The sequence below is a fragment of the Rugosimonospora africana genome (assembly GCF_016862975.1).
Lineage (GTDB): Bacteria > Actinomycetota > Actinomycetes > Mycobacteriales > Micromonosporaceae > Rugosimonospora > Rugosimonospora africana.
Map to the genome: position 1 here is coordinate 57,672 of NZ_BONZ01000009.1, position 56,382 is coordinate 114,053.

54 protein-coding genes and 1 pseudogene (2 of these 55 running past the window's edge) are annotated in these 56,382 nt (G+C 70.4%); 25 read left to right on the forward strand and 30 right to left on the reverse strand.

The features are described 5' to 3' along the window. Together Raf01_RS04165 and Raf01_RS04170 are read left to right on the forward strand one after the other, a co-directional pair. Positions 1-484: the 3' portion of a biotin--[acetyl-CoA-carboxylase] ligase gene (locus Raf01_RS04165; RefSeq protein ID WP_203916366.1), read on the forward strand. 338 nt of this gene lie to the left of the window's left edge; only the last 484 of its 822 coding nucleotides appear in the window; its start codon lies off the left edge, out of view; the stop codon is at positions 482-484. A gap of 70 nt (positions 485-554) precedes the next feature. Next, positions 555-1,133 carry a PH domain-containing protein gene (locus Raf01_RS04170; RefSeq protein WP_203916367.1) on the forward strand — a complete coding sequence of 193 codons (579 nt, stop codon included), beginning with the start codon at positions 555-557 and terminating at the stop codon, positions 1,131-1,133. Positions 1,134-1,279: 146 nt separating this feature from the next. On the opposite strand, the gene Raf01_RS04175 is transcribed toward Raf01_RS04170, so the two are convergent. The 3 genes from Raf01_RS04175 to Raf01_RS04185 are packed head-to-tail and all read right to left on the reverse strand — an operon-like array spanning position 1,280 to position 2,964. Beyond that, the gene (locus Raf01_RS04175; RefSeq protein WP_203916368.1) at positions 1,280-1,780 is read right to left on the reverse strand and encodes a MaoC/PaaZ C-terminal domain-containing protein; all 501 of its coding nucleotides are present in this window, start codon (positions 1,778-1,780) and stop codon (positions 1,280-1,282) included. Continuing rightward, positions 1,777-2,415 carry a GtrA family protein gene (locus Raf01_RS04180; RefSeq protein ID WP_203916369.1) on the reverse strand — a complete coding sequence of 213 codons (639 nt, stop codon included), beginning with the start codon at positions 2,413-2,415 and terminating at the stop codon, positions 1,777-1,779. The genes Raf01_RS04175 and Raf01_RS04180 overlap by 4 nt, the downstream gene beginning before the upstream one ends. A 30-nt stretch (positions 2,416-2,445) precedes the next feature. Continuing rightward, positions 2,446-2,964 carry a GtrA family protein gene (locus Raf01_RS04185; protein ID WP_239133360.1) on the reverse strand — a complete coding sequence of 173 codons (519 nt, stop codon included), beginning with the start codon at positions 2,962-2,964 and terminating at the stop codon, positions 2,446-2,448. Positions 2,965-3,358: 394 nt separating this feature from the next. Here Raf01_RS04185 and Raf01_RS04190 point away from each other — a divergent pair, with 394 nt between their 5' ends. Together Raf01_RS04190 and Raf01_RS04195 are read left to right on the forward strand one after the other, a co-directional pair. Beyond that, positions 3,359-5,191 (forward strand): phosphoenolpyruvate carboxykinase (GTP), encoded by a 1,833-nt coding sequence (locus Raf01_RS04190; RefSeq protein ID WP_203916370.1) that lies wholly within the window; start codon positions 3,359-3,361, stop codon positions 5,189-5,191. A 118-nt stretch (positions 5,192-5,309) separates the two neighbouring features. After that, positions 5,310-6,080 (forward strand): isoprenyl transferase, encoded by a 771-nt coding sequence (locus tag Raf01_RS04195; RefSeq protein WP_203916371.1) that lies wholly within the window; start codon positions 5,310-5,312, stop codon positions 6,078-6,080. Positions 6,081-6,185: 105 nt separating this feature from the next. Here the strand turns inward: Raf01_RS04195 and Raf01_RS04200 are convergent, their stop codons facing one another. Both Raf01_RS04200 and Raf01_RS04205 read right to left on the reverse strand, forming a co-directional pair. After that, positions 6,186-6,551 (reverse strand): hypothetical protein, encoded by a 366-nt coding sequence (locus Raf01_RS04200; protein ID WP_203916372.1) that lies wholly within the window; start codon positions 6,549-6,551, stop codon positions 6,186-6,188. A 155-nt stretch (positions 6,552-6,706) separates the two neighbouring features. Continuing rightward, entirely contained in the window at positions 6,707-7,144 is a 438-nt protein-coding gene (locus tag Raf01_RS04205; protein WP_203916373.1) for a helix-turn-helix domain-containing protein, read from the reverse strand. Positions 7,145-7,510: 366 nt separating this feature from the next. On the opposite strand from Raf01_RS04205, the gene Raf01_RS04210 reads away from it, so the two are divergent. The 6 genes from Raf01_RS04210 to Raf01_RS04235 all read left to right on the forward strand — a co-directional run bounded on the left by Raf01_RS04210 (position 7,511) and on the right by Raf01_RS04235 (position 12,750). After that, entirely contained in the window at positions 7,511-7,840 is a 330-nt protein-coding gene (locus Raf01_RS04210; protein ID WP_203916374.1) for a hypothetical protein, read from the forward strand. Between the two features lie 22 nt (positions 7,841-7,862). After that, positions 7,863-8,156 carry a hypothetical protein gene (locus tag Raf01_RS04215; protein ID WP_203916375.1) on the forward strand — a complete coding sequence of 98 codons (294 nt, stop codon included), beginning with the start codon at positions 7,863-7,865 and terminating at the stop codon, positions 8,154-8,156. A gap of 416 nt (positions 8,157-8,572) precedes the next feature. After that, the gene (gene phoH2 / locus Raf01_RS04220) at positions 8,573-9,892 is read left to right on the forward strand and encodes an RNA 5'-3' helicase PhoH2 (RefSeq protein WP_239133361.1); all 1,320 of its coding nucleotides are present in this window, start codon (positions 8,573-8,575) and stop codon (positions 9,890-9,892) included. A gap of 233 nt (positions 9,893-10,125) precedes the next feature. Then, the gene (locus Raf01_RS04225) at positions 10,126-10,794 is read left to right on the forward strand and encodes an aggregation-promoting factor C-terminal-like domain-containing protein (protein WP_239133362.1); all 669 of its coding nucleotides are present in this window, start codon (positions 10,126-10,128) and stop codon (positions 10,792-10,794) included. Positions 10,795-10,891: 97 nt separating this feature from the next. Continuing rightward, positions 10,892-11,578: a rhomboid family intramembrane serine protease gene (locus Raf01_RS04230; protein WP_239133363.1), complete on the forward strand. Its 687-nt coding sequence runs from the start codon at positions 10,892-10,894 to the stop codon at positions 11,576-11,578. Between the two features lie 203 nt (positions 11,579-11,781). Next, on the forward strand, positions 11,782-12,750 hold the full coding sequence (locus tag Raf01_RS04235; RefSeq protein ID WP_203916377.1) for an NAD(P)/FAD-dependent oxidoreductase: 969 nt from the start codon (positions 11,782-11,784) through the stop codon (positions 12,748-12,750). 9 nt (positions 12,751-12,759) lie between these two features. On the opposite strand, the gene Raf01_RS04240 is transcribed toward Raf01_RS04235, so the two are convergent. Further along, the gene (locus Raf01_RS04240) at positions 12,760-13,467 is read right to left on the reverse strand and encodes a TetR/AcrR family transcriptional regulator (RefSeq protein ID WP_203916378.1); all 708 of its coding nucleotides are present in this window, start codon (positions 13,465-13,467) and stop codon (positions 12,760-12,762) included. A gap of 102 nt (positions 13,468-13,569) precedes the next feature. Here Raf01_RS04240 and Raf01_RS04245 point away from each other — a divergent pair, with 102 nt between their 5' ends. Beyond that, complete coding sequence (locus Raf01_RS04245) at positions 13,570-14,481, forward strand: NAD-dependent epimerase/dehydratase family protein (RefSeq protein WP_203916379.1); 912 nt, start codon at positions 13,570-13,572, stop codon at positions 14,479-14,481. Here the strand turns inward: Raf01_RS04245 and Raf01_RS04250 are convergent. The 3 genes from Raf01_RS04250 to glpX are packed head-to-tail and all read right to left on the reverse strand — an operon-like array spanning position 14,426 to position 17,467. Continuing rightward, on the reverse strand, positions 14,426-15,340 hold the full coding sequence (locus Raf01_RS04250) for a carbohydrate kinase family protein (protein ID WP_203916380.1): 915 nt from the start codon (positions 15,338-15,340) through the stop codon (positions 14,426-14,428). The two genes, Raf01_RS04245 and Raf01_RS04250, sit on opposite strands and share 56 nt — an antisense overlap. A 46-nt stretch (positions 15,341-15,386) precedes the next feature. Continuing rightward, entirely contained in the window at positions 15,387-16,391 is a 1,005-nt protein-coding gene (locus tag Raf01_RS04255; protein ID WP_203916381.1) for a DMT family transporter, read from the reverse strand. Between the two features lie 44 nt (positions 16,392-16,435). Continuing rightward, on the reverse strand, positions 16,436-17,467 hold the full coding sequence (gene glpX, locus Raf01_RS04260) for a class II fructose-bisphosphatase (RefSeq protein WP_203916382.1): 1,032 nt from the start codon (positions 17,465-17,467) through the stop codon (positions 16,436-16,438). A 207-nt stretch (positions 17,468-17,674) separates the two neighbouring features. On the opposite strand from glpX, the gene Raf01_RS04265 reads away from it, so the two are divergent. Next, the gene (locus Raf01_RS04265; RefSeq protein ID WP_203916383.1) at positions 17,675-18,253 is read left to right on the forward strand and encodes a DUF4245 domain-containing protein; all 579 of its coding nucleotides are present in this window, start codon (positions 17,675-17,677) and stop codon (positions 18,251-18,253) included. A gap of 141 nt (positions 18,254-18,394) precedes the next feature. Further along, positions 18,395-19,204, forward strand: coding sequence for a LolA-like protein (locus Raf01_RS04270; protein ID WP_203916384.1), 810 nt, complete (start codon positions 18,395-18,397; stop codon positions 19,202-19,204). A gap of 170 nt (positions 19,205-19,374) precedes the next feature. Here the strand turns inward: Raf01_RS04270 and Raf01_RS04275 are convergent, their stop codons facing one another. Further along, positions 19,375-19,587, reverse strand: coding sequence for an exodeoxyribonuclease VII small subunit (locus tag Raf01_RS04275; RefSeq protein ID WP_203916385.1), 213 nt, complete (start codon positions 19,585-19,587; stop codon positions 19,375-19,377). Beyond that, positions 19,584-20,807, reverse strand: coding sequence for an exodeoxyribonuclease VII large subunit (xseA, locus tag Raf01_RS04280; protein WP_203916386.1), 1,224 nt, complete (start codon positions 20,805-20,807; stop codon positions 19,584-19,586). The genes Raf01_RS04275 and xseA overlap by 4 nt, the downstream gene beginning before the upstream one ends. A 266-nt stretch (positions 20,808-21,073) precedes the next feature. Between xseA and Raf01_RS04285 the strand changes: the two genes are divergently transcribed. Beyond that, on the forward strand, positions 21,074-22,036 hold the full coding sequence (locus Raf01_RS04285) for a 4-hydroxy-3-methylbut-2-enyl diphosphate reductase (protein WP_203916387.1): 963 nt from the start codon (positions 21,074-21,076) through the stop codon (positions 22,034-22,036). A 12-nt stretch (positions 22,037-22,048) separates the two neighbouring features. Here the strand turns inward: Raf01_RS04285 and Raf01_RS04290 are convergent, their stop codons facing one another. Continuing rightward, a complete protein-coding gene (locus tag Raf01_RS04290; RefSeq protein WP_203916388.1) occupies positions 22,049-23,224 on the reverse strand; it encodes a DNA recombination protein RmuC in 1,176 nt (391 codons plus the stop codon). Between the two features lie 86 nt (positions 23,225-23,310). On the opposite strand from Raf01_RS04290, the gene Raf01_RS04295 reads away from it, so the two are divergent. Beyond that, a complete protein-coding gene (locus Raf01_RS04295) occupies positions 23,311-24,114 on the forward strand; it encodes a hypothetical protein (protein WP_203916389.1) in 804 nt (267 codons plus the stop codon). 66 nt (positions 24,115-24,180) lie between these two features. Here Raf01_RS04295 and Raf01_RS04300 read toward each other — a convergent pair whose 3' ends face one another. The 3 genes from Raf01_RS04300 to Raf01_RS04310 are packed head-to-tail and all read right to left on the reverse strand — an operon-like array spanning position 24,181 to position 28,374. Beyond that, positions 24,181-24,795, reverse strand: a complete 615-nt coding sequence (locus Raf01_RS04300) for a DUF1349 domain-containing protein (protein WP_203916390.1) — start codon at positions 24,793-24,795, stop codon at positions 24,181-24,183. Positions 24,796-24,810: 15 nt separating this feature from the next. Next, complete coding sequence (locus Raf01_RS04305) at positions 24,811-26,652, reverse strand: ABC transporter ATP-binding protein (protein ID WP_203916391.1); 1,842 nt, start codon at positions 26,650-26,652, stop codon at positions 24,811-24,813. A gap of 36 nt (positions 26,653-26,688) precedes the next feature. Next, a complete protein-coding gene (locus tag Raf01_RS04310; RefSeq protein WP_203916392.1) occupies positions 26,689-28,374 on the reverse strand; it encodes an ABC transporter ATP-binding protein in 1,686 nt (561 codons plus the stop codon). A 298-nt stretch (positions 28,375-28,672) separates the two neighbouring features. Between Raf01_RS04310 and Raf01_RS04315 the strand changes: the two genes are divergently transcribed. After that, the gene (locus Raf01_RS04315; protein ID WP_203916393.1) at positions 28,673-29,317 is read left to right on the forward strand and encodes a class I SAM-dependent DNA methyltransferase; all 645 of its coding nucleotides are present in this window, start codon (positions 28,673-28,675) and stop codon (positions 29,315-29,317) included. A gap of 97 nt (positions 29,318-29,414) precedes the next feature. Here the strand turns inward: Raf01_RS04315 and Raf01_RS04320 are convergent, their stop codons facing one another. Both Raf01_RS04320 and Raf01_RS04325 read right to left on the reverse strand, forming a co-directional pair. Next, complete coding sequence (locus Raf01_RS04320; protein WP_203916394.1) at positions 29,415-30,917, reverse strand: DNA-3-methyladenine glycosylase 2 family protein; 1,503 nt, start codon at positions 30,915-30,917, stop codon at positions 29,415-29,417. A gap of 145 nt (positions 30,918-31,062) precedes the next feature. Then, positions 31,063-32,028, reverse strand: a complete 966-nt coding sequence (locus Raf01_RS04325) for an alpha/beta hydrolase (RefSeq protein ID WP_203916395.1) — start codon at positions 32,026-32,028, stop codon at positions 31,063-31,065. Between the two features lie 220 nt (positions 32,029-32,248). On the opposite strand from Raf01_RS04325, the gene Raf01_RS04330 reads away from it, so the two are divergent. After that, on the forward strand, positions 32,249-32,695 hold the full coding sequence (locus tag Raf01_RS04330; RefSeq protein ID WP_203916396.1) for an HIT family protein: 447 nt from the start codon (positions 32,249-32,251) through the stop codon (positions 32,693-32,695). Between the two features lie 15 nt (positions 32,696-32,710). Here the strand turns inward: Raf01_RS04330 and Raf01_RS04335 are convergent, their stop codons facing one another. Then, positions 32,711-33,646, reverse strand: coding sequence for an ROK family protein (locus tag Raf01_RS04335; protein ID WP_203916397.1), 936 nt, complete (start codon positions 33,644-33,646; stop codon positions 32,711-32,713). 192 nt (positions 33,647-33,838) lie between these two features. On the opposite strand from Raf01_RS04335, the gene Raf01_RS04340 reads away from it, so the two are divergent. Then, positions 33,839-34,879 carry a LacI family DNA-binding transcriptional regulator gene (locus Raf01_RS04340; RefSeq protein WP_203916398.1) on the forward strand — a complete coding sequence of 347 codons (1,041 nt, stop codon included), beginning with the start codon at positions 33,839-33,841 and terminating at the stop codon, positions 34,877-34,879. 17 nt (positions 34,880-34,896) lie between these two features. On the opposite strand, the gene Raf01_RS04345 is transcribed toward Raf01_RS04340, so the two are convergent. The 3 genes from Raf01_RS04345 to Raf01_RS04355 form a co-directional block, all read right to left on the reverse strand. Continuing rightward, positions 34,897-37,380 (reverse strand): glycoside hydrolase family 2 protein, encoded by a 2,484-nt coding sequence (locus Raf01_RS04345; protein ID WP_239133364.1) that lies wholly within the window; start codon positions 37,378-37,380, stop codon positions 34,897-34,899. Positions 37,381-37,533: 153 nt separating this feature from the next. Next, on the reverse strand, positions 37,534-38,874 hold the full coding sequence (locus tag Raf01_RS04350) for an NRAMP family divalent metal transporter (RefSeq protein WP_203916400.1): 1,341 nt from the start codon (positions 38,872-38,874) through the stop codon (positions 37,534-37,536). Positions 38,875-39,012: 138 nt separating this feature from the next. After that, entirely contained in the window at positions 39,013-41,169 is a 2,157-nt protein-coding gene (locus Raf01_RS04355) for an amino acid permease (RefSeq protein WP_203916401.1), read from the reverse strand. 167 nt (positions 41,170-41,336) lie between these two features. Between Raf01_RS04355 and ychF the strand changes: the two genes are divergently transcribed. Beyond that, positions 41,337-42,422, forward strand: coding sequence for a redox-regulated ATPase YchF (gene ychF, locus Raf01_RS04360; protein WP_203916402.1), 1,086 nt, complete (start codon positions 41,337-41,339; stop codon positions 42,420-42,422). A 2-nt stretch (positions 42,423-42,424) separates the two neighbouring features. Beyond that, positions 42,425-42,739: a HigA family addiction module antitoxin gene (locus Raf01_RS04365; protein WP_275412953.1), complete on the forward strand. Its 315-nt coding sequence runs from the start codon at positions 42,425-42,427 to the stop codon at positions 42,737-42,739. A gap of 58 nt (positions 42,740-42,797) precedes the next feature. Here the strand turns inward: Raf01_RS04365 and Raf01_RS04370 are convergent, their stop codons facing one another. After that, positions 42,798-43,127 carry a 4a-hydroxytetrahydrobiopterin dehydratase gene (locus tag Raf01_RS04370; protein ID WP_203916404.1) on the reverse strand — a complete coding sequence of 110 codons (330 nt, stop codon included), beginning with the start codon at positions 43,125-43,127 and terminating at the stop codon, positions 42,798-42,800. Between the two features lie 180 nt (positions 43,128-43,307). Here Raf01_RS04370 and Raf01_RS04375 point away from each other — a divergent pair, with 180 nt between their 5' ends. Beyond that, complete coding sequence (locus tag Raf01_RS04375; protein ID WP_239133365.1) at positions 43,308-43,715, forward strand: (deoxy)nucleoside triphosphate pyrophosphohydrolase; 408 nt, start codon at positions 43,308-43,310, stop codon at positions 43,713-43,715. 98 nt (positions 43,716-43,813) lie between these two features. Beyond that, the gene (locus tag Raf01_RS04380; protein ID WP_203916405.1) at positions 43,814-44,326 is read left to right on the forward strand and encodes a DUF1990 domain-containing protein; all 513 of its coding nucleotides are present in this window, start codon (positions 43,814-43,816) and stop codon (positions 44,324-44,326) included. Positions 44,327-44,339: 13 nt separating this feature from the next. On the opposite strand, the pseudogene Raf01_RS04385 reads toward Raf01_RS04380, so the two are convergent. From Raf01_RS04385 to Raf01_RS04415, 7 genes and pseudogenes are all read right to left on the reverse strand, one after another. Next, positions 44,340-45,095, reverse strand: a pseudogene (locus Raf01_RS04385) (succinate dehydrogenase/fumarate reductase iron-sulfur subunit); the annotation flags it as partial. Further along, complete coding sequence (locus Raf01_RS04390) at positions 45,095-47,017, reverse strand: fumarate reductase/succinate dehydrogenase flavoprotein subunit (RefSeq protein WP_203916407.1); 1,923 nt, start codon at positions 47,015-47,017, stop codon at positions 45,095-45,097. The gene Raf01_RS04390 and the pseudogene Raf01_RS04385, both read right to left, overlap by 1 nt. A 12-nt stretch (positions 47,018-47,029) precedes the next feature. Further along, the gene (gene sdhC / locus Raf01_RS04395; RefSeq protein ID WP_203916408.1) at positions 47,030-47,842 is read right to left on the reverse strand and encodes a succinate dehydrogenase subunit SdhC; all 813 of its coding nucleotides are present in this window, start codon (positions 47,840-47,842) and stop codon (positions 47,030-47,032) included. Between the two features lie 427 nt (positions 47,843-48,269). After that, positions 48,270-49,652, reverse strand: a complete 1,383-nt coding sequence (locus Raf01_RS04400) for a TldD/PmbA family protein (RefSeq protein ID WP_203916409.1) — start codon at positions 49,650-49,652, stop codon at positions 48,270-48,272. Next, positions 49,649-51,085: a TldD/PmbA family protein gene (locus Raf01_RS04405; protein ID WP_203916410.1), complete on the reverse strand. Its 1,437-nt coding sequence runs from the start codon at positions 51,083-51,085 to the stop codon at positions 49,649-49,651. The genes Raf01_RS04400 and Raf01_RS04405 overlap by 4 nt, the downstream gene beginning before the upstream one ends. Before the next feature lie 155 nt (positions 51,086-51,240). Beyond that, the gene (locus tag Raf01_RS04410; protein WP_203916411.1) at positions 51,241-51,537 is read right to left on the reverse strand and encodes a 4a-hydroxytetrahydrobiopterin dehydratase; all 297 of its coding nucleotides are present in this window, start codon (positions 51,535-51,537) and stop codon (positions 51,241-51,243) included. 83 nt (positions 51,538-51,620) lie between these two features. Continuing rightward, a complete protein-coding gene (locus tag Raf01_RS04415; RefSeq protein WP_203916412.1) occupies positions 51,621-53,765 on the reverse strand; it encodes a S9 family peptidase in 2,145 nt (714 codons plus the stop codon). Between the two features lie 112 nt (positions 53,766-53,877). Between Raf01_RS04415 and mshB the strand changes: the two genes are divergently transcribed. The 3 genes from mshB to Raf01_RS04430 all read left to right on the forward strand — a co-directional run bounded on the left by mshB (position 53,878) and on the right by Raf01_RS04430 (position 56,058). Then, on the forward strand, positions 53,878-54,741 hold the full coding sequence (gene mshB / locus Raf01_RS04420) for an N-acetyl-1-D-myo-inositol-2-amino-2-deoxy-alpha-D-glucopyranoside deacetylase (RefSeq protein WP_203916478.1): 864 nt from the start codon (positions 53,878-53,880) through the stop codon (positions 54,739-54,741). 10 nt (positions 54,742-54,751) lie between these two features. Further along, complete coding sequence (locus tag Raf01_RS04425) at positions 54,752-55,399, forward strand: hypothetical protein (protein WP_203916413.1); 648 nt, start codon at positions 54,752-54,754, stop codon at positions 55,397-55,399. Between the two features lie 194 nt (positions 55,400-55,593). Then, on the forward strand, positions 55,594-56,058 hold the full coding sequence (locus Raf01_RS04430) for a hypothetical protein (RefSeq protein WP_203916414.1): 465 nt from the start codon (positions 55,594-55,596) through the stop codon (positions 56,056-56,058). Here Raf01_RS04430 and Raf01_RS04435 read toward each other — a convergent pair. Continuing rightward, positions 56,048-56,382, reverse strand: partial view of a GNAT family N-acetyltransferase gene (locus Raf01_RS04435; RefSeq protein WP_203916415.1) — the 3' end only. Its footprint extends 655 nt past the window's final position; only the last 335 of its 990 coding nucleotides appear in the window; the start codon falls outside the window, past its right edge; it ends in the stop codon at positions 56,048-56,050. The two genes, Raf01_RS04430 and Raf01_RS04435, sit on opposite strands and share 11 nt — an antisense overlap.

The window sequence follows — 56,382 nt, forward strand, 5'->3', positions numbered from 1 at the left end:
GACGGTACGGCGGCTTGGCGAGGTGGAAGCGGCGCTGAAGTGGCCCAACGACCTGCTGGTCGACGAGCGCAAGTGCGCCGGGATCCTGGCCGAGGCACAGCCGGACGGGGCGGTGGTGCTTGGCATCGGGCTCAACGTGACGCTGGAGCGGGAGGAGCTTCCGCGTCCCGATGCCACCTCGCTCGCGCTGGCCGGCGCTGCCTGTACCGATCGCGATCCATTGCTGCGCGCGCTGCTGCGCGAGTTGGCCGCCTGGTACCGGCGGTGGCGTGAGGTGGCCGGCGATCCCGAGACGTCCGGGCTTCGCGAGGCGTACCGGATCGGATGCGCGACGCTCGGTACGCCGGTCACCGTGACGCTCCCCAGAGGCGGGACGCTGACCGGTACGGCCTCCGATGTGGACGGTGACGGGCGACTGCTGGTGACGCACGGCGATCAGACAGTGACAGCGGTCGCTTCAGGGGACATAGTTCATCTCAGATAGACGCACGCCTGCGCCAAAAGTTGGCGGGATACCTCTATCGTCACTTCCGACTGTCGATAAGGAGGTTGTGGTGGGATTCCCGGAGAGTGTGCTCACTAAAGATGAGCGCGTCGAGGTCCACCTCCACCCGCACTGGAAGGCTATGGTGCGGCCGGTCCTGGTGCTGGTCGTGGTGATTGTTGGCATTGGTGCGGCCTGGTTCTTGCTACCCGATAAAAGCTGGTCGAACATCGCGCTGATCGTGCTGGGCGTGATCGGTCTGATTCTGGTCTGCTGGCTGACGATCTGGCCGTGGATGAAGTGGCGGACCACGCACTACGTGTTCACCAACGAGCGCGTGATCATGCGCGAGGGCGTGTTCTCCCGGGACGGCCGGGACATCCCGCTCGGCCGGGTCAACGACGTCTCGTTCCATCACACGTTCTTCGAGCGGATGCTGGGTTGCGGCACGTTGACCATCGAGTCGGCCGGCGAGCGCGGCCAGGTCGTACTGACCGACATCCCGCATGTCGAGAAGATCCAGAGCGAGCTGTACGAGCTGGTCGAGGCTGACCACGACTCGCACACCTTCGGCGACGACGACCGGGAGGCGCTGGCCAAGGAGGTCACCCGGGCGCAGTCGCGCAAGGGTCGCGGCGACGACGCCTGAGCGCAGCCGGAGCCGATCTGTGGCGGAGGCGAGCACAGGCCCCCGCAACAACGACTGATCATCGCTATCGTGGCCGGCGCTGTGCGGGGCGGCGCCGGCCACGGGCGTGCCAGCACCCGGCGAGCCCGAAGCCCGCCGGCCTGGGGCTACCGCCGGGCGGCAGGGGGGCGCAGCGCGAACCAGCCGCGGAACCTGGTCCGCAGCACATCGTCTTCGGGTTCCCCGTCTGCCCCCAGTCGGGTCATCGTGGCCGCCAGGACGACCGTGCCGAAGCCCGGACGGGCACGGGACGGCGCCCGATCCACGACCTCCAGCCGGACCGCGAGGCGGTCGCCCGCGTAGACCGGGGCGGTCCAGCGCAGCTCCTCCAGGCCCGGCGAGGCCGCGGCGGCGGCCCGGTCGAGCACATGATCGACGTAGGCGCGCATGAACAGGCTGACCGTGTAGAAGCCGCTGGCGATCACGGCGCCGTACGCGCTCTCCGCGGCCAGCGACTCGTCGACGTGGTACCACTGCGGATCGAACCGGCGCGCGAACGCCAGCATCTCGGCCTCGTCGACATCCGCCACACCGAGGTCGAAGACCAGGCCCGGTGACAGGTCCTCGTAGAAGAGATCGGCCTCCCGGCCGGTACCGGAGCGCGTCATGACAGTGCCGCACCTCCGCGCCACGAATCGCTCTCCAGGTCGGTTGCCGCCTTCAGGTCGGTGGGCAGGTCGACCTCCAGCGGAATGCTCAGCGCGTCGAACCGGTCGGCCATCGGCGTGCGGTCAGCCGGGAGGGCCGAGGGGGCGGCCGAGTTGGCGGCCCGGGAGGAGTTGGCGGCCCGGGAGGAGTTGGCGGGCCGGGACGACGGACGGGCCCGGAACACAACTGTCCGGTACGCCCAGAACCTGAAGATCATCGCCACCGCGACGCCCAGGCACTTGTAGAGGTTCAGCTCCAGCCGGTGGCTCGACATGTCGTGAACGCCCAGGCTTGCCAGGCCCAGAACCACTTCCTGGATCACCAACCCGACCAGGTTGACCCCGAAGAACAGGACGTACTCGCGGTGAAGTGCCTTCTTCGGCCGGTCCCGGTAGACCCAGTGCCGGTTCATCAGAAACGACGTCGTGGTGGCCACGATCGTTGAGATGGTGTTCGCCTTGAGCGCGCCGAGCGAGATCAGGCCGTTGAACAGAGCAAAGTCGATCGCCGTGTTGATGATGGCAACGACGCCGTACGTCACGACCTCGCGGGCGAGCCGTTGGACGCGCTCGGGCAGCGGACGGGCAAGTGGCACCGCGCAACCCTACGCCAGGCGACCTTGGCCTCAGCCGTGGCTCGCCGTCCCTGCGCTGCTGGCAGCGGCCGGGAAGACGAAGCGACGGTAGGACCAGAAGCGGAACAGTGTCCCGAACGCGGTGCCGACGATCTGCGCCGAGATGTTGTCCGCGAGCCGGGTGGCGAAGACGTCCGGCCAGACGTGGCCGAGGGCGTTGTGACTGATCCACAGGCAGGCCAGGCCGATCAGCAACCCGACCGCGTTGAACGCGAAATACAGCGCGTACTCCCGGTGGACCGCCGAGCGCGGCCGGTGCCGCCAGGTCCAGAACCGGTTGCCGATGAACGCGAGCGTGGCCGAGATGACCGTCGAGCACACCTTGGCCCAGAACGGTCCGAGCTCGGACAGCAGCAGGTTGAGGATGGCGGTGTCGACCAGAAAGCACAGGCCGCCGACGATCCCGAACTTCCCGACTTCGCGGATCAGGCGCGCGAGACGCTCCCGCAGCGCGCCCGAGGGACCGGGGTGCGCCGGGTCCGTGGTCGACGTCGTCGCGGGTACCGACACGGTCCAGAGCCTACCGGTCTCTCCGCGTTCCTGGCCGCTACCGGGCGCAGTTCGTCGCTTTCGACGGCCCGTTCCGGGCGGACGCCAGCCGGGCGGCCCGGGGTTTTCATTGCTCTCAGTAACCACAAATGGTTAGGCAATTAGTCGGTCGCGTGGACGCGGCGAGGAGAGCGGCGTCGGCGGGTTCGATAATGCCTGTGCGCAAAGGCGCTTAGTACCAGCGAAAATCGCGCCAGAGCGCGCAGCGGACCGAAAAATCTTGCTTGCTTGTGCATTTCTTCACAAGCTCTCACCATGCTTAACCCGGCGAACGGGCTTACGCTGAGCAGATTCCCGCCAATCTAAATGGTCGTTTGGCACCCTTCGAGACCCATCGATGATTGAGGAGATGCCCATGAGCGCGCCGGCCGTTACCGCGGGGTTGGACAAGGCCCCGACCACCCACCCGCGACTTCTCGCGTGGGTACGCGAGATCGCCGAGCTCACCACGCCCGACGCGGTGGTGTGGTGCGACGGCTCCCCCGAAGAATGGCAACGGCTGACCACTGAGCTCGTCGACGCCGGCACGATCGTGCCGCTGAACCCGAGCATCAAGCCCAACTCGTTCTGGGCGCGCACCGATCCGTCGGACGTCGCCCGGGTCGAGGAGCGCACCTTCATCTGTTCGGTCGACGAGGCCGACGCCGGACCGACCAACAACTGGATGGCGCCCGGCGAGATGAAGCGCGCGATGACCGAGCTGTACCGCGGCTGCATGACCGGCCGCACCATGTACGTCATCCCGTTCTGCATGGGTCCGCTGACCGCGGAGAATCCGATGTTCGGCGTGGAGATCACGGATTCCGCCTACGTGGTCGCGTCGATGCGCGTCATGACCCGCATGGGTCGCCAGGCGCTGGACAAGATGGGCGACGACGCCAACTTCGTGGCCTGCCTGCATTCTGTCGGCGCGCCGCTGGGGCCCGGCGAATCGGATGTCGCCTGGCCGTGCAATGACACCAAATACATTTCGCATTTTCCGGAGACCCGGGAAATCTGGTCCTACGGCTCGGGTTACGGCGGCAACTCATTGCTGGGCAAGAAGTGCTACTCGTTGCGGATCGCCAGCGCGATCGCCCGGGACGAGGGCTGGCTCGCCGAGCACATGCTCATTCTCAAGCTGACCTCGCCCCAGGGCAGCGTGCGTTACATCGCGGCGGCTTTCCCGTCGGCCTGCGGCAAGACCAACCTGGCCATGCTGGAGCCGACCATCCCGGGCTGGAAGGTCGAAACGCTCGGCGATGACATCGCGTGGATGCGTTTCGGCCCGGATGGGCGACTCTACGCGGTGAACCCGGAGTACGGCCTGTTCGGTGTCGCCCCCGGTACCGACTGGAAGACGAACCCGAACGCCATGCGTACCCTCGCGGCCGGCAACTCGATCTTCACCAACGTGGCGCTCACCGACGACGGCGACGTCTGGTGGGAGGGCATGGGTGAGCCGCCGGCGCACCTGACCGACTGGCACGGCAACGACTGGACCCCGGACTCGGCCCAGCCGTCGAGCCACCCGAATTCGCGGTTCTGCACGCCGATCAGCCAGTGCCCGATCCTCGCGAAGGAGTACGAGGACCCCCGGGGCGTGCCGATCGACGCGATCCTGTTCGGCGGCCGGCGCAAGACGACGATCCCGCTGGTGACCCAGGCCAGGGACTGGGTGCACGGGGTCTACCTGGGCGCCACCATCTCGTCCGAGACGACCGCCGCGGCGACCGGCCAGGTCGGCGTGGTCCGCCGGGACCCGATGGCCATGCTGCCGTTCATCGGGTACCACGCGGGCGACTACCTCCAGCACTGGGTCGAGGTCGGCAAGGGCGTCGGTGGCGACACCGACAAGCTGCCGAAGATCTTCTACGTCAACTGGTTCCGGCGCGGCGACGACGGTCGGTTCCTCTGGCCCGGGTTCGGCGAGAACTCGCGGGTGCTCAAGTGGGTCGTCGAGCGGCTGGACGGCACCGGCGAGGCGGTGGAGACTCCGGTCGGGTTCGTCCCGGCTCCGGGCGCGTTGGACGTTTCCGGCCTCGATGTGCCCGAAGCGGACGTGGCCGAGGCGCTTGTCGTCGACCCGCTGGAGTGGCGGTCGGAGATCCCGCAGGTGACCGAGTGGTTCGAGAAGCTGGGCGACAAGCTGCCCGCCGTCATGTGGGCGGAACTGGACGCGTTGAAGGCCCGGCTGGGCATCGACTGACCGACGGTTGACGGGGCCGGTCCGCAACGGCCGGCCCCGGTACTCCGTACGGCTATTCGTTGCTGAGCTGTTGTGGCGCTCGCTCCGACTCCCGCGGCCGTGTGGCTAGGCTGCGATAGTGAGCTTGCGAGACCTGCTCTACTCGTTGTACGCGCGGCGGCTCGCCGCATCGCTTGTCGGTAAGCCCCGGCCGCAGCACGTCGGCGTGATGTGCGACGGCAATCGCCGGTGGGCGAAGGAAATGGGGTATGTCGACCCGAACGACGGCCACCGGGTAGGCGCCCGGCGCGTACGTGACGTGCTTCGATGGTGTGACGAAGTCGGCATCGAGCACGTCACGCTGTACCTGCTGGCCACCGACAACCTCCAGCGCCCGGCGTCCGAGCTCGATCCGTTGCTCAAGATCATTGAGGACCTGGTCACCGAGCTGGCCGCGGAGGGCAACCCGTGGCGGCTGCGCATGGTCGGCGCGCTGGACCTGCTGCCGGCGTCCACCGCGACGGCGCTGAAGGCGGCCGAGGAGGGCACGGCCAACCGCACCGGTGGGGTCGCGGTCAACGCGGCGGTCGGCTATGGCGGCCGGCGGGAGATCACCGACGCGGTCCGCTCTCTGCTGCACGAGCACGCCAAGGCCGGCGGGACGATCGAGGAGCTGGCCGAGGTCCTGGACGTCGAGCACATCGCGGAGCACCTGTACACCAAGGGCCAGCCCGACCCCGATCTGGTCATCCGCACCAGCGGCGAGCAACGGCTGTCGGGGTTCCTGCTCTGGCAGTCGGCCCACTCGGAGTTCTACTTCTGCGACATGAACTGGCCGGAATTCCGGTATGTCGACTTCCTCCGGGCGCTCCGGTCGTACGCCAACCGCCAGCGCCGGTTCGGCGCCTGAGCACAGCCGGAGCCGGTTTGTGGCGGAGGCGAGCACAGGCCGTGTGGTAGAGCCTGAGCACAGCCGGAGCCGGTTTGTGGCGGAGGCGAGCACAGGCTCCGCTGGTCAGTCGTCCGGGCTGGCCGCCGCGCGGCGGACGCCCCTCGGGGCGAGTGGCACGACCGACGCCTCCGGCCCGTGGCTGAGCATGTAGCCCTCGACGAAGCCGCTGTTGCGGTCGCCGATCCGGTTCTCCAACTCGTCGAACCGGCCGACCACCAGCTCGATGACCAGATCGACCTTGGCTTCGAGCCGGGCGTACGCGTGGACGACGATCGCCGTGATCGCCGCCACGGCCGAGCACGCCACCGCGAACAGGTTCACCACCTCGGGGACCGAGTGCGTGGTGAGCGTGGCCAACAGCAGGTTCGCCAGTGCGTCCAGTGCGGCCGTGACGACCGCGACCAGGACACCGGCCCATTTGAAGCCCATCACTGCGTCTCCTTCGGTGCGGAGCGAAACCGCCCGCACGTGCCCCCACCTCGGATGACGTCTCATCGCCCTCCCGTGACGGAAGGTAAACCGCCCGGCCACTCAGGGGAGGCGGAAGATTGCGATTCCAGGGGGTTCTTTCGCCATTTGCAATCTCAGCCGGCGCGTCGCTGCCTCTTGCTCGGATCGTCCGGCACCGACGGCCGGTAGGCGAGGTATCGGACAGTTTCCCGAATATGGTACTTTTCGGACTCGGAGACGGCCGGATCCATCAGCCGGCGAAGCAGCGCCTCCACGTCGGGATCCATCGGCGGCGGCGCTGGTGTGGGCCGGGCCGGTGCGGACCGGTCCCAGCCGAGGATGCCGAAGGCGATGGTCGGCTTGATCCCCAATCCTTCGCAGAATGCCACTACCCGGGCGGGCTCGGGATCGTTACTCCAATCGCCGCGTACCCAGCGGTTGATGGTCTGGCGGGAGATCCCGGTGCGCCGCGCCACCTCCGAGCCGTTCCAGGCTCGGGTGCTGCGTGCGTCGTCGAGCGCCTTGCGCACAAAAGCGGCGAACGCCTGATGGCGGCTGGGGGTGTCACGCACGCGGCCAAGGTACGTGCCGGCACTCGGATGCCCGAAACGTGGCGGTGACCCGTCACGCTCATGGGACACCTCGGAGTGCCCGACGGACGGCTCGAAATTCGCGGTATAGAGGGGTTGCACCTGCTCAGCGTACCTGGTCCGAATGGTCGAAAGGAATCAGCCGAACGGATGATGCTGTCACGCGCGCGTTACGACATATCGTATGTCACGTACCCGGGACAGTCGCCGACCAGAGTAGTCACCTCGACGCGTCAAGGGAAAAGAAGTGCAGCAGTTCGGGCCGACAAAGAAGGCCGGCTCGCGTGCCGCCGCGACTACGGTGGCCTCGCGCGGGAGCCGGAGCTGGGAGGTAACCGGGGTGTGCGGATGACCGAAATCGCAAGTCGTACAGAGGCGTTCAGCCTTGTCGCCGACGGAGTGGCGGCGGGCCTCGTCGCACCGTGGCGGCTCTACTTGGCCCGGGGCTGCCGGTACCTGTCCCTCAGTGTCGGCGAGCGCAGCGAGTGGGACGCCTGGCGGATCCACCTCGGCTGCCCCGACCTGACTATCCGGGTATACGAGGCGGAAGGCGTGGTTCGCCGTTCCTCGGTCGCGGAGATCGTCCAGAGTGGCTGCCGGATCGCCATCGAGCTTATTGAGGACGTAGACACCGGCGACCTGTGCATGCTGCTCGACGAGCCCGAGGTGACGCCATGAACGAGCACAGCGAGGTGGTCGCATGAGTCCGGGAGCCGCACTGTTCCTGATCTTGTTGCTGGGGTCGTCGACGTACGCGGCGGGCCGGTTGCACGCCCGGGTGGGATACCGGTTCGGGTACCGCTTCGGGTACCGGCAGGGGTACTTCGACGGCGACCGGGCCTGCTGGAACCGGCGTCGGCGGGAGGCGCAGGCCGCGGTCAGCGCGGCCCTCACCAGCAAGGGTCGGACCGACACGTTCTCGATCGTCCGATCCGGCACGACTTACACCAGCGCGTCAGGTTCGGGGCGTCACGCCCAGCACCCCGACGCGTGAGCATCTACGCCGCCGATCCGAGGCATCGGCTGCGATCGTGGAACGGCACGCGGCACCGGACCGGCACCGGTTGACCGCGAGCCGTAGCCGGACCCGGCCCGGCTGCCGCGATACAGATGCCGGGGCGCCCGGCGGGGACGGGAACACCCGCCGGGCGCCCCTTTTTGCTCCACGGCCGGAGGTGTGGCCGGAGGCCCGGAGGTGCGGCCGTCGGTAATGCCGCTCACCGGAATGGCTGTGCTACTGGCAGAGTTGGCAGCGGCCCGTTAGCTTCTAGGCATGGCGTCGGGGGCTTCCCGGGCCAACCGGCAGGCCCGGACCGCTCTACCCAACGCCACGGGATTCGCACCCGATCCCGTGCGACCGGGCACCGGACGCGCAGTCGTGAGCGGGGGTGCCGCTCGCCGGAGCAGCCTGTGACCACTCGCCGTAACACTCGCAAGGCCGCGCCCCGAACCTACGTCCTGGACACCTCAGTTCTGCTCGCAGACCCAGCCGCGTTCCTGCGCTTCGACGAGCACGAGGTGACCCTCCCCCTGGTGGTGATCTCCGAGCTGGAGGGCAAGCGGCACCACCCGGAACTCGGCTACTTCGCCAGGCAGTCCCTGCGGCTGCTGGACGACCTGCGCGTCCAGTACGGCCGGCTGGACGAGCCGGTACCGGTGAACGATGCCGGTGGCACCCTCCGGGTCGAGCTGAATCACGCCGATCCGAGCGTGCTGCCTCCGGGCTTCCGCAACGATGCCAACGACACCCGGATCCTGTCCGTCGCCCTGGCGCTGGCCGCTGAGGGCAAGGACGTCACGCTGGTCAGCAAGGACATGCCGCTGCGGGTCAAGGCCGCCTCGGTGGGGCTTTCGGCCGACGAGTACAGGCACGGTCAGGCCAGCGACCCGACGTGGACCGGCATGGCCGAGCTCGAGTTGACGGAGGGCCAGGTCAGCGCGCTCTACGCCGGCGAAGCCCTGGACCTCGGCGAAGCCGCCGGCCTCCCGACGCACACCGGGCTGGTGCTGCACTCGTCCGGCGGTTCGGCGCTGGGGCGGGTGTTGCCGGACAAGACGGTACGGCTGGTGCGCGGAGACCGTGAGGCGTTCGGGCTGCACGGCCGGTCGGCGGAGCAGCGCATCGCGCTGGACCTGCTGCTCGACGAGTCGATCGGGATCGTGTCGCTCGGTGGCCGGGCCGGGACCGGGAAGTCCGCGCTGGCCCTGTGTGCCGGGCTGGAGCAGGTGATGGAGCGGCGCAAGCACAAGAAGGTCGTGGTCTTCCGGCCGCTGTACGCCGTGGGTGGCCAGGAGCTGGGATACCTGCCGGGGTCCGAGGCGGAGAAGATGTCGCCCTGGGCGCAGGCGGTGTTCGACACGCTGGGCGCGCTGGTGCACGACAACGTGCTGGACGAGGTCATCTCCCGCGGCATGCTCGAAGTGCTGCCGTTGACTCACATCCGGGGCCGGAGCCTGCACGACGCGTTCGTCATCGTGGACGAGGCGCAGTCGCTGGAGCGGGGCGTACTGCTGACCGTGCTGTCCCGGATCGGCACCGGTTCCCGGGTGGTGCTGACTCACGACGTCGCCCAGCGGGACAACCTCAGGGTCGGTCGCCACGACGGTGTGGTCGCGGTGATCGAGGCGCTCAAGGGCCACCAGCTGTTCGCTCACGTGACGCTCACCCGTTCGGAGCGGTCGCCGATCGCGGAAGTCGTCACCGACCTTCTCGAAGAGATCCCGATTTAGGGGGTTTAGGCCGCATTCGCGGCGTGATACAGGTCACAGTTGACTGCCCTTCGGCTGACGGCGGGCCATGCCCTGGTTCAGGGTGGTCCTCGAACGCTTGGGGCTGATGATGCGGCTGTGCATCAATGCCCGAATCCGCGGACCCTGGCGGGGCGGCGTTCTCGGTGCGGATCTCCGTCGATGTGAACGACGGTGAGAAGCGCCGGGCCTTGTCCCCGACGAAGGGAACGTTCGTGAGTCGGCTGCTGAGCCGGTTCGGGATGCGGGCATTCGCCATAGGGCTGCTGGTTCTCGGCCTGACGGGCGGGTTCCTGCTGAGCGCCGATCGTCAGACACAGCGCAGGAACATGGTGGCCGGCGACGCCGTTATGGCGGAAGCCGACGAGATGCACCAGCTCAAGATCATCCAGGCGGAGAGCTGGCGCCTCGGCGCCCCGCAGCGCGCCGCCCAGGCGGACGCCCAGGAGAAGGCGAACGCCGCGGCGCAGGCGGCTGCCGGCCGGGCCAAGGCCGCGGACGACGCTGTCCGGGCCAGCCGGTCGAAGCCCCGCAACACGCCCAGCGTGGCTCCGTCGTACAACGTGCCGTCGTCGTGCTCTCAGTACACGGGCAACCAGGGCATCGGATGCGGGCTGCTGCTCGAGGCGGGCTTCGGGCTCGACCAGATGCCCTGCCTGGTGAACATGTGGAACAAGGAGAGCGGCTGGCGGACGACCGCCAGGAACCCCTCCGGCGCGTACGGCATCCCGCAGGCGTACCCGGGCAGCAAAATGTCCGTGTACGGCGCGGACTACCTGACCAATCCGGTCACCCAGATCAAATGGGGGCTCAGCTACATCAAGGGCCGGTACAAGACGCCGTGCGGGGCCTGGAGCTACTGGCAGGCGCACCACTCGTACTGACCGTCCCCTGCCGACCGGTCCGGCGCGGCGCGTCTGGCACCGCCCGACCCAGACCGGTCGTGGCAGCTCCTGGCACCCGTCTGCTACCAGTGGATGGGTGAGCCTGAACCCGCCCGTACCGGACCGCGACGAAACGGACCCGAACCGCTTCGGCACGGTCGCCTTCTACGCCGCGCTCGGCCGGGCCTTCGTCGCCATGTGCGGCGTGGTCGTCGGGCTGTTCCTGATCGAGGTGATCAACCACGCGGACGGCGATCGCCTCAACAACTACGGTGGCATCCGCCCGCACCACCTCGACGGGCTCGACGGTGTGGTCTTCGCGCCGTTCCTGCACGCCAGCTTCGCCCACTTCTACGCCAACGCGGTGCCACTGCTGCTGACCGGCACCTTCGCGCTGGCCATCGGCCTCCGGCGATTCCTCGGCGTGACCGCGCTCATCGCCGTGGTCAGCGGTCTCGGTGTGTGGTTCGTCGCGTCGCCGAAATACATCGTGGTCGGCGCCAGCGGCGTGATCCTCGGCTACATCGGGTTCCTGCTGGTCCGCGGGATCGTCGAGCGCAGCTGGTGGGGGATCGCGGTGGGGGTGCTGATCGGCCTGCTGTACGGCACCCAGATCTTCGGCGAGGTCACCCCCGGGAACGAGCAGGTCTCCTGGCAGGCCCACCTGTTCGGCCTCGTCGGCGGGCTCCTGGCGGCGATCGTGTTCCGGCGGCGGCCCCGACTCCGGCCGCAGATCCCGGAACCATTGACCAACCCGACGCTCGATCTGCCCACATTGGACTGACGCTCCGGCCTCCCGCATCCCCCGCCGATCGGCCGGGATGATGCCACCGCGACCGTGTCTCCGCCAGCGAATGGGCTCAGATCACACGCCCGGCGTACCCCGTCCGCCCGCACGGATTACCAGGTCCCCGGAACCTGTTGCTCAAGCCGCCGCGTGACCGTAGGGTCCACTTCAGCGGCTGGACGGACGGTGGTGAGGCCGGAGTGCGCCAGGTCGATGTGGCAATTGTCGGTGCGGGTCCGACGGGGCTCTATGCCGCGTATTATGCGGGATTCCGCGGGCTGTCCATCGCGTTGATCGACGCGTTGCCCGAGGCGGGCGGTCAGGTCACCGCGATGTACCCGGAGAAGTTGATTTACGACGTCGCCGGGTTCCCGGTCATTCGCGGTCGCGATCTCGTTGCCAATCTGGTGGAGCAGGCGGCCCCGTTCGATCCTCAGTACATGCTCGGCGTCCGCGCCGAGGGTCTGTCCTATGAGGACGATAAGCCCGTGCTCGCGTTGTCCGACGGCAGCAGTCTCCAATGTGGAGCGGTGCTGATCACCGGAGGGCTGGGAAGCTTCACCGCGAGGCCGTTGCCGGCCGCCGACGCGTTCACCGGCGAGGGGTTGGTGTATTTCGTTCCGCACCTCGACGATCTGGCCGGGCACCACGTGGTCATCGTCGGAGGCGGCGACTCCGCGTTCGACTGGGCGCTGTCGCTGCACCCCGTCGCGAAGTCGGTGACGATGGTGCACCGGCGGGAGAAGTTCCGGGCGCACGCGGGCACGGTCACCAAGGTCCAGGCGCTTCCGGTGGAGATCATCGTCAACGCGGAGGTCACCCAGATCCACGGCGACGGCCAGGTCGAGGGCGCCGAGGTGGTGGTGCGTGGGCAGGATCCGCGCCGGCTGCCGGCCGACACGGTCGTCGCGGCGTTGGGTTTCACCGCCGACCTGGGGCCGCTCGCCGAGTGGGGGCTCACGCTGGACCGGCGGCACATCGTGGTCGACACGAAGATGGCCACCAACCTGCCGCGCGTGTTCGCCGCGGGCGACATCGCGGAATACGGGGGGAAGGTGCGGCTGATCGCGGTCGGCTTCGGCGAGGCAGCCACGGCGGTGAACAATGCGGCGATCGTCATCGATCCCTCTGCCCACCTGTTCCCGGGCCACTCCTCGGACAACGGCTGACCGGCGCCGTCACAGGCCGATCTGCGTGCCCATCGCCCGGACCTGGTAGTCGAAGAACTGCCCGGTGTCGGTGATCATGTCATTGAACCGGCCGAAGAGTTCGAAGCTGACCAGGCCGAACAGGTGGATCCAGCCGGTCATGGCCCGCGCCAGCACCGGCTCCGGGATGCCGGCGAACCGGGGATCGGCCAGCAGGCGTTTCAGGTCGGCGCGCAGCGCTCTGGGCAGCCTCTCGTTCCGGTTGGGTGAGACGACGCCGGCTGCCACCGCGTCGCGCAGGATCACAGCGAGCACGGCCGGGGTGCGGCTGGCCGGGCCGACCGTGTCGGGTGGCGCCGCGTAGCCCGGGACCGGACTGCCGAAGATCAGCGCATACTCCGCGGGGTGGGCCAGTGCCCAGTCCCGGACGGCGTGACAGCTGGCGATCCAGCGCCCGCGCAGGTCCCGGCGGGCCACCGCGGCCTCGGCCCGCTCGGTGGCCTCTCCGAGCGCGTCATACGCCTCGACGATGAGCACGGTGAGCAGCGCGTCGCGGCTGGGGAAATACCGGTAAACCGCCGATGACACCATGCCCAGGTCGCGGGCGACCGCGCGCAGCGAGAGATTGGCGCCCTCGGCGGCCAGGTGCCGCCGTGCCACCGCCTTGATCTCGTCGACCATCTCGGCCCGGACTCTGGCCCGCAGGCCGCGGGCGGGCGGTTCGTCACCGGTTTCCATGACCGGCAGTCTACATCGAGAGCACTGCTCTTGACAGAGATCGGTGATGGGTGGTTCTCTCATATCGAGAGCACTGCTCTCCCTTTAGAGAGGCGATCTGAAATGGCACTGCATGTGGTCGTAGGCGCGGGTCCGATCGGGTCCGCCACCGCCAAGTTGCTGCTCGCCCGCGGCGAGCGGGTCCGGATGGTGACCCGGCGGGGGACCGGCGTCGACGGGGTGGAGGCGATCGCCGCCGATGCCGGGGACGCGGCCCGGATGCGCGAACTGACGGACGGTGCCGAGGCCATCTACAACTGCGCCAACCCGCCGTACCACCGCTGGTCGGTGGAGTGGCCGCCGATAGCGGCCGCGCTGCTCGGTGCGGCCGAGCACTCCGGTGCGGTGCTCGCCACCACGAGCAACCTGTACGGCTACGGGCCGGTCCGCGAGCCGATGACCGAGCGGACGCCGTTGCGGGCCGGCAGCGTCAAGGGCCGGGTGCGGGCGCAGATGTGGCGCGACGCGCTGGCCGCGCACGAGGCGGGTCGGGTGCGGGCAGTCGAAGTGCGCGCCAGCGACTACGTCGGCGCCGGGTCGAAGACCCTGTTCAGCGAGTTCGTCCTGCCTCGGGTGCTGGCCGGCCGGGTGGCGCGGGTACCAGTGGATCTGGACGCGCCGCACACGGTCACGTACGTGGGCGACGTGGCGCGGCTCCTGGTCGCGGTAGCGGGCGACGAGCGGGGCTGGGGCCGGCCCTGGCACGTACCGTCGGAGGAACCGCGCTCGATGCGCTGGCTGGCAGCCGAGGCGGCCCGGCTGGCCGGAGTCGGACCGGTGCGGCTGCGCCCGGCGCCGTACGCGGTGCTCTGGGCACTCGGTCTCTTCGACCGGAACGCTCGTGAGGTGCGCGAGGTGCACTACCAGTTCACGGCGCCGTTCGTGATGGACTCCTCGGAGGCGACCGCCAGGTTCGGGATCACCCCGACACCGGTGGTCGACGCGTTGCGGGAGATGCTTCCAGGAAAGCGCTGACCTCGGCGGCGGTCGGCGGGTTCGCGCCCGGGCGGGTACAGGCCAGGGCGGCGACCGCGCAGATGAAGTCGAGGTCGATGTCGCCGCCCCGGTACAGGCAGGCCAGCACGGCCGCCATCAGCGAGTCGCCGGCTCCGATGGTGTCCACCACCGGTACGACCGGCGCCGGTGCGCTCGCCTCACCGGTGGCGCGGTACGCCGTGACGCCGTCCGCGCCGCGCGTCAGCAACACGAGGTCGACTCCGTGCTCGTCCCGCCACCGCCGCACGGTGTCTTCCGGTGCCGTGTCGGGGTACGCCATGCGCAGGTCGTCCAGGCTCACCTTGACCACGTGCGCGAGGCCGACGAGGCGTTCCAGGCGCTCCAAGGCATCAGTTTGGGCGAGCGCGATCGGGCGCAGGTTCGGGTCGAACGTCACTGTACACAATGGACGGTTGGCTGCGGCCCACTGCTCCACGGCGTCCGCGCCGGGCGGCAGGAACGCGACCAGCGAGCCGATGTGCACGATGTCCCCGGGGCGCATTGCCGGCAGCTCGCCCTCGGACCAGCCGAAGTCGGCCGCACCGGAATGCCAGAAGTCGAAATGCGGGCTGCCGGTCGCGTCGAGAGTCACCAGCGCCAGCGTCGAGGGGTCGGCGGTCTGCCGCAGGTGCCGCCCGTCCACCCCGGCATCGGCGAGCCGGCGGCGGAACCCGGGACCGAAGACGTCCGCCCCGATCCGCGCCGCCATCGCGGCTGGGACCCCGAGCCGGGAGGCGGCGACCGAAATGGTCGCCGGGCCACCGCCGAGCACGGGGCGCAGGTCGCCGTCGGGCTGGGCGATCAGGTCGACAACGTTCTCACCCGTCACCACGATCACGTGCGTCGCCTCTCCGCCGGCCCGTCCTGGTCTGCCGACCGTGAGGTTACCGACCGGCTCCGGCGTCGTGTCTCCGGTGGCGGGGCAGGTGCACGTGGACCAGGGCGAGCGCGACGGCCAGCAGGGTCAGGGCGATGCCGACCAGCAGGTTGAGGCCGACCTTGCTGCCCGGCGTCGGTGCGATCAGATCCAGGACCAGCGCGCTGGTCAGCTGGCCCGCGGTCAGCGACAGCCCGAGCAGGAGCACGCCGGTGTACTGGACCACCGCCGCCCCGACGCCGATGTAGAACACGCCGATGATCCCGCCCACGTACAGCCAGGGTTCGCTGGGCGGGGTACCGCTGGGTGGCCCGCGCAGCCCGATGTCCACGCCGACCGCGAGCAGCAGCGCGACCGTACCGACGGCGAAGTTGACCGCGGTAGCGACCAGCGCGCTGTCACTCGCGGCCCGGACCCGCCCGTTGAATCCCTGCTGCCACGCGATGCTCAGGCCGGCCACCGCCGACAGCAGCGCCGGGCCCAGTACGGCGTGGCCGCGCAGGCGGCCGCCGAGCGCCACCAGCACCGCCGTGATCGCGAGCGCCGCTCCCGCCACCCGGGTGACGGTCAGTCGCTGCCGCCCGCTCGGGCCGGCTCCCACCCGGTCGGCGACCAGGCTCGACACCGACTGGCCGGCGACGGCCGACACCGAGAAGACGGCCACGCCCAGCTCCGCCACGGTGATGCTCTGGGCCGTGACGAGCAGGGCGCCTCCGAGCCCGCCGAGACACTGCCAGCCGCGCAGGCGCCCGGTGCGCGCGGCCTGCACCACCTGTGCGAGGGACCGGCGGCCCCGCCGCCGCGTACCGACGAGCACACCCACCAACAGGAGGCCGAGCCCGAAGGTGATCCCGGCGGTGGCCAGGCCGTCGTGCAGCCGCGCGCCGAGTTCGCCGTTGAGCCGGGACTGCACGGCCTGGGCCGCGCCGCCGATGGCCGCTGTTCCGCACGCGGCCGCTCGGCGACCCGGCCGTCGACCGAACCGGGAGAAAAAGGAGCGAAGCCGGTGCATCGCCCTCAATCCTCACCCGGCCGAACCGGGTGAGGAGGGCAAACTCAGGCGCCGTCGCTGTACGCGCGGGCGTCGAAGTCCACCAGCGAGTACAGGGCCAGCTTCTCCAGCCGGTGGTAGGAGTCGATGATCCGGATCGTGCCGCTCTTCGAGCGCATCACGATCGACTGCGTGTACGCCCCGCCCGACCGGTACCGGACGCCGCGCAGCAGGTCGCCGGAGGTCACCCCGGTCGCGACGAAGAAGCAGTTGTCGCCGGTCACCAGGTCGTCGGTGTGCAGTACCCGGTCCAGATCGTGCCCGGCGGCCAGCGCCTTCTCCCGCTCCGCCTCGTCGCGCGGCCACAGCTTCGCCTGCATGGCCCCGCCGATGCACTTCAGCGCGCACGCGGCGGTGATGCCCTCCGGCGTGCCGCCGATGCCCATCAGCACGTCGGTCTCGGAACCCTCCCGCGCCGCGCTGATCGCCCCGGCGATGTCGCCGTCCGAGATGAACCGGATCCGCGCTCCGGCCCGGCGCACCTCTTCCACCAGCTCGGCGTGCCGGGGCCGGTCGAGGATGCACACGGTGACGTCGGACACGGTCGACTTCTTGACCGCGGCGATCCGGCGCAGGTTCTCGGTGACGCCCGCGTTGATGTCGATCACGTCGGCGCAGTCCGGACCGACGGCCAGCTTCTCCATGTAGAAGACGGCGCTCGGGTCGAACATGGCGCCCCGCTCGGCCACTGCCAGTACGGCCAGGGCGTTGGGCATGCCCTTGCTCATCAGGGTGGTTCCGTCGATCGGGTCGACGGCCACGTCGACCTCGGGGCCGGACCCGTCGCCCACGTTCTCGCCGTTGAACAGCATCGGCGCGTTGTCTTTCTCACCCTCGCCGATCACCACGACACCGCGCATCGAGATCGAGTTGATCAGCTTGCGCATCGCGTCGACGGCGGCTCCGTCGCCGCCCTCCTTATCGCCCCGGCCGACCCAACGGCCGGCGGCCAGGGCGGCGGCCTCGGTCACCCGGACGAGTTCCAGGGCCAGGTTGCGGTCGAGTTCCTGCGGCGTACGGGGAATCTGTCCGGTCATTTTCGGCCACCTCGTCGTAGTCGCTGTGTAGCGATCCTGGCATGCCGATCGGACTAACGCTCGGTTAGCCGGACAGGTGGTTTCGCACGTCACTCGCTCCCGGCCCGCCGTTCGCCGGGCCTCGCCGCAGTCCCACCCAGCGGTCCCACCCCCGGTCCCGCCGCCCCGGTTGGCGGGCGACCGGCGGCATCGGCCACCATGGAGCACGTGGGAACCGTGGACGCCAGAGCCGCCGAGGCGCCGGCCAAGCCGGCCAGGCCGGCCGCGCGCCGGTCCGGCGGCGGCCGGTCGGCGCGGGACATGGCGTTGTCCATCGCCGTCCTGATCATCCCGATCTTCCTGTTGCTCGGCGTGTATCGGGTGTTCTTCGCCGGTGACGATCCGATCGCCGTGGACTCGTCCCAGACGTACGCGACCGCCAAGCACGACGCGCCGTTCCAGGTGTTGGAGCCGACCGGTGGCCCGGCCGGCTGGCCGTCGATCAGCGCCACCGTGGGCAAGGTGACCGACGGCTGGGTGCTGCGGGTGTCCTACGTACCGCCGGCGAAGACCGGCCTCCAGTTGGTGGAGAGCAGCCGGCCGGTGAACGCGCTGCTCGCCGACGAACTGGGGAGCACGGCGCGGCCGGGTGCCCTGGAGAGCATCGGCGGCCGGCCGTGGCGCTCGTACCCGAGCGTGCACACCGGTGCTCGGGCGCTGGTCCTGGTGGACAACGGCCGCACCACGATCGTCACGGGTACCGCTTCGGACAGTGACCTGCGCGCCTTCGCCGCGTCCCTGCACTGAGTCCTCCCGCCACATCGAGACGCGCAGGTCGGCGCCCGTCGCGTGATCGAAGGTGTTGACTTTGTGCCGATTGGGTACCCTCCGGTTGAGCAGCTAGTTCGTCCATACACACGGTGTGGGCGCACACTTACGGGAGGTCAGTTGACTACTCGTCGTATCGCCATTGCCAGCCTCGCCGCACTTGCGGTGGTCGGCTTCGCCGCCGGCTGCAAGGGGACCACGACCGGCGCCGCGGGTGGCGGCGCAAGCGCGGGTACCGGCGGCACGGCGTCATCCGCACCCGCAGTCGCCCCGAAGGACGCTCTGGTCGCGTCGACCAAGCAGCTCAGCCAAACGAGTTACCACTACACGATCACCAGCACCGGGTTGACCGGCAGCGGAGCCAGCGACCCGGCGTCCAAGAGCGCGTCGATGTCGATGAGCGGCGCGCAGCAGGGCACGTCGATGAAGCTCGACCTGATCAAGGTCGACACCGACATCTACCTCAAGATGGACGCCGGCCAGCTCAACAGCCAGCTCGGTGTCTCGCCGGACAAGTGGATGCACATCGACGCGGCCGCCATGGGCGCGAACAACAGCGTGCTGAGCTTCCCGGGTGGTGGGGACACCGACGTCAACGGACTGCTGGCCGGCGTCGTCAACGTACAGAGCACGGACGGCAAGACCCTCACCGGCACGCTGGACCTCACCAAGGCCACCGGCAACTCGGCGGTGAGCGCCGACGCGCTGAGCAAGGCCGGCGCGAAGGCCAAGGCGGTGCCGTTCACGGCCGTACTGGACGATCAGGGCAGACTGAGCAGCCTCAAGATCGACGGTAGCGGGATCCAGGACGGGCTCACGGTGAACATGACCTTCACCGACTACGGGAAGCCGGCCGGCATCAGCAAGCCGGACTCGTCCTCGGTCGTGGAGGCGCCCGACACCGTACAGAAGATGTTCCAGCAGAAGTAAGCGGCAACTCGAAGGGCGGTGCCGGCCTCCGGCGCCGCCCTTTCCGCTGTCAGCACCAGCGCCACGTGGACGGTGCTCGCCTCCGCCACACCCCGGCTCCGGCTGCGCTCCGTCAGCGCCAACGTGGACGGTGCTCGCCTCCGCCACACCCCGGCTCCGGCTGCGCTCCGTCAGTCCTGCCGCTGCTCGCGGGCCTCGGTGAGCTTCGCTCGCGCTCCGTCCAACCAGCGCTGGCACACGTCGGCGAGCTGCTCGCCGCGCTCCCACAGCGCCAGCGACTCCTCCAGGGTGATGCCGCCCGCCTCCAGCTTCTCGACCACGGTGGCGAGTTCGGCGCGGGCCTGCTCGTAGCCCAGCTCGGTATCGGTTCCTTTGTTCGTCATGATTTCGCCACAGTAGCCGCCAGCTCGCCGCCGGCCAGCCTCAACCGCAGCGCGTCGCCGGGCTTCACCTCGTCCGGATCGCGGAGCACCGCGCCGTCGTCCGGCCGCTGCACGATCGCGTACCCGCGTTGCAGCGTCGCGGCCGGCGACAGCGCCCGCAGTCGGGCCACCGTGTGGCTCAATTCGTCGGCTCCCCGATCCAGCCGGTGGGCCAGGCACCGGGTGGCGCGCTCGCGCAGGCCGGTCACCTCGGTCGCGCGGGTGTCGACCATGACTTCGGGCCGGGCCAGCACCGGCCGGCTGCGTACCGCGTCGAGCCGGTGCTGCTCGCGGTCGACCAGGGCGCGCACCGCCCGGTCCAGTCGCGTCCGCGCCTGGCCGATCCGCTGCTGCTCCTCGGCGAGATCGGGGACCACCCGCTTGGCCGCGTCGGTCGGCGTGGAGGCGCGGACATCGGCCACGAAATCGACGAGCGGCGTGTCGCTCTCGTGGCCGATCGCGCTGATCACCGGGGTACGGCAGCCGAACACCGCGCGGCACAGTGCCTCGTCGGAGAAGGGCAGCAGATCCTCGACGCTGCCGCCGCCCCGAGCCAGGATGATCACGTCGGTCTCCGGGTCCCGGTCCAGGACTTCGAGCGCGTCGAGCAGTTGGGGTACCGCGGTCGGGCCCTGTACCGCGACGTTGATCACCCGGAACTGTACGGCCGGCCAGCGGCGCCTCGCGTTCGTCAGCACGTCCCGTTCGGCTGCGCTGGCCCGCCCGGTCACCAGTCCGATCTTGGTCGGCAGGAACGGCGGCCGGCGCTTGCGCCGTGGGTCGAACAGGCCCTCCGCGGCGAGCAGCCGCTTGACGCGCTCGATCCGGGCCAGCAGTTCACCGAGGCCGACCTGGCGGATCTCGTCGGCGCGCAGCGAGAGCGTCCCCCGGCCAGGGTAGAACTCGGGCTTCGCGTGCAGGGTGACCCGGGCGCCCTCGCTCAGGTTGGGCGCGCCGGCGTCGAGCACGTCCCGGTTCGTGGTCACGGTGAGGCTCAGGTCGGCGGACGGGTCGCGCAGGGTCAGGAACACCACCTGTGCGCCCGGTCGGCGGGTGATCTGCGCGACCTGCCCGTCGACCCAGACCCAGCCGAGCTTGCCGATCCAGGCGCCGATCTTCTGGCTGACCACCCGTACCGGCCAGGGTTGCTCGGGCGTGCTGCCAGCCGCCTGCTCTGTCACGCCGGCCAGCCTACGACCCTCCCGGCCTGCCACCCCTGGACCCCGCCAGCGGTGCTGAGCCAGCCGCGCTCAGCCAGCGGTGTCGCGGGCGGTCGAATCTTGAAGAGGCCGGGCCGCAAGCGGGCCGGGGCCGCAAGCGGGGCCAGCCGTGCCGAGTCGGCGGCCGGGGTCGCGCGGGACCGGTTGGAGCGGCCGGGTGGCGGTGGTCACCGAGCCGACCGAGCCGGCCGCCGGGCAGCCCCGGCGGATCCCCGTAGGATAGGCGGGTGACCAAACGCGTGCTGCTCGCCAAGCCCCGTGGCTACTGTGCCGGCGTGGATCGCGCGGTGCAGACCGTCGAGGAAGCGCTCCGGCTCTACGGAGCCCCCATCTACGTGCGCAAACAGATCGTTCACAACAAGCACGTGGTCGCCACGCTGGAGGCCCGTGGGGCGATCTTCGTGGAGGAAAACGACGAGGTGCCCGAGGGCGCCACGGTGATCTTCTCGGCCCACGGGGTGGCTCCCGAGGTCTACGAGCAGGCCCGGGACCGCGGGCTCAGGGCGATCGACGCGACCTGCCCGCTGGTGACCAAGGTGCACCAGGAAGCCCGGCGGTTCGCCGCCGAAGACTACGACATTCTGCTCATCGGGCACGAAGGGCACGAAGAGGTCGTCGGTACCTCGGGGGAGGCCCCCGAGCACATCCACCTGGTGGACGGGCCGGACAGCGTGGACTCGGTGACGGTACGCGACCCGGCCAAGGTCGTCTGGCTGTCCCAGACGACGCTGTCGGTCGACGAGACCATGGAGACGGTCACCCGGCTCAAGGATCGGCTCCCGCTGCTCCAGTCGCCGCCCAGCGACGACATCTGCTACGCCACCCAGAACCGCCAGCACGTGGTGAAGGAGATCGCTCCGTCCTGCGACGTGGTACTCGTGGTGGGCTCCCGGAACTCCTCGAACTCGGTACGGCTGCGTGAGGTGGCCGTGGACGCGGGCGCGAAGGCCGGTTATCTGATCGACTACGCCTCGGAGATCGACCCGGCCTGGCTCGACGGGGCTGAGACCGTCGGCCTCACCTCGGGCGCGAGCGTCCCGGAGGACCTGGTCCTTGAGGTGCTCGCGGCACTGGCCGAGCGCGGCTTCACCGACGTCGAAGAGGTGACGACGGTGAACGAGCGGACCACCTTCGCGCTGCCGCGTGAGCTCAAGCGGGATATCAAGGCCGCCGCCGGCAACGGCAACTGAATCGGGCCTGCGCTAGGCGTCGTCGCCGAGCGTGCCGCCGCCTGCCTCGGGCGCGGCGATGCCCTCGGCCAGTTCGGGCGACTGGAGCTGGCGCGGTGCCACCTCCAGCTGTGCCGGTGTCTCCAGCTCCTCGTCCGAGACGCCCATCTCGGCGAACTTGCGCGCGCTGACCAGGACCCGGGACTCCAGCGAGCCCATCGCCCGGTTGTACGCCGTGACCGCCCCGCCCAGCGACGCTCCGAGCCTGGCCAGGTGCGTGCTCATCGTGGAGAGCCTGGTGTAGAGGTCTCGGCCGAGAGAGTGCACCGCGACCGCGTTGCGGGCCAGCGCGTCCTGTCGCCAGGAGTAGGCGATCGTGCGCAGCATGGCGATCAGCGTGGCCGGCGTGGCGATGACCACGTTACGGCTGAACGCGAACTCCAGCAGCATCGCGTCGCGCCGCAGGGCGGCGTCGAGGAACGGGTCGGCCGGCACGAACAGCACGACGAACTCCGGTGTCTGCTCGAACGCGGCCCAGTAGGTCTTCGCGGCCAGCGCCTCGACGTGACCCCGCAGGTGTTTGGCGTGCCGGTCGAGTTCGTCGTCGCGGGTGCGCTCGTCGCGCGCCTCCATCGCGTTGAGGTACGCGTCGAGCGGCGCCTTGGAGTCGACCACCACGTGCCGGCCGCCGGCCAGCCGGACGACCAGGTCCGGCCGCACGACTCCGCGGTCGGTCGTCGCGGTCACCTGCTCGTTGAAGTCGCAGTTGTCGAGCATGCCGGCCGCTTCCACGATCCGGCGGAGCTGGATCTCGCCCCACCGGCCGCGGGTCGTGGGCGTGCGCAGCGCCGCGACGAGCTGGCTGGTCTCGGTGCGCAGAGCCGAGGAGACCGACTGCATCTGGCGCACCTCGGTGCGCAGCTCGGCATAGGAGTCGACGCGATCGTTCTCCACCTCGACGACGCGCCGCTCGTAGCGGTGGATCGCCTCCTGTAACGGCGCCAACAGCTGGCTCAGGCTGGTGTGCTGGTCGCGGGTCGCCTCGTGGGACAGGGCGCGCAGCGACTGCTCCAGGCGGGCCTCTCCCTCTCTGGTGGCCTGCAGGGTGGCGTCGAGCCGGGCGACCTCCGCCGCGGAGCGGGCTCGGGCGGCGAGCCAGCCGAGTGCGACACCTGCCGCCAAACCGATCAGGACGAGCAGGAGGGACATGCCGCCAGCATGCCGGATCGGTACGACAATTGGCCGGGCGACGCGCGCAGGTGTGGCGGGTGGTCGGCGCCAGGTACCGTGAGCCCATGTGGTGGTCGCGCAGGCGTAAGGAACGGGAGCTGGCGGACGCGCGGGAGGAGGCGCTTCGCTGGTACGAACGTCTCGGCGGGCAGATCATGAACCTGCCTCCGGGCGAGGAGGCCGCCACGAAGCAGGCCCTCGTCGACGCGGGGGAGCGCTATAACGCGGCCGGCGGCCAGCTCGACCGGGCGACCACAGTCAAGCAGTACGAGCTGGCCCGGGAGACCTCCCTGGAGGGGCTGGCGTATGTCCGGGCGGCCCGGGTCGCGATGGGCCTCGACCCCGGTCCCGAGCTGCCACCGCTGGCCGGGCAGCGGCAGGCCGGCGCGGTCCGCCAGCCGCGTTCCGTTGAGGTGCAGGGCCAGGAATACCGCGCCTCGCCCCGGCCCGCCTCGGACACGCCGTATTACTACCCCGGCGGCATGGTCTCCGGTCGTCCGGTCCCGTCCGGCTGGTATTCGGAGCCGTGGTGGAAGACGGCACTGGTGGCCGGCGCGTGGGGCGTCGGTGGCGCGCTGGTCTTCGACGCGCTGTTCAGCCCGGGCTGGGGCGGCGGTTGGGGCGGTGGCGGTTTCGAGAGCGGCTACGACTCCGGGTACGACCAGGGTTTCGACGCGGGCTATGACCAGGGGCAGGACCAGGCCCAGGACCAGGATCAAGGGCAGGACCAGGACCAGGGCGCGGACTACACCGACGCCAGCTACGACACCGGCGGGTACGACGACAGCGGCGGCTACGACGGCGGATATGACGGTGGCTTCGACGGCGGCGGTTTCGACGGCGGTGACTTCGGGGGCGGCGACTTCTGAGCCGACCGGTCCGTCACCCCGACGCTGAGTCCGGCGCTTCGGCCCGGTCCAGCGTTTCCGCCGATCTCAGGAACCGTCACGCAGGTCGCTCAGCCGCTCCGGCACAAACCTGATGTCCTCGAACGTGGCCGCGCTGCCCTTCCCGGTGGGTGACTGTGCCTCGAACCCGATCCGGACCGCCGAGGCACCCAGGTCGAAGTACCGCACGAAGGACCAGCGCGCCGCACCGGAACCGGAGGCGGGCGGCACCGAGGCATGGAACGCGAACGCTGTTCCGATCCGGGAGATCCGCAGCCGTACCTTGTCGCCGTCGACCAGGAACGCGTTGGCGTCGTCGGACGGCCCGCGGGTCACCACCGTGACCACCATCGGCTCGCCCTGGGGCGACAGTTCGAAGCACAACTTCGCCCAGTGCTGCTCGTCGGCCCACAGCAGCAGCACGCCGGCGTCGAAGGTCTCGGCGAAATCCACGCTCACCGTCGCGGCCAGCTGGAAGTCGCCTTCCGGCGGGGTGCCCAGCAGGCGTGGGGCGTTCAGGTAGGTGGCGTCTCCGGCCGGGTCCACGAACAGGTCGGTACCCGGACCGGCTTCGATCCGGAGCGGTTCGGGGGACCAGCCGGTGGGCAGCGCCTCCCACCGTAACGACATGGGCAGGCCGGCCAGCGCGATCGTGTCATCCATTCCAGTGATTCTGGCCTATACCAGGCTGTCTTGCCATTGCCTGTGCAGCCGGGCGTAGCGTCCCTGCCCCTCGATCAGCACCGACGGGCTGCCGTCCTCCACGATCCGGCCGCCGTCGAGCACCAGTACCCGATCGGCAATCTCCACTGTGGACAGTCGGTGTGCGATGACGATCGCGGTACGGGAGGCCAGGATCGTGCGCAGCGCATGCTGCACCAGGCGCTCGGACGGGACGTCGAGTGACGAGGTGGCCTCGTCGAGGATGAGCACCGCGGGGTCGGCGAGGAACGCCCGGGCGAACGCGACCAGTTGGCGCTGGCCGGCCGACAGCCTGCCGCCGCGCTTGCGCACGTCGGTCTCGTACCCCTCGGGAAGCGCCCGGATGAACCCGTCCGCGCCGATCGCCCGTGCGGCGGCGACCACCTCGTCGTCGGACGCACCCGGCCGGCCGAACCGGATGTTGTCGGCGACCGTGCCGGAGAACAGGAAATTCTCCTGGGTGACCATCACCACCGCGGACCGCAGGTCTTCGTCCGGCAGGTCGCGCAGGTCGACGCCGTCGAGCCGGATCTTCCCGCCGGTCGGGTCGTAGAAGCGCGACACCAGTTTGGCGATGGTGGTCTTCCCCGCCCCGGTCGCGCCGACTACGGCGAGCGTCTGCCCGGCCGGGATGCGCAGGTCGAAGGTGGGCAGCACGAGCCGGTCGGCGCGGTACCCGAAGGACACCTCGTCGAACTCGATCTCGCCCCGGGCGGCGCGGGCCGGCAGTGCCCGGGGCGTGGCCGGCTCGGGTACGGCCGGTGGCTCGTCCAGCACGCCGGAGAGCTTCTCCAGAGCCGCGGTCGCGGACTGCAGCGAGTTGTAGAACTGCGACAGGTCCTGCATCGGCTCGAAGAACTTCCGCAGGTACAGCAGGAACGCGGCCAGCACGCCGATCTCGGTGTGGTGGTGCAGCACCCGGTAGCCGCCGTAGGTGAGCACGGCGGCGATGGTCACGTTGCCGATCACCTTGATGCCCGGCGAGAACAGCGAGATCAGCTGAAACGCGCGCAGGTTGGCCCGCCGGTACTCGTCGTTGACCGCCTCGAAGATCTCCTGGTTGCGCGGCTCGCGGCGGAACACCTGCACCGCCCGGATGCCGCCGGTCGACTCCACGAAGTGCACGATGACCAGTGCGACCGCCTCACGGGTGCGCCGGTAGGCCCGGGCCGAGTTCTGCTGGAACCAGCGGGACAGCCAGAGCAGGAACGGGAACGCGACGAGCGACACCAGTGCCATCGGCGTGTCCAGTACCAGCAGGATTACGGCGACACTGACCACCGACAGCGCGGACAGCACCAGATCTTCGATACCGCCGTCGAGCAGTTCGGAGATGGAGTCCATGTCGCTGGTGAGCCGGGAGATCACCCGACCCGACGTGTACCGCTCGTGGAAGCCGACCGAGAGCCGCTGGAAGTGCCGGTATACCCGGTTTCGCAGGTCGAGAAGGATGGCCTGGCCGATCTTGCCGGACAGCGCGATGAAGCCGCGCTTGCCGCAGTATGCGGCGACCACGGACACGGCGAATGCGATGCCGATGTCGATCATGACGCCCGCGTGCCGGGGATGCGCACTCAGCGGCGGCAGTCCCTTGTCGATGCCGAGCATCACCAGGTAGGGCCCGGCCATCTCGGCCCCGCTCTGCATCAGCAGCAGGAACACCACCACGATCAACACCCGCCGGTGCGGTCGCACCAGCGAGCCGAGCAGTGCCCGGGAACCCGCACGCAGCCGGACGGCCGAGCCGCCCTCGGCCGCGGTCCGTTCGGCGTCCTCGTCGGCGGCGCGGCCCCGCCAGGCCTCGACGTCGATGCTCACCCTGCCACCCCCAGAAACTTCCGTCCGCCCGTGCCGCTACGCGTCGACGCGGCTGGTCTCCGCCTCGGCGGAGAGCACCGCGCGGTACTCCGGAACCGTCGCCATCAGCTCCGAGTGGGTGCCGACCGCCGCGATCACGCCGTCGCGCAGCAGCGCGACCCGGTCGGCCAGCGCGACGGTCGACGGGCGGTGCACCACGATCAGCGCCGTTGTGTCGCGCAGCACCCTGGCCAGGGCCTCCTCGACCAGCGCCTCGGTGTGCACGTCCAGCGCGGAGAGCGGGTCGTCGAGGACGAGTACCCGCGGCTTGCCGATCACCGCCCGGGCCAGCGCGAGGCGCTGCCGCTGCCCACCGGACAGCGACAACCCCTGCTCGCCGACCCGGGTGTCCAGCCCCCAGGGCAGTTCGTAGACGAATTCGGCCTGGGCGACCGACAGCGCCTCGGCGATCTCCTCGTCGGTCGCGTCCGGCCGGCCCAGCGTCAGGTTCTCCCGTACCGACATCGAGAACAACGTGGGCTCCTCGAACGCCACGCCGACGATCTCGCGCAACGAGTCCAGTCGCAGCGAGCGGACGTCCCGGCCGTCGATCGTGATCCGGCCGCTGGTCACGTCGTAGAGCCGGGGCACCAGCGACACCAGCGAGGTCTTGCCGGAGCCGGTCACTCCGACGATGGCCAGCGTCTCGCCGGGCTCGACCTCCAGGTCGATGTGGCGCAGCACCGGCACGTCGGCGCCCGGGTAGGTGAAGCTCACCGCGTCGAACCGGAGCCGGCCCTCGGCCTGCCGCGCCACAAGCCGGTCCGGACCGTCCACAATGGACGGCTGAACGTCGAACACCTCGTAGATCCGGTCGGCCGCGGTCATCGCCTCCTGGCCGTTCGCGATGATCCAACCCAGCGAGTCGATCGGCCAGATCAGCATCAACTGGAGGGAGACGAACGCGACCAGGCCGCCGACCGTCATTCCGCCGCTGGCCACCGCGTAGGCCCCGCCGACCAGCACGATGGCGAGCGTGACGTTGGGTACCGCGTCGAACTCCGCCCAACTGCGGGCGAGCAGCCGGGCCTTGGCCACCCCGGTGTCGTGCACCAGGCGGGCGCCCGCGTGGAACAGGCCGCCCATGTGTCGCCTGCGGCCGAATGACTTGATCACCCGGATGCCCTGCGCCGACTCCTCCACCAGCGTCGCCAGGTCACCCAGCTGGTCCTGCTGGAGCCGGGAGATGGTCAGGTAGTACCGGGTGAACTTGCGCGACGCGAGGAACAGCGGGACCGAGGACAGCGCGACCACGAGGCCGAGCGGCCAGTACAGCCGCAGCAGGAGCAGCACCACGACGATGTAGGTGCCGAGGTTGACGACCAGGAAGATCAGCCCGAACGACAGGAAGCGCCGGATCACGCCGAGGTCGGTGGTCACTCGGGAGAGCAACTGGCCGGACTGCCAGCGATCGTGGAACGACATCGGCAGGCGCTGGAGGTGCGCGTACAGGTCGTTTCGGATCGCATACTCCATCTGGAGCGAGGTCGTCGACTGGGTCCAGCGTCGAATGAAGATCAACAGAGCCTCGACGAGCCCGAGCAACAGAGCCAACGCACCGAGCAGGAGCAGACCGCCGGGCTGCCGGTGGCGCACCGGACCGTCGACCACCCGCTGCACCACGAGGGGGACGACGATGCTCGCCCCGGTCGCGCCGGCCGCGGCGATGAACATCCAGACCATCGCGACGACGTAGGGGCGCAGATAGCGGCGGAGGCGCCAGAGGCTTGTTAGCGGACGTTTGGGAGGGGAAACGTCAGCAGACACTCCTCGACCGTAGTCGGTCTGTACGACAGTTTACGAGCAAGTTTCCGCTACCCGACCCTCGCGGGTGAGTACCCATCGTTTCACGTGAATCCCTCGTCGGTAAGTGGCGACCGCGAAGCCAGTCCCTACCACCGGTACGGGTGGGCCGGGCGGCCGTGGACCGGGCCCGTCCCGGCGGTACGAGATCCTGATCACTCGACTACCGTGTCCCGCCATGGATGCCGAAGGCTGGTTGGAGGACACCCGCAATTCCTACGACACCGTCGCGGTCAGCTATGCCGACCAGATGCGTGACGCCCTCGCCGGGGAGCCATACGTGCGGGGGATCCTGGCGCTGTTCGCCGACCTGGTTTCCAGTGCCGGTGGCGGGCCGGTGGCGGACGTCGGCTGCGGGCCGGGGCTGGTCACCGGGCACCTGAACGAGCTGGGCGTCGACGCGTTCGGGATCGACCTCTCACCCGCGATGATCGAAGTGGCCCGGCGCGAGCGTCCGGGCCTGCGGTTCGAGGTGGGTTCGATGACCGACCTCACGCTCGGGGACGCGTCGCTGGCCGGTCTGCTCGCCTGGTTCACGCTGATCCACATCCCCGACCACGAGGTGCCCTCGATCTTCGCGCAGTTCCGGCGGGTACTGCGGCCCGGCAGCCCGCTGCTGCTGGGCTTCTATGTCGGCGACGGATCCCGGCTGAAGACCCAGGGCTACGGCGGCCACCCGATGAAGGTGCACGTCCACCGCCGGCCGCCGGAGCGGGTCGCGGACTGGCTACGCGACGCCGGGTTCACGATCGAGGCGCAGATGCTGCTCGACCCGGACGACAGGTTCCCGGTCGCGGTGGTCTTCGCGAGCCTCCGTCCGTGAGCCGGTCGCCCGCTCGGCAGACCGGGAGACCTGACCGCGTTCGGGGGACCTGACCGCGTTCGGGGGACCCGACCGCTTTTGGGAGACCCGACAGCGCTCAGGAGAGCTGCCACAGTCGCAGGACAGCGTACGAGCGCCAGGGTCGCCAGCGCTGGGCGTGCTCGGCGAGCGCGGCCGGGTCGGTGGGGAGCCCGACCGCGGCGGCACCGCGCCGTACCGCGAGGTCGGACGGCAGGAACACGTCCGGGTCGCCGAGCGCGCGCATCGCGATGTAACCGGCGGTCCACACGCCGATTCCGGGCAGGCTGAGCAGGGTGGCCTCGGTGTCGGCGCGGTCGGCGCCGTCGTCGAGGACCAGGTCCCCGGACGCGACCGCGCCGGCGAGCGCGCGGATGGTGTTCCGGCGCGCGACCGGCATGGCGAACGCCTCGTCCGGCGCGCCGGCGACGGCCGCCGCGTCCGGGAACGGCGTGAGCGCGGGATCGCCGGACCCGCCGTCGGCGTCTGTCCCGGCGGTCCGGTCGGTGGTCCGCTCGGCGGTCCGGCCGGCGATGGCGACCAGGCGCCCGAGGACGGTACGCGCGCCGGCCACCGAGATCTGCTGCCCGACGATCGCCCGTACCGCGATCTCGAAGCCGTCCACCGCTCGGGGCACCCGGAGCCCCGGCACCTTCGCGACCGCCGGTGCCAGCAGAGGGTCGGCGCCCAGCGTCTCGTCCACCGCGACCGGATCCGCGTCCAGGTCGAGTAGCCGCCGGCAGCGGGCGACCGCGGGCGCCAGGTCACGCAGGTCGGTCAGGCGCAGGGCGGCCGAGACATACCCGGCCGTCGGCGTGAGCACGACCGTCGCCGGGCCGTGCGGCAGCCGGAGGGCGCGCGTGTAGCTGGTGGTGTCCGCGACCTCGACTCCGGGAACCGCCCGCATCGCGAGGAACTCCAGCAGCGTCGCGGCGTCCAGTGGCGGCCGGTACGCCAGCCGGAGCGTGAGGGTCCCGGGTACCGCGGGCTCGGTTCCGGGTACCGCCGCGCCGGCCCGCCGCCGGGCGGCCTCCCGTAGCACCGACGGTGCACACGCGTACACCTCGCGGAGCGTGTCGTTGAACTGCCGTACCGAGCCGAACCCGGCCGCGAACGCGATCTCGGCCAGGCCCAGGTCGGTCGCCTCGACCAGGGTGCGCGCGGTCTGCGCGCGCTGCGCCCGGGCCAGCGCGAGCGGCCCCGCGCCGAGTTCGGCGGTGAGGATCCGGTTGAGGTGCCGGGTCGTGTACGCGAGCCGGGCGGCCAGCCCCGGTACGCCCTCCCGGTCCACCACGCCGTCGCCGATCAGCCGCATGGCCCGGCCGACCACGTCGGCGCGTACGTCCCACTCGGGAGAGCCGGGGGCGGCGTCCGGGCGGCAGCGCTTGCAGGCTCGGAACCCGGCCCGTTGGGCCGCCGCGGCGGACGGATAGAACCGGACATTCGTCCGCTTGGGCGTGATCGCCGGACAGGACGGGCGGCAGTAGATGCCGGTCGAGGTGACCGCGGTCACGAACCAGCCGTCGAAGCGGGGATCGCGCGAGTCGACCGCCCGGTAACAGCGTTCGAATTCGAGTTCCACGCGACCCATCGTGCCCCGCCGCGAGCCGCGTGGCTCGCGGATTTCGGACATCACTGCCGGCGGCCCGGTCGCGCGACGACGGCAGGCCCGCGTGCGGCGTGCGGCGTGCGGCGGGTCAGCTGCCCGGCGACGCGGGACGCATCGGTCAGTACGCCTCGAGCGCGCCCCGGAGGAACGCCCCGGCCTGGGCGATCGCCGCGCGAGCCGGCCCGGTACCGGCGAGCGAGTTGAGCATCACGAAGTCGTGGATCATGCCCTGGTACCGCACCTCGACGACCGGTACCCCGGCGGTGCGCAGCTTCGACGCGTACGCCTCGCCCTCGTCGCGCAGCACGTCCGCCTCGTCCGTGATGATCAGCGTCGGCGGTAGCCCGCGCAGGTCGTCGACGCTGGCCCGCAGCGGCGACGCGGTCGGGTCGGTTCGCTGCTGCTCGTCCGGGAGGTACTGGTCCCAGTACCACATCATCTGTTGCCGGTCGAGATAGAACCCCTCGGCGAACTCGTGGTACGAGTCGGTGTCGAAGTTCGCGTCCGTCACCGGGTAGAACAGCACCTGCTCCAGAAAGCGCGGCCCGCCCCGCTGCTTGGCGAGCATCGTCAGCACGGTCGCCAGGTTCCCGCCGACCGAGTCCCCGGCCACCGCCATGCGCGCCCCGTTGAGGTTGTGCTCGCCGCCGTGTTCCGCGGCCCACGCCGCGACCGCGAAGCACTCCTCCAGCGCGACCGGGTACCGCGCCTCCGGCGACCTGCTGTACTCGGGAAACACGATCGCGGCCCCGGAGAGCACGCACAGTTCACGGATCAGCCGGTCGTGCGTGTTCGCGTCGCCGAACACCCAACCGGCGCCGTGCAGGTACACCACGACCGGCAGTGCGCCCTGCGCGTTCTTCGGGCGCACGATCCTGACCGGTACCTGTCCGGACGGGCCGCCGGGCACCATCAGTTCCTGCATGTCCACATCCGGCTTGGGAATCGGGTTGGACTGCAACTGGTTGAGCGTCTCCCGGCCTTGTGCGGGCGGCATCTCGAACAGGAACGGCGGCTTCGCTGCCACCTCGGCGACCTCGCGCGCGGCCGAATCGAGTACGACGGTTGTGGTCTTCTGTGACATGACGCGTCCTGTTCTCGCGGCGGTTCGCACCGCGGTCGGCGGGTGGTTCGACGCCGGCGTCGAGGCCCGGCGCCCGATACGGACTACACACGCTTCCCGCCGCCTACCCCGACGGATGGCCGTCAAACGCCAGGCGGATCCCCTCGGGGGCGGCGAGGAGCACAATGGCCAAGTCCCCACGGCGGGCCCACGGATCGTCAGAAAGTCGGGTACCCCTCTGATGCATGCCGACGACTGCGTCTTCTGCCAGATCGTGCGCGGGCAGTTGCCCGCCAGCTACGCGTACGCCGACGACGACGTCGTCGCGTTCATGGACCTGCACCCGGTCACGCCGGGGCATCTGCTGGTCGTGCCGCGGGAGCACGCGTCCGGGTTGGTGGACCTGGACGAGGCGACCGGGTTGCGGGTGTGGCTGGTGGCGCACCGGCTGGCGCGCGCACTGCGGCACACCAAGCTGCGCTGCGAGGGAGTCAACCTGTTCCTCGCCGACGGCGCGGTCGCGTTCCAGCAGGTGTTCCACACACACCTGCACGTGGTGCCGCGCTTCGGCGGGGACGGCGTGCGCATCGACGCGCAGCCGCGCCAGACGCAGCGCTCCGACCTGGACTCCGCCGCGGCGGCGGTGCGTGCGGGATTGCGCCGCCTGGCGGTCGCCGAGTCGGACTAGCTTCGGTCGCGTCGGTCAGGCGGCGCAGGGCGAACCGGTGGCCGCGAGGGCCAGCGCGGCCGCGCCGAACAGGCCGGCGTCGGCGCCCAGGCCGCTGCGATCGATGCGTACCCGCCGGATGAACGCCGGACCGGCCAGCCGGAGCACCTCGTCCCGGATCCGCCCGAACAGCAGGTCGTGCGCGCCGGTCGCGACGCCCCCGCCGATGACCACGTCGTCCAGGTCGGCGAGGGCCGACGCGCACAGCACCGCGAGCGCGATCGCGTCGGCGGCGCGGTCGAACGCGCGACGGGCGATCGGGTCGCCGGCCCGCGCGCAGTCGGCGAGCCCCCGGGTGTCCGTGCCGTCCGGCCCGCACCAACCCTGCGCGTGCGCCCATCGCAGGATCGACGGGCCGCTGGCGAACATCTCCACGCAGCCGCGCCCGCCGCACGGGCAGTCCGGCCCCCGCGGGTCGATGACCATGTGGCCGATGTGGCCGGCATTGCCGGTCGGGCCGGCCTGGATCTCGCCGTCGAGCACGAAGCCGCCGCCGACACCGGTGGACACGACCATGCCCAGCAGCGCGCGCGAGGTGCTGTGACCGCGCCAGTATTCGCCGAGGGCCATGCAGTGCCCGTCGCCGGCCAGCCGCACCGCTCGGCCCGGCAGCGCCCGGCGCACCAGGTCGACGATGGGGAAGCCGCGCCACGCCGGAATGTTGATCGGGCTGACCGTGCCGCCGGCCGGGTCGATCGGGCCGGCCGAGCCGATGCCGACCGCGTCCGGTTGCCGCCCGGCGTCGGCGATCGCGTCGGCCAACACCCGCAGGACGGCGTCGCCGAGTGTCTCCGCGCTCTCCCGCGCCGGGGTGGGGATCTGCCTGCGGGACAGCATCGTGCCGTCGTCGCCGATGACGGCGGCGGCCAGTTTGGTCCCGCCGACGTCGAGGGCAACGGCGATCCGGAACAAGAAGATCACCCTCCAGGCCGGGCACTGAACCGGATAAGTGGATAGACCCTACGAGCGCATCCGGTGGGCTGTCAATGGTCGATGAACCGCGTCATCCAACGCCCCAGCGGCTGGCTGACCGGGTACGCGACGCGAGGCGGTCGGTCCGGTGTGGACAGGTACTTAACCGTGTTAGCTTGTGCTCCGGGGAGGATGAGCTTGAAGCGTCCGACGATCGCCGACATCGCCCGGCTGGCCGGGGTGTCCAAGGGCGCGGTCTCCTATGCGCTCAACGGGCAGCCGGGGGTGTCCGAGTCGACCCGACGTCGGGTGCTCGCCATCGCAGAGGAGATCGGCTGGAATCCCAACGGCGCCGCCCGCGCGCTGTCCGGGGCGCCCAGTCACACGGTCGGGATGGTGCTGCACCGCCCGGCGCGGATTCTCGGCGTGGAGCCGTTCTTCATGGAGCTGATCAGTGGCGTCGAGGCCGAGTTGTCGGCCCGCTCGTACGCGCTGACGCTCCAGGTCGTCGCCGACCAGCCGGCCGAGATCGCGGTCTACCGGCGCTGGTGGGGCGAGCGGCGGGTGGACGGCGTACTGGTCTGCGACCTGCGGGTCGACGATCCGCGGATTCCGGTCCTGAGCGAGCTGACCCTGCCCACGGTCGTGGTCGGCATGCTGGGGGAGTCGGCGGAACTGGTCAGCGTGTGGTCCGACGACGCGGCAGCCGTGGTCGAGGCGGTGGAATATCTGAGCGCGCTCGGGCACCGGCACATCGCCCGCGTGGGCGGGCTGCCCGAGCTGCGGCACACCGCGGCACGTACCGCGGCGTTCGAGGAGGTGTGCCGGCGGCTGGAGGTGGCCCCGGCGCTGACCATCTCGACCGACTACACCGGTGAGGACGGTGCCCGGGCCACCCGCCGGCTGCTCAGCTCGCCGCGGCGCCCGACCGCGATCCTCTACGACAATGACGTGATGGCCGTCGCCGGGCTCGCGGTGGCGCACGAGATGGGCTTCTCCGTGCCGGCCGACGTGTCGCTGGTCGCCTGGGACGACTCGGTACTGTGCCAGCTCGTTCATCCGCCGCTGACCGCGCTGTCCCGGGACATCCCGGCGTACGGCGGGCACGCCGCCCGCCAGCTGCTCGACGTCATCACCGGGCTGCCCGCGTCCTCGGTACAGGACGAGACGGCCCACCTGATCCCGAGAGGCAGCACGGCCGCGCCGCCTTCCGCGACGGGCCGGGGCGCTTAACCGGTACAGCTGCCCGACTAGTCGCGGATGTCGTTCACGCAGCGCAGTACCGGGCGGCTCAGCAGGTCCGGTACCGGCAACGGTCGCGCCGAACGCACGGTGAACGTCGCCGACTCGCCCGGCAGCAGCGTCACCAGCGCGTCGTCCACGTCGGCCGAGGGGTCCAGGCGGTCCGGGAACAGGGTCAGGTCGCGCAGGATGCTCTGTGCGGTCACGGTGACCAGGACGGCACCGTCGGCGTGTTCGGCGCTGGCGGTAAAGCGTGCCTCGGGGTACGCGATGTCCCGGTCCTCGGCGAAGAACCACCAGGCGGTCGAGCCGCCGGGGGCGCTCGCGCGCAGCAGTTCGTCCGGGCGCGTGTCCCGGGTCAGCTCAGCCGGCAGCTCCACGGTCCGGGAACTCTGCGCAGGCAGCGACAGGTCGAGGTCGAACGTGGCACGCGGCTCACCGGCCAGCGTGTACCGCGTCACCTCCACCGGTACCGTCCAGTCGTCCACGCTGTCGTTGACCGCGACCAGTACCGGCGAGGAGTCCGCGTCGCGCGGCTGGATGGTCAGCAGCCGCGGTGCGAAGCTGCGCCGCATCTGGTACCACACCGGCTTGCGGCGCTCGTCCGCGTCCACTGTGGACCATGAGATGACCGGCCAGTCATCGTTCAGCTGCCAGAAGATCGCACCCATGCACACCGGCCGGAGCGACCGGAAGTGCTCCACGCCGACGCTCAGCGCCCGCGCCTGGTTGACCTGCGTCAGGTAGTGCCAGTCGTCGAAGTCGCGCGGCTCCGGCAGGTGCGCGGCCAGTCCCCGGGCCAGCTTCCCGGCGCCGCCCTCGGCCTTCTGGCGGCCTGCCATCCCGGGCGAGGTCGGCGTCAGCGGCTCGTCGGAGATGGCCCGGCGCAGCGTCGTGTACGCCGGGGGAGCCTGGTAGCCGAACTCCGCCACGAACCGCGGCACGTACTCGCGGTACTTGGTGTAGTCGTCGGTGTTCCACACGTCCCAGATGTGCATGGAGCCGTGCGCCGGGTCGTTCGGGTGCAGTTCCCGGGTGCCAGAGTAGGGGCTGCCCGGCCAGTACGGGCGGGTCGGGTCCAGCCGGCCCATCAAATCCGGCAGTACCTCGAAGTAGAACCCGGCTCCCCAGGTGCGCCCGGCGAGCTTGTCCTTCCAGCCCCAGTCCTCGTGGCCCCACAGGTTCTCGTTGTTGCCGGTCCACAGCAGCAGGCTGGGATGGTGGGCGAGCCGCACGATCTGCTGGGCCGCCTCGGCCGCGACCTCGCTCGCGAACGGCTCCTCCTCCGGGTACGCCGCGCAGGCGAACGGGAAGTCCTGACCAACCATCAGCCCCAGTTCGTCGGCGACGTCGTAGAAGTCGTCGTTCTCGTAGATGCCGCCGCCCCAGACCCGGACGAAGTTGACGTTCGCCTCCAGTGCCTGGCGCAGCCGCCGCTCGTACCGCGGCCGGTCGACCCGGGTGATGAGCGCGTCGTCCGGGATCCAGTTGACGCCGCGGGCGAACACCGGAACGTCGTTGACCACGATGGTGTACGCCGATCCGGCCGCGTCCGCGCCGGTGTCCAGCCGTACCGAACGGAACCCGATCCGCCGCCGCCAGGAGTCCAGCGGGTCACCGTCCATCGTGGACAGAGACAGCTCGGCGTCATACCGATCCGGCTGGCCGAACCCGTGCGGCCACCACAGCCGGGGATCGGCCACCGCGAGCTGCAGTTCGGCGTCGAGCCGCCCGGGCTCGACCACCACCTCGGTCTCCACCCGGGTGTTGTGGCCGGACACCGAGGCGTGCAGCCGCACCGGGGACGTGCCAGGCCGTTCCAACCGGACCCGCAGCCGTACCCGTCCCTCGCCGCCGTCCACGGTGACCAGCGGGCGCACCTCGTCGAGCCGGGCCTCGCGCCACGCGTGCAGCCCGATCGGCTGCCAGATGCCAGCGGTGACCAGGGTCAGTCCCCAGTCCCAACCGAAGTTGCAGGCCATCTTGCGGATGAAGTTGAACGGCTCGGGGTACGCGTTGGGACGGTCGCCGAGCCGGTCGCGCATCCGCTCGGCGTACCGGTACGCCGACTCGAAGCGCACCTCCAGCTCATTGGCGCCGGGCCGCAGGGCGTCGGCGACCGGGAACCGGTACTGCCGGTGCATGTTGGCGCTCCGACCGACCGGCTGCCCGTTGAGCGTGACGGTCGCGACCGTGTCCAGCCCGGCGCACACCAGGTCGACCTGCCCGTCGCCGGGCCCGGCCCAGTCGAACGTGGTCCGGTAAGACCAGTCGGTGCGGCCGATCCAGGCCAGCGCGTGCTCGTTGTCGCCGAGGAACGGGTCCGGGATGAGGCCGGCGTCCAGCAGATCGGTGTGCACGCAACCGGGGACGGTCGCGGGAACCGGCTGCGTGCCGACCGGTGGCTCCGGTGCCGGCGACGTGCCGGACGGTTCGGCGGGCTGCGCCACGGTCAGAGTCCAGCCATCGTGCAGTGGGTGGTAAGAGCTCACGCCTGTCTCCTGCGTCGCGGGCGTCGCGGTGGGGTCCGGCCGGTCGCGGCTGCGTCGCGCCATCGTGGGAGGTCCCAGCACTGAACCGGATAAGTAAGCTCACGCTAGGGTGGATCTCCGTACGGTGTCAACACCGCGCGGCGGCCGGCACGGTCAGCGATCGATGAGGTTCAGCTGCTGGGCGAGGTAGATGACCGACAGTGCGGAGAGAACCACGGCGATGGCCCACCCGGCGACCAGCAGCGGACGGCGGGTACGCACACCGTCCAGCAGCCGGGTGTTCCCGGCCGCCAGTACCAGCATGACCAGGCCGACCGGGGTGGCGATGCCGGCCACGATGCTCGCCCCGAACAGCAGCCGGATCGGGTCGACCCCGGCCATGCTCAGTCCGACGCCGGCCGCCATCAGGCCGGCCAGCGCCAGGTAGAACCTCCGTGCCTCGCGCGGCTTGCGGGACAGCCCGCGCGGCCAGTCGAAGACCGCCGCCATGGCCAGGGCGCCGGTGGCTGTGATGACCGGCACAGCGACCACCGCGGAGGCGAACAGCCCGATCGCGAACAGCTCGCTGGCGAATTGCCCGGCCACCGGGCGCAGCGCCGCCGCTGCCGCCTCGGGCGAGTCCGCGTGCCGGTGGTGGACGCCCAGGGTGGCACCGCTGGCGACCAGGATGGACCAGAACACCGCGATGGCCAGCACGGTGCCGGAGACCGCGTCGAGTTGGCGCAGCCGCAGCCAGCCCCGGGCGGCTGGCTGCTCGACCTGCTGCACGGTCTGCCACATGTAGGTGTAGGCGGTCACCGTGGTACCCAGCAGAGCCAGGGCGCCTTCGATGTAGTCGTGGGTGAGGCGCAGTCGGGGTACGAAGCTCCCGTGCGCCACCTGTACCCAGTCGGGGTGGGCCAGGATCGCGGCCACCGCGTACGCGAGCAGGCACAGCAGCACGTATTTGAGCACCCGGTCGAGTTCGTCGTACCCGCCGGCGAACATGAGCCCGAGCAGCACCACGGCAAGCGGTGCCGCGAACCATCGCCAGCCGACGCCGGTGAGCAGTTCAAGAGCGGCGGCGCCGCCCTCCAGGTCGGCCGCGATGGTCACCACGTTGACCGCGAGGATCGAGGCGAGCAGCACGGCCGCCGGCACCCGCCCGTAACCTTCGACCACCAGTTGCTGAAGGTCGCGACGGCTCAGGAAACCCACCCGGGTGGCCAGCGTCTGCACCACGGCGAGTACCGGGAAGGTCAGCAGCGTCAGCCAGGCCAGCCCGTACCGGGTGGTGGCGCCGACCACCACGAGTGTGGCCACGGTCGTCGGGTCGGTGGCGGCGGCACCGGCGACCAGGCCGGGTCCGACCACGCGGAAGACGTCCCGCTTGGTCGGCTCCCCGTGGTGCTCCAGGACCTCGGCCGAGCCGCTGTACCCGGCGCAGCCGCTGTCGCGGTTCGCGACCGGAACCGGGTCCTCGTCCGGAGGTGGGTTCCGGTCCGAAACCGACACGCGGTACCCCCGTCCGGTACGTCGGCGCTTCCCCGTGCTTACCGCGAGGACCCGCCGGCAAACCGCCGTACCGGCGAGGCGCCGCCCGTTCGTGGTCGCGTCGCCGCGGATCCCGGCCGCGTCCGTCGCCGGCCGCGCTCAGGGCACGTGCAGCGGGACACTGGTGACCACGACGCCGGGCAGGTCGCGCAGGGCCCGTCGCAACCGGGGCGGCAACTGGCCGTGCAGCACCCGTTCCCACCACCGCGACACCACGATCTCGGGCAGCACCACGGTGAGCGTGATGTCCGGCCGTACCAGGTGCAGCGCCTCCAGATAGCCGGTCAGCACCGGTACCACCGCCCGGTACGGCGAAACGATGATCTCCAGTCGTACGTGGTCGCCCCAGCTCTCCCACTGCTGCCGGAACCGCTCGTCCTCCTCGTCGTCCGGGCTGACGTGCACGGCGAGCACCGGCTGGCCGAGCGAGGCGGCGTACGCCAGGGCGTGCAGCGACGGCAGGTCCAGCCGGGCCACCGGTACCACGGACAGGTGGCGCAACTCCTGCGGACGCTCGGCGCCCTCTGGGACGGCACGGGCGGCGGTGGCCGCTCCGACCGCGTCATAGTGCCTCCGGATGAGCACCGCCAGCAGGATCAGCAGCGGTACGGCGGCCACCACCACCCAGGCGCCCTCCGCGAACTTCGCGATGGCCGCGGTCACCAGCACCACCGCGGAGAGCACCGCACCGAGCGCGTTGATCACCAGGCTCTTGCGCCAGTGCGGACCGCGCACCCGGGTCCAGTGCCGGACCATGCCGGCCTGGGACAGCGTGAAGGCCAGGAAGACGCCGACCGCGTAGAGCGGGATGAGCGAGTGGGTACGGCCGTGGAACGCGATGAACAGCACGGTCGCGGCGACGGACAGGGTCAGGATGCCGTTGCTGAACACCAGGCGGTCGCCCATCCGCAGGAACGGCCGGGGCGCGAAGCCGTCGCGGGCCATGAAGAACAGCAGCCGGGGAAAGTCCTGGAACGCCGTGTTCGCGGCCAGCAGCAGGATCAGCGCGGTGGTCGCCTGCAGGTACGCGTACAGCGGCCCGGCCGGCAAGGTACGGCGGCCGAGTTGCGACAGCACGGTCTGGTTCGGCCGGGGTACCACGCCCTGCAGGTGGATCAGCACCATCAGCCCGGCGAACATCACCACCAGCAACGAGATCATCCAGGTCAGCGTGGTGCGGGCGTTGCGCCACTCCGGCGGCTTGAACACGGGCACCGCGTTGGACACCGCCTCGATCCCGGTCATCGAGGTGGCCCCGGAGGCGAAGGCGCGCAGCACCAGCATCACGCCCAGCGCCTGGGTCACCGCCACTTTCGGCGCCGGTACCGGGGCGAAGCCGCGCCGGGCGGCCTGCACCGCGCCGAACCCGAGCAGCAGCGCGATGCCGAGGACGAACGCGTACGTCGGCGCCGCGAACGCCCGGCCCGCCGAACGCACCCCGCGCAGGTTGCCGCCGAGCAGCACCGCGATCACCACGATGCCCATCGGTACCGCGAACGGAGCCAGGCCGGGCAGCGCCGAGCTGATGGCGTCCACGCCGGCTGCCACCGACACCGAGACGGTGAGGATGTAGTCCATCATGAGCCCGGCCGCCGCGGCCAGGCCGAGCCGGTGACCGAGGTTGTCGCTGGCCACGATGTACGAGCCGGCGCCGTGCGGGTACGCGCGGACAGTCTGCCGGTACGACACGCCCACCGTGACCATCAGGACGACGATCGCCGCCGCGATCGGCAGGGACAGGCCCAGCGCCGCGCTCCCGGCGAGCACCAGCACGTTCAGCATGGCCTCGGGCCCGTACGCCACCGAGGAGAGCAGGTCGGAGGAGAGCACCGGCAGCCCGACCAGCTTGCGCATGCGCTCCTGCACCACCGCCGCGCTGCCCAGCGGCGGCCCGAGCAGTACCCGCCGGATCCTTGACTGGGTCCGCAGGCGCGGCGGGGCCGGTGGCTCGCGCGCGGTGGCCACCAGTTCGTCCGGCGCCTCGGCCCGAAACATCTCCACCGGCGCGAACCGGCTGAACCGGCTCGGCTGCGGGGTGACCCGTTGGCGGCCCAGTTCGGGGTCCAGCGGCAGCCCGCCCTCCCGGGGTACCCGCGCCCGGTGCGCCTGCGCCCACTGCCGGCCGACCTCGGCCAGAACCTCCAGTTCATGCTCGGTCAGCGGAGGGAGGCACGCGGACGGGCTGAACGTGACCACCGGCGGGGGCTCCGGCGGCTCGCCCGGCTTCTCGTCCGGCGGCCCCCTCCGTTCGCCCATCGGTACCGTTCCTCGCCTGTCCGCCGGCAGCCCGTCTTCGGGTTCCTGGGCGGTACCCGGATTCTCCGGTCGAAGGCCCGCCGGAAACCCGTTTCCGTCGCCCGGGTGATAGCCGGTGGCCGTGCGGCGCGCTGCGACCGCGTTCACGTTCAGTAAGCTCCTACGACGTGAGCCTTACCATCGGCATCGTCGGCCTGCCCAACGTCGGCAAGAGCACCCTGTTCAATGCCTTGACCAAGAACGACGTGCTCGCCGCGAACTACCCGTTCGCGACGATCGAGCCCAATGTGGGCGTCGTCGGGCTGCCCGACAGCCGGCTGACCGCACTCGCCGAGATGTTCGACTCCGCGAAGATCGTGCCGGCACCGGTCAGCTTCGTGGACATCGCCGGCCTGGTCCGCGGCGCGTCGAAGGGGCAGGGGCGGGGCAACGCGTTCCTCGCGAACATTCGTGAGGCAACCGCGATCTGCCAGGTGGTACGCGCGTTCTCGGACCCGAACGTGGTGCACGTCGACGGCAAGATCTCACCGGCCGACGACATCGAGACGATCAACAGCGAGCTGATCCTCGCCGACCTGCAGACCATCGAGCGCGCGCTGCCCAGGCTCGAGAAGGAGGCCAAGGTCCGCAAGGACCGGACGGGGATCGCGGCCGCCGCGTCGGCCGCCGCGGCGCTGCTCAACGAGGGCGTCACGCTGTCCGCCGGGGCGGCCAAGGCGGGCATCGACACCGAGGCACTGCGCGAGCTGCACCTGTTGACCGGCAAACCGTTCCTGTACGTCTTCAACGTCGACGAGGCCGAGCTGGGCAACGAGGACTTCCTGGCCGAGCTGCGCGCCCTGGTCGCGCCGGCCGAGGCCGTGTTCATGGACGCGAAGATCGAGTCGGAGCTGATCGAGTTGCCCGAGGACGAGGCGCGCGAGTTGCTCGCCTCGATCGGCCAGCCGGAACCCGGGCTCGACCAGCTGATCCGGGTCGGTTTCCGCACGCTCGGGCTGCAGACGTACCTGACGGCGGGGCCGAAGGAGTCGCGGGCCTGGACGGTCGCGGTGGGCGCGACGGCACCGGAGGCGGCCGGCGTCATTCACACGGACTTCCAGCGCGGTTTCATCAAGGCGGAAATCGTCTCCTACGACGACCTCATGGAGGCGGGCTCGATGGCGGCGGCGAAGGCGGCCGGCAAGGTCCGCATCGAGGGCAAGGACTACGTGATGCAGGACGGCGATGTCGTGGAGTTCCGCTTTAACGTGTAGCGATGTCGAAGTTGTCGACTACCACTGACAAGTTGGACCCCGTGCACCCTGGCGAAGTTCTGATGGAGGACTTCATCAAGGGATTCGAGATCACCCAGAACAGGCTTGCGGTCGCCATCGGCGTGCCGCCGCGCCGGATCAACGAGATCGTGCACGGCAAGCGCTCGATCACAGCTGACACGGCTCTGCGTCTGAGCAGGTACTTCGGCACCTCTGCCCAGTTCTGGCTCAACCTGCAGGATCAGTACAACCTGGACATCGAAGAGGACCAGATCCACGCGGAACTCGACGCCATCCAGCCGCTCAAGATCGCTTGAGATGGGGAGAGGCCTCACGCGTAGCTTCTGTCGGAGCTGAGGCGCGACCGCCCGGGCGTCAGCGGGGCGCGCCGTCCGTCGAGGAGTCGGTCACGCTGCGGTAGGCATCCTCGATGCGCGCGGCCAGCGTCACCTCGCCCGCCGTCAGCGCGGCGCCGTCCACCGGACTCACCATGATCTGCGTGTACCCGTCGAGCCTGCGCACGCTCGGCCGCAGCTGCAACGCGTCGGACACTACCTTGATCCGTTCGGTCAGGGCCGCGTGCTGCGCGTCATCGATCCGCAGAGTACGTTTGATCTCCCGGCCCTCCAGGGTCCAGCCGGCGAGCAGAGTCAGCGCATCATGGAGGTAGTCATGTCCGCTCGTTGACTTGCGTCGAGCACGCATGGCCGTCCTCCCAGGCGTCGTTGCCGGCTCGTAGCCATTTCGTGGCCGTACCGTTGCTGTTGATGTCCCTAGTGTTCCTGGGCCGGCACGCTGTGTCCACGCTCACAATTCAGTCGTCTGGTGAGCTTCGGTACACCGCAGGACACCTAATCCTTCTTTTGTCTGGCAGGCTGATGCGTCGTGCAGACCGAACGGCCCATACCACGGATCATTGTCGGAGCCGCCATTATCGAGGCCGGCCGGGTGCTCGCGTGCGCCCGAGCCGCACCGCCCGAGGTCGCGGGCCGGTGGGAGTTCCCAGGCGGCAAGGTCGAAGAGGGCGAGAGCGAGCCGGAAGCGCTGGTCCGCGAGTGCGAAGAAGAGCTCGGGGTCAAGGTTGAGGTCGGCGACCGGGTGGGCGGCGACATCCCGATGAGCCACGGCCGTTCCGTACTGCGCGTGTACGTGTCCCGGCTGCTCGACGGCCAGACCCCGCAGCGCCTGGAGCACGCCGAGCTGCGTTGGCTGGGCCGTGACGAACTGTTCAGCGTCGACTGGCTGCCCGCCGACGCGCCGATCGTGGCCGAGTTGCCACCGCTGCTCGACTGACAGTGCTGCTCGACCGACCACGTCGGCACTCCGACACGCCCACCGGCGAAGTTCATGATCGTCGAGAATCTCGTCGCGGGGTGCGCGACGATCGAAGGGTGGATCTGACTTACTCCGAGGTCGGAGCGACCCGTGGTGGCACGTTCCCGCCCGGCTACCGGCAGGTCCGGGGTCGGGCGCGGATCGGTCGCGGCGAGCAGGTGTTCGCCGCCGCTGTACACGCTCTGGGCTCGTTCGACATGCAGCGGGGCGCGGGACTCAAGGTGCGCACGAACGTCGCCATGGCCGCCGACGGGGCGGAGGTCGCCTTCGGCTTCGGTACCGGGCCGGTGCGGCTGTGGGCGCCGGTACGGGTGGTGTGGCTCGTGAACGAGCCGCTGCGGTACGGGTACGGCTACGGCACCCTACCGGGGCATCCGGAGACGGGCGAGGAGGCTTTCCTGGTGTCCCTGGCTCCGGACGAGACCGTCTGGTTCGAGGTGCGGGCGTTCAGCCGGCCGGGGCGCTGGTTCGTCCGTGCGGCCGCGCCGCTGGCCGGTCTCGTGCAAGACCGGACCAACGACAAGTACCGCAAGGCGATCCACCGGCTGGCGAACGCCCGCACCACCTGATTCGCTAAGCCTCGATCTGGTCGCGCCGGAAGATCTTCCGGCCCAGCCAGACCAGCGGGTCGTACCGGTTGTCGACCGCGCGCTCCTTCATCGGGATGATCGCGTTGTCGGTGATCTTGATGTGCTCCGGGCAGACCTCGGTGCAGCACTTGGTGATGTTGCAGTATCCGATGCCCTGCTGCTCGACCGCGAAGTCCTTCCGGTCGTCCTTCGCGTCCAGCGGGTGCATGTCCAGCTCGGCGGCCCGGATGAAGAACCGCGGCCCGGAGAACGCCGGCTTGTTCTCCTCGTGGTCACGCACCACGTGGCAGGTGTTCTGGCAGAGGAAGCACTCGATGCACTTGCGGAACTCCTGCGAGCGCTCCACGTCGACCTGCTGCATCCGGTACTCGCCGGGCTTGGTGTCCACCGGCGGAGCGAATGCCGGCATCTCGCGTGCCTTCTGGTAGTTGAAGGACACGTCGGTGACCAGGTCGCGGATGACCGGGAAGGTGCGCAGCGGGGTGACCGTGACAGTCTCGGCCTCCTCGAAGGTGGACATCCGGGTCATGCAGCCCAGGCGCGGCCGCCCGTTGATTTCCATCGAGCACGACCCGCACTTGCCCGCCTTGCAGTTCCAGCGCACCGCGAGGTCGGGCGCCTGCGTCGCCTGGAGGCGGTGGATGATGTCGAGTACGACCTCACCGTCGTTGACCTCGACCTGGAAGTCCTCCAGCGAGCCGCCGGTGTCGTCCCCGCGCCAGACCCGGAAATGCCTGTTCGCGCCCATCACTCACCATCCTCGGCCGGCTTGTACGAAGCCAGCTCCTGCTCGGTCATGTACTTCTTCAGCTCGGACAGCTCGAACAGGCCGAGCAGCTCCGGTCGGATCTCGGGGATCGGCTGGTGGCGCAGCGCCACCTCGCTGGACGGGCCCAGCGAACAGACCAGGTTGACCTGCCGCCACTTCGGGTCCATCTCGGGGAAGTCCTCCCGAGTGTGCCCGCCGCGCGACTCCTCGCGCTCCAGCGCCGCCTTCGCGGTGCACTCCGAGACGACCAGCATGTTGCGCAGGTCCAGGGCGAGGTGCCAGCCCGGGTTGAACTTGCGCCCGCCGGTGGCGCGCACGTTGGCCACCCGCCCGCGCAGGTCGGCCAGGTGCTTGAGGGAGTCCTCCAACTCGGACTTGCGCCGGATGATGCCGACCAGATCCTGCATCACCTGCTGGAGGTCGTGCCAGACCTCGTACGGGTTCTCGCCCTCGGTGCGCTCCAGCGGTGCCAGTGCGGTACGCACCGCACCGTCCACATCGGACTGAGCGACCGCCGGCCGGGAGCCGGCGACGGAGTCGACGTACGTCGCCGCGTGCTCACCGGCACGCTTGCCGAACACCAGCAGGTCGGACAGCGAGTTGCCGCCGAGCCGGTTGGAGCCGTGCATGCCGCCGGACACCTCACCGGCCGCGAACAGGCCCTGGACGGTACCGGCAGCGGCCCCGGACTCCGGGTCCACCTCCACGCCGCCCATCACGTAGTGGCAGGTCGGCCCGATCTCCATCGGCTGCTTGGTGATGTCGACGTCGGCCAGTTCCTTGAACTGGTGGTGCATCGACGGCAGCCGCTTGAGGATGAACTCCGGTGAGCGGCGCGACGCGATGTCCAGGTAGATGCCGCCGGCCGGGGTGCCGCGTCCCGCCTTGACCTCGGAGTTGATGGCCCGAGCCACCTCGTCACGGGGCAGCAGCTCCGGTGGGCGCCGGTTGTTGTCCGGGTCGGTGTACCAGCGGTCGGCCTCTTCCTCGGTCTCCGCGTACTGCTTGCGGAACACGTCCGGCACGTAGTCGAACATGAACCGCTTGCCCTCGGAGTTCTTGAGGATGCCGCCGTCGCCGCGTACCGACTCGGTGACCAGGATGCCCTTCACCGACGGCGGCCAGACCATGCCGGTCGGGTGGAACTGGAGGAACTCCATGTTGATCAGCGTGGCGCCGGCCCGCAGCGCGAGCGCGTGCCCGTCACCGGTGTACTCCCAGGAGTTGGAGGTCACCTTGTAGGACTTGCCGACGCCACCGGTGGCCAGCACGATCGCCGGCGTCTCGAACAGCAGGAAGTCGCCCTTTTCCCGGGTGTACCCGAACGCGCCGGCGATCCGGTCGCCGTTCAGGATCAGCTCGGTGATGGTGGTTTCCGCGAAGACCCGGATGCCGCTCTCGTAGTCACCGGTCGCCGCGAAGTCTTCCTGCTGCAGCGACACGATCTTCTGCTGCAGGGTACGGATCAGCTCCAGGCCGGTACGGTCACCGACGTGCGCCAGGCGCGGGTACTCGTGGCCGCCGAAGTTGCGCTGCGAGATCTTCCCGTCCTTGGTGCGGTCGAACAGCGCCCCGTAGGTCTCCAGCTCCCAGATCCGGTCCGGTGCCTCCTTGGCGTGCAGCTCGGCCATCCGGAAGTTGTTCAGGAACTTGCCTCCGCGCATGGTGTCGCGGAAGTGCACCATCCAGTTGTCGTTGGCGTTCATGTTGCCCATGGCGGCCGCCGCGCCGCCCTCGGCCATGACCGTGTGGGCCTTGCCGAACAACGACTTCGAGATGATTGCCGTCTTCTTGCCGGCGAGCCGCGCCTCGATGGCCGCGCGCAGGCCGGCGCCGCCGGCGCCGATGACGACGACGTCGTACTGGTGCCGCTCGATGGCGGTGTTGTTTGCTTCAGTCATCGTTGTCTCACCTCAGCCGATGAACCGCGGGTCCGAGAACCAGCCGGCCGACACGGCCATCACGTAGAAGTCGGTCAACGCGAGGGTGCCCAGGGTGATCCAGGCCAGCAGCATGTGCTTCGCGTTCAGCTTGGACACGAAGATCCAGAATCGGTACCGCAGTGGGTGCTTCGAGAAGTGCTTGAGCCGCCCGCCGGTGATGTGCCGGCAGGAGTGGCAGGACAGCGTGTATGCCCAGAGCATCACCACGTTGCCCAGCAGGATCAGGTTGCCCAGGCCGAACCCGATGTGTTCGGTCCCGGAGAAGGCCCTGATCGCGTCCCAGGTGTTGATGATCGAGATGATCACCGCGGCGTAGAAGAAGTACCGGTGCGCGTTCTGGAAGATCAGCGGGAACCGGGTCTCGCCGCTGTAGGTCTTGTGCCCGTCCGGGACCGCGCACGCCGGCGGCGACGCCCAGAACGACTTGTAGTAGGCGCGCCGGTAGTAGTAGCAGGTGAGCCGGAACAGCAGCAGGAACGGCAGGGTGAGTGCGGCGAACGGGATGAGCGCGTTGGCCGGCAGGAACCGCCCGAACTCCGCGGACTGCTCGGAGCAGCCGTTGGAGATGCACGGCGAGTAGAACGGGGTCAGGTAGTGGAAGCCCGGCCCCTCGTGGAAGTACCACTTCTGCATGAAGACCCGCACCGTGGCATAGGCGAGCCAGGCGACCAGTCCGAGTACCGTGAGCAGTGGCGCCAGCCACCATCGGTCAGTGCGCAACGTCTTCGCCGCGATTGCGGCGCGTGGCCGGTCTACCACCGGCCTCGTTGCCGTCGTCGTCATCGTGTGTTCGCTCCCTGACGGGCTGTTTGTTGTTTGGGGGGCCGGGCAGACCGGAATGTGCGGTGCACACGTTACGCCGGGGTTAGCCGAGACCACGCGCAAGGGAGTCTCGCGTGTGACAGCGGCTTAACGGAAGCCAAAACGTCACATCGGACCCCTGGGTGTGCATTACTTCACTGGACGCCCGTGAATCGGTCCGCGATCAGCGGCGGCGCCAATGGTCAGACAAATAGTGTCCGCGATGGCAGCGGAATGCCCGGATTGTTGCTGATGTACGGAGTGCGGGCACCGAGCCGGTGGGGGAACGGTATGGCCAAGATCACTATCGGCGGGCCGGCCAGGCTGCGAGCCGGCCGTGCGCTGAGCCCGCAGACCGGCTCAGCGCACGGTGTGAGTCGGCCGCGTGGCGGCCCGCCGGCCCGGCGGCTCAGCCCGAGGCCCCGCCGGTGAAGTTCCACGACGCGAGGCGCAACGCGGGAGCGATGAATGAGGAATCCTCGTACGTGGCCGGCATCGGTACCGCGTGACTGCCGATGCCCAGCACCGCACCGGGCGCCATGGCCTGCGGGTACGACTGGGTGAAGCGCATGTTGCGCACCGGCCACACGACCTGGCCGTCCTCGATGAGCCACACGCCGTTGCGGGTCAGCCCGGTCATCACCAGCGTCCTCGGGTCCAGCACCCGGGTGTACCAGTGATCGGTGACCAATACGCCCCGGCTGACGCCGGCAACCAGCGCGGCGACGCTGGAGTCGGCGGCCGGGCCGTCCACCTCGGACGGTGGCTCGGCGCCGTCCGGAGTGGACGGAGTCAGCCGCAGGCTCATCGGCGCCGGACCGGATTGGCTGTCCGCCGCCGCGTGCCCGGTCGACGATGTGCCCGCCTCGGTCGCGGTGCGCCGGTCGTGCGCCACGGCGGTGGTCACGCCGCCGCTGACCATCTCCACCCGGCGCTTGGGCGTGCCCTCGATGTCGAACGGGATCCCGATCGCGCCGGCGAACACCGGATCGTCGACCAGGTTCACCGACGGGTCCATCTGTGCCTCGCCGACGACCGCGAACGAGCGCCGCTCGCCGACCGCCTTGCCGTTGAACCCGTACACGGCCAGGCACCGCAGCACATCGTGGACCGCGGTCGGTTCCAGTACCACCTCGTACCGGCCCGGCGGCAGCTCCACCGGATCCACGGCGGCGAGCGCCTTCGCGGCGGCCCGGGCGCCGAGCACCGAACCGTCCACATCGGACAGCCGGCTGCCGGCCCGGCGTGCCACGCCGTCGGAGGACGGGGTGCGGGCGATACCGTCCAGCGCGACGTCTGTGCTCGCGCCCTCGACGTACTGGCCGGCGGAGTTCGCGAACGCCACCCTCTTGTGCCTGGTCCGGCAGTACCCGGCGGTGGTCAGCCCCTGGGCCGCGGCGACGAAGTCGTGTACCCGCGCCGCCCGGTCGGCTGGTGTGGCGGCCACGATCGCCTCGTCGACGGTACCGGTGGTGAGCGCCGCGGCCGGCGGCGTGAGTCCGGGCCAGCTCTTGTCCGGCGGGCACAGGCGGGCCGCCGACACCGTCCGCTCGACCAGGTCGCGCAGCGCTCCGGGATCGGTCAGTGTGGTAGTACCCGCCGCGGTGCGCCCGTCGATGTGAAGCCGGAGTCGCACCACCGTCGCGGTGTCAGCGACGTTCTGGTGGATGTACGAGTTGGCGAACCTGGTCAGCGCGAGCGCCTGCCGCTCGACGACGACCTCCGCCTCCGCGGCTCCACCGGTGGCCGCCTTGACGAAGTCGAGTACCTGCGAAGCCAGCTCGTCGATCATCCCCGCACTCCCACCCGGACGTCGGTGAAACGGGCCGGGGCGGCCGGATGGCCGGTGTGCCCGACCTGGCCCGGCTGGCCCTTGCCGCAGTTCGGCGTGCCCCACGGCACGATCTCCGAGGAGAGCATGTCCATCGACTGCCAGAACACCGGCCCGATCCCGGTGTAGGTCGGGTTGCGCAGCATCCTGCCGAGCTTGCCGTCCTTCACCTCCCAGGCGATCTCGCAGCCGAACTGGAAGTTCAGCCGCTTGTCGTCGATCGACCAGGACCGGTTGTTGTCCATGTAGATGCCGTCGTCGGTGGACGCGATGATCTCCTCCAGCGTGTGCGGCCCGGGCTCCAGGCCGACGTTGGTCATCCGTACCATCGGCAGCCGCGCCCAGCCGTCCGACCGCACGCTGCCGGCGTAGTCGAGCCCGGCGGTCGCCGCGCTGTCCCGCCCGGCGAGTACGCCGACCCACTGTCCATTGCGGACGGCGTACCGCGCGGTCGCCGGAGTGCCCTCGTCGTCGTACCCGAAGGAACCCAGGCCGCCCGGCACGCTCGGGTCGATGACGATGTTCATCAGGTCGGAGCCATACCGCAGCCGGCCCAGTTCGGCCAGGTTCAGCCAGGAGGTGCCGGCGTACGCCGCCTCCCAGCCGAGGATCCGGTCCAACTCGATGGCGTGGCCCACCGACTCGTGGATCTGCAACGCCATCTGTTCGCTGCCCAGGATCAGACTCGTGTTGCCGGCCGGGCACAGCGGCGCGGACAGCAGCGCCCGGGCCTCGTCGGCGATCCGGCCGGCGTGCGCGCCGAGGTCCAGCTCGTTGACCAGCTCCCAGCCCCGGGTGCCGTACTGGCCGCGGTACGACGGGTACGAGCGGCGCTGGGTCTCGCCCTCGCCGATGACGGTGGCCGAGATGCCGGCGCCGCACTCCCGGATGTGCTGGTCGATCCGGTGCCCCTCGGACGAGACGAACCACTTGGTGGTGTCCCAGATCTGGTACAGGCCCTCGGCGAGGTCGGCACCGTGCCGGCGGGCCTCGTCGGTGGCACCGACCAGCAGGTCGCCCTTGTCCGACAAGGCCACCGAGAGCGGGTCGATCAGGCACTCGCTGCTCCACGAGCCTGACTCGGCCGGTACCGGTACCAGATCGGCGGCCGGCCCGGCGACGGTCGCGGACGCGGCCGCGATCGCGGCGGCCTGCTCACCCGCTGCCCGGGCGGCGGCGTCGGCGAGGTCGGGTACGGCGAAGAACCCCCAGCCGGAGCCAACCAGGGCGCGTACCCCGATCCCGGCGCTCTCGTTCTGTCCCAGTTCCTCGATGTCGCCGTTACGCGCGGTCATCGACTCGTAACGGCGATGCATCACCCGCGCGTCGGCGTACCGGGCCCCTGCGGCGAGAGCGGCCTCGACCGCCGCGCTGGCCACGTCGAAGTGCGTCATGATCGCCACCCTACCCCCGCTGGTCAGGTGGACCGACCAGTGGTTGGTCACCGACCCGTCGGGTGCGCGGGCCGCTCGGCCGGCCCGGTGGTCAGCGGTCGGGAGCGCGGCCGGTCGGGGTGCTGAGCCGGTCGGGAGCGCGGCCGGTCGGGTGCTCAGCCGGTCGCGACCGAGGCCAGTTCGTTGATGCGGGCGGCGAGCGCCAGATCCTGCTCGGTCACCCCGCCGTCGGAGTGGGTGGACAGCCGGAACGTGACGTCACGCCAGCGGATGTCGATGTCCGGGTGGTGATTCATGGTCTCGGCGGCGTCGGCCACCGCGGTCACCAGTGAGATCCCGGCCAGGAAGCCGGAGGCGGTGATCGTGCGGCTGATTTCGTCGGTGTCGCCGGACCAGCCGGGCAGGCCGGCGAGCGCGGTGGACAGTTGCTCGGCAGACAGCACGGTAGCCATCTGCTCACGGTACCGGCTGATCGGTGCACGCGCCGGTCGAGCGGGATCCCGCGTCACGACCATCCACAGTGGACGATTCGGGGTCAGCCCAGAGAGGTCCGCAGGAAATCCAGCTCCAGCCGCAGCAACCGCTCGCTCAGGCCGCCGGCCGCCATGTGGGTCGCGCCGGTCAGCGGGATCATCGCGTGCGGCCGGCCCGAGGCCAGCAGCGCCGCCGACAGCCGCAGGGTGTGCGCGGCCACCACGTTGTCGTCCACCAGGCCGTGGATGAGCAGCATCGGCCGGGCGTCGTCCGGGCCGGCCGGCTGCTCGGCGGCCAGCTCCAGCACCGAGTGGTGGGCGTACACGTCCGAGCCGTCGCTGGGCAGGCCGAGGTACCGCTCGGTGTACGCCGTGTCGTACAGCTCCCAGTCGGTCACCGGCGCGCCCACCACCGCGGCGTGGTACACGTCCGGCCGGCGCAGCACGGCCAGTGCCGACAGCCAACCGCCGAACGACCAGCCCCGGATGGCCACCCGGGACAGGTCCAGATCCGGGTGCTTGTCGGCCAGCGCGCGCAGCGCGTCCACCTGGTCGCCGAGTACCACGTCGGCCATCCGGCGGTGGACCACCTTCTCGAAGCTGGGCGCCACCCCGGGGGTACCCCGGTTGTCGACCACCGCTACCGCGAACCCGGCGTCCGCCCACCACTGCCGTTCCAGCCAGCGCGACCGCACCGAGAGCACTTCCTGGTGGCCCGGGCCGCCGTAGATGTCCACGAGTACCGGCAGCCGCCGCCCGGCGACGTGGTTGCGCGGGTACAGCACGCCGGTCGGCAGCCGGCGGTCGGTGACCCGTTCGAGGACCGGACGCGGCGCGTACGGCGGGCTGGCCGCCAGGTTGGTCAGCTGACCGATCTCGTCGTCCCTCCGGTACACGGTCCACTGCGCCCCGGAGTGGTCGAGCCCCAGCGCGCCGATGACCAGCGTCTCGCCGCCACCGAACCCGGTGAACCAGCCGGAGCCGGTGCTGATCCGGTGCGCGTCCACGATCGGCGCGCCGGCGTGCGCGGTGACGCGGTACAGGTGCTGCTCGCTGGGCTCGCCCTCGCTCGCCTCGACCAGCAGCTCACCGCTGTGCTGGGCATTCGGTACGCCGATCCGGCCGCAGACCCGGCGCACGTACAGGTTCGGCGGGGTCAGCAGGGTGCCGTCGGCGAACAGGCAGCGGGCGTCGTACCCGTCGTGGGCCAGCTCGCCGCCGATCAGCACCCGGCCGTCCGACAGGTACGCCGGGGTACCCGGGATCGGCTCCACCCACCGCGGATCGGCCAGCTCCGCGTGTACCTGGGTCTCGCCGGTACGCGGGTCGACGGCCAGCACCAGCCCGTGCTGCTGGAGCCGGCGCAGCACGGTGATCAACGGTCCACCGACGTCCGACCAGGACACCGAGACCAGGTACGGGTAGATCTCCCGGTCCCAGTGCACGTCCACCCAGCCGCCGTCCAGGTCGAGCAGGTGCAGCGTGACCTCGGCGTTGGGGGACCCGGCGTACGGGTAGTTGACCACGGTCGGGTTGCTCGCCGGGTCGGCCGGGTCGTGCAGCGTCCAGCGGTTCACCCGGCTCTCGTCGACCCGGGCGGCGAGCAGCGACTGCCCATCGGGGGCCCACCAGTACCCGCGGAACCGGCCGAACTCCTCGGCCGCGATGAACTCGGCCAGCCCCCAGGTGATCCCGTCCTCGCCGGCGATCAGCGTGTCGGAGGGCCCGGCCCCGCTCGAGGTCCCGGTCGAGGCGACCCGGAGCGCGCCTCCGGTGACGTACGCGATCTTCGTACCGGTCGGGTCCGGCCGCGGGTCGATCACCGGTCCGGCGGTCGACACCTCGGCCACGGTCCCGGCCGCCAGGTCGGCCCGGAACAGCTGGCCGCCCAGGGTGAACGTGGCGACCCGGGCGACCGGGTCGGTGGCGTACGAGCCGATGCCACCGGCCGACAGGCGGCGCCGCTCGCGCAGCGCCCGCTCCTCCGGCGGCAGGTCGCCGGCCTCGCCGGCCAGCAGCTCGGCGGGTTCGGCGATCAGGCGTTCCCGGCCGGTGGCGACGTCGAAGGCGAACAGCCGGTCGACCGGATCCAGCGGGCCCGACGATCGCAGGAAGAGCACTCGACTGCCGTCGGCGGCCACGCTGACCGCTCGCGGCGAGCCGTAGGAAAATCGCCGGGTACGGGCAGCCAGTTCCGGATACTCCATTCGACCATGATGGCCTCCCGGCAGGCCCGGTGTCGGGCCATACGGCGAGCCGCACGCGTACAGTGTCCGGGTGACCGTCGACGAGGCCGCCCCGAGAGCGGCAAAGCGGATCATGCTCGTGCACGCGCACCCCGACGATGAGTCGATGGGCACCGGCGCGACGATGGCTCTTTACGCCGCACAGGGCGCACAGGTCACTCTGGTCACGTGCACCCTCGGTGAAGAGGGCGAGATCCACGTGCCGGCCCTCGCTCAGCTGGAGGCGGCCCAGGCCGACCAACTCGGCGGATACCGGGTGGCCGAACTCGACGTCGCGTGCGAGGCGCTCGGCGTGACCGACCACCGGTTCCTCGGCGGGGCCGGCCGGTACCGCGACTCCGGAATGATGGGCCTGGACACCAACCGGCACCCCCGGGCCTTCTGGCAGGCCGACGTGGAGGCGGCCGCCGGCCTGCTGCTGGAGATCATCCGGGAGGTCCGGCCGCAGGTGTTGGTGACGTACGACGAGAACGGCTTCTACGGGCACCCGGACCACATCCAGGCGCACCGGGTCGCCATGCGCGCCGCCGAACTCGCCGACGCGGAGGGCTTCGGTCCGCAGAAGATCTACTGGACCGCCGTGCCGCGCAGCGTCCTGGAGGACGGGTTCAAGGCGTTCGCGAACTCCACGGACAACCCGTTCAAGGACATGGAGCGGCCCGAGGACCTGCCGTTCGGCACCCCGGACGACAAGATCGCCGCCCGCATCGACGGGCACGCGTTCGCCCACCAGAAGACGGCCGCGCTGCAGGCTCACGCCACGCAGATCCCGAAGACCTCCTGGCTGTTCACCGTCGCCAACAACTTCGGCAGCGAGTTCATGGGTGTCGAGTTCTACACGCTGGCCCGGGGCGACATGGGCCCGTCGAGCGGACCGAACGGGTGGGAGGACGACCTGTTCGCGGGCATCGACCTGCCGGCCGTGGCGGCCTCGTAACGGTCGTCAGATGGGCACGTCGAACACTGTGTTCAAGGTCGCCGGAGTCGTCACCGGCCTGCTGGGCGGCTTTCTCACCGGCCTGTGGGAGATCTTCCTCAGCCCGGCGTACATCGGCGCGACACTGGTGCCGTTGTCGCCGGTACTGGCGGCGATCACGAACTTCGCCCTGATCTGGTACGTCCGGCGGCTGACCGGCAGCACCGCGCTGTCGCTGCTGCCCGGCGTCGTCTGGTTCGCCACGATGCTCGTCGGGACGAGCGGGGGACCGGGTGGCGACGTGCTGCTGCCGGGTGACGCCGCCGGCCGGATGGGGCTGATCGCCATCCTGGTGGGCGCGGCCGTCTGGGCGATCATGGCGTACCGGCAGGTCCTCAACCGCGCGGCACCGGCCGGCTTCAGCGGTCCCGGTCCCCGCCGGGGCACCGCTCCGTCCGGCCAGGCCGCTCCGGCGCGATCCGCCCCGACCCCGCCTGGTGGCGAGGCCGCCGAGTCCAGCGAGGTCACCGAGTCCAGCGGGGCCAGCGAGGGCGCCGGAGCCGCCGAGGTCAAGCCGGCGCGGGCCGGGCAGCAGAAGTCGGCCGGCTCCCGGCCGAAGTCCTCCAACCGGCGCCCGTCCGGATCATCGAAGTCACCCCGGCCCGGTGGCCGCCGCTGATCCGTCCGGTGGGCCCCCGATCCCTCCCGGCTGGCGTCCCTCCCGGCTCACGCGCTTCCCGACCCGCCGGCGGAGATGGCGACCCGCCCGCGGAGATGGCATTTAATAGCGCGCTCCGAGGTTCACGCGCTATACCTCTTGGCATTCCCATGCGTGAGCGGGAGAACGGCGGTTGCGGGAACGGAGGAACCCAAATGAAGGACCGGTGGTTGCCGGTCGCCGTGGTGGCGGGTGTGCTGTTCGCGGTCAATGCGATCGCGCGGTTCATCGTGTGGCTCGCCGCGCCGAAGAGCGACGCCACGCAGATCGTCATCGGTCTGGCGGTGTTCGGTGTGGTCGGCGTCGTGATGATCTGGGCCGGGTTCCGGTGGGGCCGGCGGTACCCGATGTCCCGCGTCGCGCCCGACCTTTTCATGGTCGTCGTGGCCAGTTGCCTGCTGTCGGTCGTGATCGGCCCGCTGGCCGGTGGTTCGCTGCCGTTCCGGGAGGGCGTCGGGCTGTTCTTCGGCGAGGTCTGGCGGTATGTGCTCTACGCCGCCGCGGGCGCCGTACTCGGCCTGCTGGTACTGACCACGCTCGGCATGGACTACCGGTCCCAGGCACTCAAGCGGTACGCCGAGCTGAAGCAGGCCAAGCCCCGGCGGGTGGTCAGGCGCTGACCGCTCCGGTCGGGTCGTCCGGTTCCGGGGCGGAGCCGGCCCGCGTCTCGTCGAGCGTCCGGGTCACGTAGCTGTGGTGCGTGGTGAAGCCGAGCCGGGCGTACAGCGCCTGGGCCGCGTGATTGTGGTCCTCCACCTGAAGCAGGGCGGTGTGTGCCCCGTCCCGCGCGGCCCAGCCGGCCAGCGTACGGGTGAGAAGGCCGGCCAGTCCCCGGCGCCGGGCCGGCTCGGCGACCTCGACGAGGCTGAGGTGCAGGAAACCGGAGACCACCGCGCCTCGGGCCGTCGCGATCGGCTCGTCGTCGCCGTACACCGTGGCGAACC

Coding starts and splice junctions, on each gene's coding strand:
- Raf01_RS04365 (WP_275412953.1), top strand. CDS start 42,425: ATGTCGAAGTTGTCGACTACCACTGACAAGTTGGACCCCGTGCACCCT.
- Raf01_RS04430 (WP_203916414.1), top strand. CDS start 55,594: ATGAAGGACCGGTGGTTGCCGGTCGCCGTGGTGGCGGGTGTGCTGTTC.
- Raf01_RS04330 (WP_203916396.1), top strand. CDS start 32,249: ATGCATGCCGACGACTGCGTCTTCTGCCAGATCGTGCGCGGGCAGTTG.
- Raf01_RS04415 (WP_203916412.1), bottom strand. CDS start 53,765: ATGGAGTATCCGGAACTGGCTGCCCGTACCCGGCGATTTTCCTACGGC.
- glpX (WP_203916382.1), bottom strand. CDS start 17,467: ATGACCGGACAGATTCCCCGTACGCCGCAGGAACTCGACCGCAACCTG.
- Raf01_RS04340 (WP_203916398.1), top strand. CDS start 33,839: ATGAGCTTGAAGCGTCCGACGATCGCCGACATCGCCCGGCTGGCCGGG.
- Raf01_RS04290 (WP_203916388.1), bottom strand. CDS start 23,224: ATGTCCCTCCTGCTCGTCCTGATCGGTTTGGCGGCAGGTGTCGCACTC.
- Raf01_RS04240 (WP_203916378.1), bottom strand. CDS start 13,467: ATGGAAACCGGTGACGAACCGCCCGCCCGCGGCCTGCGGGCCAGAGTC.
- Raf01_RS04245 (WP_203916379.1), top strand. CDS start 13,570: ATGGCACTGCATGTGGTCGTAGGCGCGGGTCCGATCGGGTCCGCCACC.
- Raf01_RS04200 (WP_203916372.1), bottom strand. CDS start 6,551: ATGGGCTTCAAATGGGCCGGTGTCCTGGTCGCGGTCGTCACGGCCGCA.
- Raf01_RS04295 (WP_203916389.1), top strand. CDS start 23,311: ATGTGGTGGTCGCGCAGGCGTAAGGAACGGGAGCTGGCGGACGCGCGG.
- sdhC (WP_203916408.1), bottom strand. CDS start 47,842: ATGACGACGACGGCAACGAGGCCGGTGGTAGACCGGCCACGCGCCGCA.
- Raf01_RS04190 (WP_203916370.1), top strand. CDS start 3,359: ATGAGCGCGCCGGCCGTTACCGCGGGGTTGGACAAGGCCCCGACCACC.
- Raf01_RS04400 (WP_203916409.1), bottom strand. CDS start 49,652: ATGATCGACGAGCTGGCTTCGCAGGTACTCGACTTCGTCAAGGCGGCC.
- Raf01_RS04255 (WP_203916381.1), bottom strand. CDS start 16,391: ATGCACCGGCTTCGCTCCTTTTTCTCCCGGTTCGGTCGACGGCCGGGT.
- Raf01_RS04410 (WP_203916411.1), bottom strand. CDS start 51,537: ATGGCTACCGTGCTGTCTGCCGAGCAACTGTCCACCGCGCTCGCCGGC.
- Raf01_RS04325 (WP_203916395.1), bottom strand. CDS start 32,028: ATGTCACAGAAGACCACAACCGTCGTACTCGATTCGGCCGCGCGCGAG.
- mshB (WP_203916478.1), top strand. CDS start 53,878: ATGCTCGTGCACGCGCACCCCGACGATGAGTCGATGGGCACCGGCGCG.
- Raf01_RS04300 (WP_203916390.1), bottom strand. CDS start 24,795: ATGGATGACACGATCGCGCTGGCCGGCCTGCCCATGTCGTTACGGTGG.
- Raf01_RS04355 (WP_203916401.1), bottom strand. CDS start 41,169: ATGGGCGAACGGAGGGGGCCGCCGGACGAGAAGCCGGGCGAGCCGCCG.
- Raf01_RS04310 (WP_203916392.1), bottom strand. CDS start 28,374: ATGGTCTGGATGTTCATCGCCGCGGCCGGCGCGACCGGGGCGAGCATC.
- Raf01_RS04175 (WP_203916368.1), bottom strand. CDS start 1,780: ATGACGCGCTCCGGTACCGGCCGGGAGGCCGATCTCTTCTACGAGGAC.
- Raf01_RS04370 (WP_203916404.1), bottom strand. CDS start 43,127: ATGCGTGCTCGACGCAAGTCAACGAGCGGACATGACTACCTCCATGAT.
- Raf01_RS04405 (WP_203916410.1), bottom strand. CDS start 51,085: ATGACGCACTTCGACGTGGCCAGCGCGGCGGTCGAGGCCGCTCTCGCC.
- Raf01_RS04210 (WP_203916374.1), top strand. CDS start 7,511: ATGACCGAAATCGCAAGTCGTACAGAGGCGTTCAGCCTTGTCGCCGAC.
- Raf01_RS04315 (WP_203916393.1), top strand. CDS start 28,673: ATGGATGCCGAAGGCTGGTTGGAGGACACCCGCAATTCCTACGACACC.
- Raf01_RS04215 (WP_203916375.1), top strand. CDS start 7,863: ATGAGTCCGGGAGCCGCACTGTTCCTGATCTTGTTGCTGGGGTCGTCG.
- Raf01_RS04275 (WP_203916385.1), bottom strand. CDS start 19,587: ATGACGAACAAAGGAACCGATACCGAGCTGGGCTACGAGCAGGCCCGC.
- Raf01_RS04425 (WP_203916413.1), top strand. CDS start 54,752: ATGGGCACGTCGAACACTGTGTTCAAGGTCGCCGGAGTCGTCACCGGC.
- Raf01_RS04390 (WP_203916407.1), bottom strand. CDS start 47,017: ATGACTGAAGCAAACAACACCGCCATCGAGCGGCACCAGTACGACGTC.